The following is a 57,671-nucleotide window of genomic DNA, read 5'->3' as shown; positions in this document are numbered from 1 at the left end:
CATATCCGACTCCACCTCCCCGTCAACTCCCCCCGGTCCACTCGGAAGGAGGAGCCTTCATGATTCCGTGCCCTGCCGCCTCGCACTACGCTGACTGTCACACACGGGGACTTCAGGGGGAATGTCGATGACGGATCCGATGTCGGTGCTGGCGATGACGGGGGCGACCACGATCGTGGCAGCCATGGCCACCAGCATGTGGGAGAGCGCGCGCGGCGGCGTCGCGGCGCTGTTCCGGCGCCGGGGCGACGACGAGGCGACGGCCATCGCGGTGCAACTCGACGGCGACGCGGACCTGGTGGCCGGCGAGGACGACACCGAGGGCGTACGCGAGGAGCTGATCCGGCCCTGGGCCCGGCGCCTGGCGGCACTTCTGCGCGAACACCCCGAGGCGGCCGACGAGTTGCGGCGCGTGGTGGAAGAGGTCGCGGCAGGGCTGCCTCGTACCGAGCAGCACTGGACGCAGAATGTCTCGGCGCACTCCGGCGGCACGGCGTTCGGCGCCCAGGGGCCAGGCAGCAGCGTTCATATCCACCGGCACGCCGCGCCCGGCGAGTCCGATCCGGGTGACAACGCGCCTGCGGGCGGCCCGTCCGGGGACGGCTCCTCGGTGTGAGCGGCCCGGCACCGGACGCTCCGGCACCGAACGGCTCCGACGGCACGGCCCCGCCGCCCGCCGCCCGCCAAGTGGTGCGTGCGGAAGGCGGGTTCGCGTACGGAGTGATCGGCGCGGACATCCATGTGTTCGGCGACGGTCGCCCCGTCTACGTCCTGCGGAACTGGCAGGGCCCGACCGCGTCGGACCCGGAGTGGCTGCGCGAACTGCCCAGCCGGATGCTGAGTGCCCGGCACGAGGTGGTGCCGTTCACCGGCCGCGCGCACGACCTCGGGGAGCTGCGCGGCTGGCGTGACGCACCCCGGCGGCTCTCGGCGCGCTGGCTCCACGGACCGGGCGGCCAGGGCAAGAGCCGGCTCGCCGCACGTCTCGCCGCCGAGTCGGCCGCGGCGGGCTGGCTCGTCGTGACCGCCGTGCACGGGCCCGGCACCGTACTGCCGCCGCCGGGCAGCCAGGATCTCCGTGCGGAGAACTCCGCAGGCGTACTGCTGATCGTCGACTACGCGGACCACTGGCCGCTGCCCGACCTGGCCTGGCTGCTCAGCAACGCGCTGCTCCACCACGACACCCTGCCCGCCCGGGTGCTGCTCCTGGCCCGGGACACCACCCTGTGGCCCGCCGTGCGCGCGACGCTGGCGGACGTGCAGGCGGCCACCTCGCGGCAGACTCTGGAACCGCTGGCCGATGAGAGCGAGGGCGCGGGGGAGCCGGGGCGCGACGACCGCATGGGAATGTTCCGTGCGGCGCGCGACGCCTTCGCGGCCCGCTACGGACTCGCGGCGTCCGAGACGATCGCACCTCCCGTGCCGCTCGTGGGACCCGAGTTCGGGCTCACCCTGACCGTGCACATGGCGGCGCTGGCGGCGGTGGACGCCCACCGCGACGGACGGCATCCGCCCACCGACGCGTCGGGCCTGACGACGTATCTGCTCGACCGGGAGCATCGGCACTGGGCGCGGCTCTCTGACACGCCCGGCCATCAAACGCCTCCCGGTGTGATGAACCGCACCGTCTTCGCCGCCGCGCTGACCGGCGCGGTCGAACGGCCCACCGGCACCGTGGCGGTCACCTCGCTCGGACTGCCGCTTCCCGCCGAGACCGTGCTCGCCGACCACGCCGTGTGCTACCCGCCCACGGAGATTCCGGCCGCCGACCCCGAGCCCCGCACGGTGCTCGAACCGCTGACACCCGACCGCCTCGCCGAGGACTTCGTCGCCCTCACCCTGCCCGGCCACCTCGCCGACTACCCCGCGCACGACTGGGCGCCCACCGCGCTGAACGCACTGATCCCGCACACCGACCGCGCCTCGCCGGCCCCCTGGCTGCGCCGCGCGATGACCGTCCTGGCGAGCGGCGCCGCCCGCTGGCCGCACCTGGGGACGCTCCATCTCTACCCGCTGCTGCGCGAGGCGCCCTGGCTGGCCGTCGCGGCCGGCGGCGCCGCGCTCGGAACGCTGGTGAACCTGGACGACATCGACATCGGGCTGCTGGAGCAGATCAACGCGTACATACCCCGCCGCGACGACGCGGAACTGGACCCGGCAGCCGCCGTGCTGGCCGTGCGTCTCGCGGAGCACTGGCTGGCGGCTACGGACGATCCGGCTGAGCAGGCCGTCGTCCATCTCAACCTCGGCTGGAGCCTCGGCGGTGCCGGCCGTTACGACGAGAGCCTGGCCGCCGAGGAACGCGCGGTCGCGCTCTACCGCGACCTGGCCCGCGCCGAACCCGCCCGCTACGAAGCCGACTTGGCCCGCGCCCTTAACAACCACGCGGGCAGTCTGAACAGGGAGCGGCGTTACGACGAGGCGCTGTGCGCCATCGAGTCGGCGGTGGAGCTGAGACGCCGGCGTCTGCGGCCCGGCCATGACACCGACGTCGCCGATCTCGCACTCACCCTGTCCAACTACTCCAACGAACTCGGCCGTGCCGGCCGATGGCTCGAAGCGCTCACGGCCGACGCCGAAGCCCTGGAACTGTACGCGGATCTGGCGGAGTCCAAGCCCGGCGAGTACGGCGGTGACCTGGCGATCACCCTGCTCAACTTCGGCAGCTCTCTGAGCAGCGCGCTACGCCTTGAGGCCGCGGTGGCCGCGACCCGGCGGGCCGTCGGCATGCTGCGCTCCCTGGCCCGGAGCGCGCCCGCCGCCCATGAGGGCGGGCTGGCCCGTGCACTCACCAACAAGGCCCAGATGCTGGTGAACATCGGCAAACCGCAGGAGGATCTGATCAGGGACCACGGACTGCCCCCGTCGGAAGACCTGTTCAGGACGAGTGGCTGGCGTGAGGAGGCGCTGGAGGCGGCTGCCGAGGCGGTGGAGATCGGCCGTCGCCGGGCCAAGGCCAATCCGGCCGCCCTGGACGCCGACCTGGCGGGCGCCCTTCAGGTACTCAGCACGGTCCAGCAGGCCATTGGTATGGCGGAAGAGGCGGGGACCACGGCCCGTGAGGCGGGAGTGTTCGAGGAGCGCAGCGATCCACGCCGGCGCCTGCACGGCGCCCCGGAACACGTGGAGTACGGCCAAGGGGCCCACAAGATCGCGGAAGACGCCATGATCGTTCTCTACCGCCATCTCTGCGTCGCGGAGGTGACGGCCCACGGTCCCGAACTCACCCTCCTGCTGCGGCTCCGGGCCCGGAGCGGGCCGACTACGGATCTGGACGCTCTGGCGGAGGCCCTGGCCGTCGATCTCCGCCTCGCCGACGCCGATCCGGTCGCCCACGAGCCCGCCTACTTCGAGGAGTTGAAGCAGTTCGGGTGGGAACTGTGGTGGGCGGGGCGGCGGTCCGAGGCCGTCGAGACGGTGGAACAGGCCGTGGATCTGGCCCGCGCACTCGCCACCGAGGACCGTGAGGAGTACGGCGAGCGGCTCCTGTGGGTCGCGGACACCCTGGCCACGATGCTCAAGGAACTCGGCCGCCGCCGGGAGGCCCGCGAGGTACGGCGCGCGGCGAAGCGGCACCTCGCCGGCTGACACCTCGCCGGCTGACACCTCGTCGGACATACCCCCGTCGGACACACTCCGTCGGACCGCACGGCCTAGAACCCACTGGCGGGCACTTGTTCGCCTTCGCCCTCCCCGGGTTCGTCGTGTTCGCCGCGGGCGGTCTCCAGGAGGCCCCGCCAGGACGTGACGGTCGGCCTTCGCCGTAGCAACGCCCGGCGCTCCCGTTCGGTCATGCCGCCCCAGACACCGAACTCCTCCCGGTTGTCGAGCGCATAGGCCAGGCACTCCGTACGCACCTGACACCCCAGGCACACGGACTTCGCCCTGTTCTGCTCCTGACCCTGCACGAACAGGGTGTCCGGATCGACGGCCCGGCAGGCACCCCGTCCGCTCCACTCCAACTGTGCGTTCATCGCACCCCCTTCCCCTGGAAGGTCAGACGCTACAAAACGCTTTACCGTTGCGACAGATGGCAGTTGATCGATCACCCCTTCGGATGATCGCTCGCACGACGCGCGAGGCGACAACGGCAGACAGGGTGTAGCCATCCCGCGACAGCCGCTCACGGATACCAACCGCCGCCCCTGCAAACCTTGTTGGCGGCAAGATCATCGAATCGAGCTAATGCCGCTGGCTTCCCGGGCCGGCCCGGTGCGCCGCGATTACTGTTCCACGGTATCTGGACGGGTTCCCAGACATACGCCCCGCTTCATCCTCTTTCCCGGTGTCGGACACGCCCGCGTGCCCGACACCGCCCTTACGAAGGAGACTTCGCTCGATGACTGTCGACACCGGCCCCGAGGCGCAGCTGGATTCGCCACCGCAGTCCAGCCTGAGCACGGCGGCTGCCCGCAACCTGGCCACCACCAGCAAGTCTGCCCCACAGATGCAGGAGATCACCTCCCGCTGGCTGTTGCGGACGCTTCCCTGGGTGGAGACCAAGGGCGGCGTCTACCGGGTGAACCGACGGCTGAGCTACACGGTGGGAGACGGGCGGGTCGAGTTCGTCCAGGACGGTGCCGATGTCCGGGTGATCCCCCGCGAACTGGGCGAACTGGCCCTGCTGCACGGCTTCGACGATGTGGGCGTGCTGACCGCCATCGCCGACAGGTGCGTCCAGCGCGACTTCCGCGCCGGCGAAACGCTGGTCGAGCGCGGTACGCCCGCCGAGCAGATCCATCTGATCGCCCACGGCCGCATCAGCCAGACCTCTGTCGGTAAGTACGGCGACGAGACGGCCGTGGCCGTCCTTGCCGACGGCGACCACTTCGGTGAGGAAGCGCTCCTCGATCCGGACGCGCGATGGGACTGCACCGCCACCGCGGAGACCGCGGGCACGCTGCTCACCCTGGACCGCGCCGACTTCGCCGCCGTGGTCTCCAGCGCGCCCGGCCTCCAGGCGCACGTACGGCGGTTCGGCTCACTTCCCCGCCAGCGGCAGAACCGCCACGGCGAGGCCGAGATCGCGATGTCGGCCGGCCACACCGGCGAGGCCGACCTGCCGGGCGCGTTCGTGGACTACGAACTGAAACCGCGCGAGTACGAACTCTCCGTCGCGCAGACCGTCCTGAAGGTCCACACCCGGGTCGCCGACCTCTACAACGGGCCGATGAACCAGACCGAGGAGCAACTCAGGCTCACCGTCGAGGCGTTGCGCGAACGTCAGGAGTACGAGCTCATCAACAACCGGGAGTTCGGGCTGCTCCACAACGCCGACTTCAAGCAGCGCATCCAGCCCCACTCCGGCCCGCCCACCCCGGACGACCTCGACGAACTGCTCAGCCGCCGCCGTGGCTCCAAGGTCTTCCTCGCCCATCCCAAGGCGATCGCGGCCATCGGCCGTGAGTTCAACCGCCGCGGCCTCTACCCGGACCATGTCGACCTCGGCGGTCAGCAGGTCCCAGCCTGGCGCGGGGTCCCGATCCTGCCCTGCGGCAAGATCCCCATCACCAAGGAGAAGACCAGCTCGATCCTGGTCATGCGCACCGGCGAGGACAACCAGGGCGTCATCGGGCTGCGCCAGACCGGACTGCCCGACGAGCTCGAACCGGGCCTGTCCGTACGGTTCATGGGCATCGACGAGAAGTCGATCATCTCCTACCTCGTCTCCACCTACTACTCCGCCGCCATTCTCGTGCCCGACGCACTCGGCGTCCTGGAGAACGTGCAGATCGCCGGCCGGCACGGCTAAGGAGGCATGGATGCCCGACCCTGAACTCTCCCCACCGCGATCGAGCCTGCCCGGCCCGGACCTGGAGCGGATTCTGCGTGGCCCGAGCGGACTGGGCACGTCCGGCCTCTACTTCGCCCGCCCCGAGGCGCCGGAGCCGAAACCGGAGCAGGCACAGGCGCAGGCGGAAGGAAACCCGATCCCCGGTCTCTACCACCACCCGGTGCCGGAGCCCGACCCCGTACGGGTGGAGGAGGTCAGCCGCCGGATCAAGGCCTGGGCGCTGGACGAGGTCGACCTGTATCCCGACGACTGGGAGGACCAGTTCGACGGCTTCTCCGTGGGGCGCTACATGGTCGCCTGCCATCCTGACGCCCCCACCGTGGACCATCTGATGCTCGCCACCCGCCTGATGGTCGCCGAGAACGCGGTGGACGACTGCTACTGCGAGGACCACGGAGGTTCACCGATCGGCCTCGGCGGGCGCCTTCTGCTGGCGCACACCGCACTCGACCCCCTGCACACGACGGAGGAGTACGAGCCGCGGTGGGCACAGTCGCTCCAGTCGGACGCGCCCCGCCGCGCCTACCGCTCCGCCATGGAGTACTTCACCCGGGAGGCCAGCCCCTCCCAGGCCGACCGACTCCGGCACGACATGGCCCGGCTGCACATGGGCTACCTCGCCGAGGGCGCCTGGGCGCAGCAGGACCACGTCCCCGAGGTGTGGGAGTACCTGGCGATGCGTCAGTTCAACAACTTCCGCCCCTGTCCCACCATCACGGACACCGTCGGAGGGTACGAACTGCCGGCGGACCTGCACGCCCGGCCCGCCATGCAGCGGGTCATCGCGCTCGCGGGGAACGCCACCACCATCGTCAACGACCTGTATTCGTACACCAAGGAACTGGCCGCCCCCGGCCGCCATCTGAACCTGCCGGTGGTCATCGCCGAACGTGAGGACCTGTCCGAACGCGACGCCTATCTGAAGGCGGTCGAGGTCCACAACGACCTCATGCACGCCTTCGAGTCGGCAGCCGCGGCTCTCGCCGCCGCCTGCCCCCTCCCGAGCGTGCGGCGCTTTCTGCGCGGAGTGGCCGTCTGGGTCGACGGCAACCACCACTGGCACCGGACCAACACCTACCGCTACAGCCTGCCCGACTTCTGGTAAGAGGAATGGACTCATCTGTGACCAGCACTGACCGCACGACCGTCGCCCCCACCGCCCGCGCCTCCGTGTTCATCCCCTCCCCGGTGACTCCCTACCAGGGGGACATCGCGCGCTACTGGGACCACGAGGCGAGGCCCGTGAATCTGCGTCTCGGCGACGTCGACGGCCTGTACCACCATCACTACGGCATCGGCGACGTCGACCACGACGCCCTGGGCCGGCCCGAGGACAGCGCGTACGAGAAGAAGCTGATCGCCGAACTTCACCGCCTGGAATCGGCGCAGGCCGAACTCCTCCTGGACCACCTCGGCGACATCGGGCGCGACGACACGCTCGTGGACGCCGGGTGCGGCAGGGGCGGTTCGATGGTCATGGCCCATCAGCGCTTCGGGTGCAAGGTCGAGGGCGTCACACTCTCCGCGAAGCAGGCGGACTTCGGCAACCGGCGCGCCCGCGAACTCGGCATCCAGGACCATGTCCAGGCCCGCGTCCGCAACATGCTGGACATGCCCTTCGAGTCCGGGCTGGCCGCGGCCTCGTGGAACAACGAGTCGAGCATGTACGTCGACCTGCACGACCTCTTCGCCGAGCACTCCCGCGTCCTTCGGCCCGGCGGGCGCTATGTGACCATCACCGGCTGCTGGAACCCCCGTTACGGCCAGCCGTCCAAGTGGGTTTCCCAGATCAACGCGCACTTCGAGTGCAACATCCACTCCCGCCGGGAGTATCTGCGGGCCATGGCCGACAACCGCCTCGTACCGCAGACGGTCGTCGACCTGACTCCCGACACCCTGCCCTACTGGGAGTTGCGTGCCACGTCGTCACTGGTCACCGGCATCGAGGAAGCGTTCATCAACTCCTACAACGACGGCTCCTTCCAGTACGTCCTGATCGCGGCCGACCGCGTCTAGACGGCCCCCGGCGCACCCTCCTCGCGGTCAGCCGACTCTGGACTCCACCCGTCCGAGCGGGTTCGGGCCGGCGGTCAGTTCGTCGGACGCCGACTTCCACGCCGAATCCCCGGGGTAGAGCTCCGTGCGGAGATAGGCCCAGGTGAGCTTCTGGATCGCGGAAACCCGCTCGGGGTTCTCGTCGGTGGTCTCGGCGACGTCGTATCCGGACACCCCGCCGAGCCCGTGCTCGGCGTCGAACAGGGTGAGCAGGGACTTGGGGCCGGGGGAGAGGACGTACGGATCGGCGTGCCAGTCCGGGCCCCGGACCGTCAGATGGGCGGAGGCGTCCTTGTCGCCGGCGACCACGAGTGTGGGCGTCGCCATCGTGGAGAAGTCCGGGGCCAGGAGGAAGGGAAGGTTCTCGGCCACGTACTCGGTGAGGGCGTCGCCGCCGCTGCCGGTCGTGGCGAGAAGCACACCCGCCTTGATCCGGGGCTCGGCCAGGCTCACCACCGTCCCGTCGTCCGGATCGGTGAGCCTGGCGCCGAGCAGCAGGCTCGCGGTGTGCCCGCCCATCGAGTGCCCGGCGACGGCGACCCTGCTCCGGTCCAGGCGGCCGATGAGCTGGGGGACGGCGGCCTCGATCGCGTCGAGCCCGTCGAGTACGCGCGTCATGTCCTCGGCCCGCGAGCGCCAGAACAGAGGCGCCCCGGGCGTCTCGGGAGGCAGGCTCAGGGTGGTGGAGCTGAGGTGGGTGGGCTGGATCACGACGAAGCCGTGTGCCGCCCAGAAATGGGCGAGGGGGGCGTAGCCGTTCATCGAGGAGAGGTTGTTCGAGTACCCCTGGCCGTGCGAGAGGAGGATGACCGGCAGATCGCTCCCGGTCACCGGTGCGGAGACTCGTACCGCCAGGTCCACGGCCCGGCCGGGAGCCGGCAGCACGACCGGAGCGACCGAGAGGACGGGAGAGGGTGAGCTGAGGGCGTCGGCCGGGTGGGTCGGTTCACTCATGGTGCGGATCCATTCGAAGACAGAAAATCGGAGCATCGTTCCGTTTCAACATACGGAGCGATGTTCCGCTTTGTCAAACATCCCTGGCCGGGTCCACCCGCGACGTCGTGACCTCGTGACGAGGTGCGCTCGTGCAACCGTTCGGGGGCGGCGAGAGTCTTAGTGGCCGAAGGACTGTTCTTCTGAAGGACACGTCAGGTTTGCCCAAGCCCCAACAGAGGTTCTCTCCATGCGGATTCCCCCACACAACCGTCGTGCCTCGCGTACCGCAGTCGCCGTTCTGGGCGCAGCCGGGCTGATCGCGCTGGGTGCGGCTCCCGCCGCCTTCGCCGATGAGGCCGCCCCCGATCTGGTCGTGGGTGACATCGCCCCGATCGAGGGGGTGAAGCCGGGCAGCAGCCTCGATCAGTCGGTCACCGTGGCGAACAAGGGCACCAAGGCCGCCGACAAGGTCTGGGTCCACTACTCCGTGACCCGGGGACTCGACTTCGCGGACGTTCCCGCCAACTGCGCGGCGCACCAAGTCCCGTCCTACGACGAGATGACCGCCAAATCCAACGTGGTGTGCGAGTTCGACCAGGCGGTGGAGCCCGGTGTCGGCTACGCGCCGGAGAAGCCTCTCGCGATCAAGGCGCTGGACCGCGCGCTCAACGACGACCTGCGCGTGAGCGTCGGAGACGGCGAACCCGAGCTTGACGAGGCCGCGACAACTCCCGTGGCAGGTACCGCGCCCGCGGTGAAGCTGGTGGAGCGTCAGCCCGGGGGAGAAGGCACCGAGCAGGCTGTCGACGTGCCGGTGACCACCGTCAACACCGCGGACTACGAGGTGACGGGAGCGGCCCTCAAGGGCGATGTCGGCGACACGGTGACGCTCAAGGTGCGGTTCGCCAACGCCGGGCCCGCGTGGGTGCTGACCAGGGAAGGGGACCCGCTCATCAAGGTCCTCGTGACACCGCCCGCCGGGACGTCGGTCGTCAAACCCCACGGGTTCTGCGAGGCCAAGGGCAAGGCGTACGCCTGCGGCACCAGTCAGCGGTGGGTCGACGAGGGCGGGGGCGAGACCTACACCTTCAAGCTGAAGATCGACAAGAAGGTGGCGGGCGCCAAGGGCTCAGTGGCGCTGAGCGCCGGGGACCGGCCGTTCGACCCCGACAAGGCAAACGACAAGGCCGACATCACGCTGGACGTGACGGGCGGCGGGTCCACCGGCTCGGCCGGTTCGGCGGGGTCGACCGAGGGCTCCGGCGGCTCGGCCGGTGGCTCGTCCGCCGGCGACAGCGGGTCAAGCACCACCGGCGGCAACCTGGCCGCCACCGGCTCGTTCCCCGCGACACTCCAGATCGCGGGCGCTGCTGCCGCGGTGGCGGTCGTGGGTGCGGGCACCCTTCTCGTCGTACGCAATCGCCGGGCCCAGAGCCCGAGCTGAGCCGACAAGCGTCCAACGCACGTGCAAGGCCCCGGACTTGTGGTCCGGGGCCTCTGCGCTGTCAGGACGTCGGCTGATCCCCGCCCGGCCGGGAGCCCAGCAGGGCGCGTACCGTCTCGGTGACGCGCGCGACCAACGGCTCACGGTGATCGTTCAGATAGAAATGCCCTCCCGAATAGGTGTGCGTCCCAAGGAAGTTGTCCGTCAGCTGGGGCCAGCGGTCCAACTTGTGGCGCGCCACGACAGTGTCGTCCGACCCGCTGAAGACGGTCAGCGGCACCGGCAGAGGCGGTCCGAGAGTGTCCCGGTCCCAGCTGTCCGCCAGTCCCAGATCGCTGCGCATGAGCGGAGCGAACGCCTTCCACAGGTTGTCGTCGGTCAGCAGCCGCTCCGGAATGCCGCCCGTGCTCCCGAGCCAGTCACGCAACTCGGCGTCGGACCTCAGACTGTGGCTCAGCGGCGGCCCCACCGAACCCGGCTGCGGTGCGCGGAAGGACGACACCCCGAGCCAGAGGGGCAGTTCGCGTCCCTCCTCCGCGAGACGGCACGCGAACTCGTAGGCGACACGGGCACCCACACTGTGGCCGAAGAAGGCGAACGGCCGGTTCAGCAACGGTGTGAGCCCCTTGTCGAAGAAGGCCACGAGGTCGGCGCAGTCGCGGATGAGAGGGAGCGCCTGCGCGTTTCCCCGTCCCGGCGCGTCCAGCAGACAGATGTCCCAGTCCTCGGGGAAATGCCGCGTCCAGCCGCGGTAGAGCAGATGCGAGCCGCCCGCGTGGTGGAAGAAGAAGAGGCGCACCGCCGGGTCGTCGACGGGCCGGCGCCGGGTGACCGGGCCGAGCGGGCCTGCGGGTCTCACTCGCACCCTCCTCGTCGTCGGAGATTCGAGCCCTGCTTACGAGGGCGGGCCAGGTCCCTCACATCACCAACCCGCCGTCGATACCGAGGACTTGGCCGGTGATGTAGGAGGCCCGCTTGGACAGGAGGAACGAGACCAGATCGGCCACCTCGTCCGAGGTGCCGAACCGCGACAGCGGGATCTGGCCGAGATACTTCTTCCTGGCCCTGTCGGACACCTGAGCTGTCATCTCCGTCTCGATGAATCCCGGCGCCACGGTGTTGGCCCGGATGCCGAATCTGCCGTACTCCTTCGCCATGGCCATGGTGAAGCCGATGATCCCGGCCTTGGCGGCGGAGTAGTTGGTCTGACCGACACTTCCATGGACGCCGGCGATCGAGGACAGCGTCACCAGATTGCCCGCCCGACGGCTGACCATGCGCTCTATGGCGGGACGACAGATGTGATAGTTGCCGTCCAGATTGGTCGTCAGCACGTCGTTCCACTGTGCGTCCTCCATCGTCGCCAGCGGCTTGTCCCGGGTGATACCGGCTGCCGTCACCACGGCGTCGACCGGGCCGAGTTCGTCCTCCGTCGCCGCGAGAAAGGCACGGCTCTCGTCCGCGTCGGCGACATCGACCTGCTGGGCGAAGACCCGGGATCCGTAGTCGGCCGCCTCCATCTCGGTCAGCTTGGCGTCGTCGGAGCGGGAGCGATAGCAGAACGCGACATCGAATCCGTCCCGGGCCAGTCTGGTCACCACCGCCCGGCCGATTCCCCGGGAACCTCCGCTCACCAGGGCGATCTGCTTGCCGGTCACGCCACCGAACCTTCGGTCAGCAGGGAATCGACCAGATCGCGCAGTTCGGGAAGATTCTGGACGGACCCGATGGCGGAGTCCTTGACCGATATGCCGTAGCGCTGCTCCAGCCGGGACGATATCTCCAGCACCATCAGCGAGTCCATGTCGAGGTCCTCGGCGAAGTGGTCGCTGTCACCCACCTCTTCGGGTTCCAGTTCGAGCGACTCGGCCACGATCGTGCGCAGTTCCTCGACGTCCACTGCTGATTCCATTGCGGACTTTCCTTTCATTCGGTGTCTCCACCGGTCAGCAGAAGGGCGGCAGCCGCGTCATCGAAGTCGCCGCCTCCTGTGAATGCGAGCACTGCCTTGGTTCCGTGCGTCCGGATGTGAACGGCCGCGACGGCAACCTGAAGGACTCCCAGGGCGCCCGAGCAATCTCCCAGTCGAGCCGTGAGATCCAGGTTCCGTTCCGGCCCGGTGGAAGGCGGTTGTGCCGGAGCGCCGGTGAGGCGGAGTCCGACGGGGGCGGGAGCCAGGGATTCGATGTCCGCGACCGTGGGCGCGAGTTCGGCGCCACGGGTGTAGGCCGCCAGGCGCGCGTACACGCGCGGCTTATGTATGGAGGCGGGCGCGGCAACCCGTACGGACGCCTCGGCCGCCGATTCGAGCACCACGGCGCACGCCACGTCGGGGGCCGTGGTGCCGATCAGCTTGTCGACGTGTTCGGTGGCGGGTTCGACCCCGACCACGACCGCTCGGCGGCAGCGCCCCGCCTCGATCAGGTTCCGGGCCCAGTGCAGGGCGTCCAGACCGCTGGTGGCCCCGTTGCAGACGGTGAGGTTGGGTCCGCGCAGCCCGTAGCGGATGGCGACCCAGCCGGCGACGACATTGCTCGACGTCTGCGGCAGACCGAGGGGACTCAGCCCGATCACCGTCTCGCGGGAGATGGTGTCGGTGAAGTCGCAGACCGTCTGCAACGAGCCCAGGTTGGAGCTGACCACCACGGCGGTGGCGTCGCCCGACCCGAGAAGGCGCCCCTTCTCGTCAAGAAGGCCGGCGTCGGCGAGCGCCTGCTCGGCGGCGTACAGGGCGAGCCGTGAGGCGCGGTCCTTGTGCCGCATCTCGCGGCCCTTCAAGGCCGTCGCCGGATCGAAGAAGCCGTCCTCGGGCGGCCGGTCGGCGAGCAGGTCGCCCACGGACCGCAGCCCGGGTACGGCGAGCCCGACACCGGTGACCACGGTTTCCTTCAGTGCGGCGCCCGTCATCGCGGTGTCGGTCATGCCGCCGCCTCGACCAGCGCGACCGCGTTGATGCCGCCCAGGCCGAACGCGTTGATCTGCGCCGTCGTGATGTCGGCCGCGGCGGCCCCGCCACGGACCAGGCCGAGCCCGGCCGCCTCCTCGATGGGATCGGCGAGCCCGAGCACCGGCGGGACGGTGCTCCGCTCCATCGCCAGCACGGCGACGACCAGACTGAGCAGTCCGGACCCGCCGAGGGTGTGGCCCGTCATGGATTTGATGGCCGTCATCAAAGGGGCGCGGTCGCGGCCCGTACCCGCGAACACCTCGGAGAGGACGGCGGCCTCGGTCTCGTCGTTACGCGGCGTACCGCTGCCGTGCAGCATCACCAGGTCGATGTCCTCGGAGCTGACCCCGGCCCGCCGATGGGCGTCGAGAACCGCCGCGCGTACGCCGTCGGGGTCGGGCGCCGTGGCGTGCCGGGCGTCGCAGTTCATGCTGACGCCCGTCAGCCGGGCGGACGGACGCCGGTCGTGCGTCCCCGGACGCTGGAGGACGACCGCCACCGCCCCCTCGCCCATCAGCATGCCCTTGTGCGTCACGTCGAACGGCCGCAGTTCTTGCGGCGATTCGTTCTGCACCCGGTCCAGCATTCCGAAGGCGCTCTCGGTGATGGAGTCCGAGCCCGCGACCACGACCGTGTCGGTCATGCCGCCGTCGAGCATGTCGGTGGCCAGACCCAGTGCGTACAGCGAGGCGGAGCAGGCGTTGGCGAAGGTGTACGTGGAGACGGCCCCGAACGCCTCGCGCAGGGCGCCGCCGAAGTGGAGGTCGGAGGGGCGGACCGGAACACCCTCGGTCCACCACAGTTCCGTACTGCGCTGCTCCCGCAGCGTCGTACCGACGAGCACCGGCGTCCGGGAGAGGTCATCGGACAGACCCGCGTCGGCGAGAGCCTGCCGGACCGCGAGGATCAGCCACCTGGTCGCCCGCCAGGGCTCGTCGCGCGAACCGGCGCGGTCGTCGATCTCGTAGGCGTGGCGGGTGCGGTACTTGGTGCCGTCGAAGGCCCTGAGCGGGTTGCGCGTCTCCTGGCCGACGCAGAGCGCGTCGAATATCTGCCCAGGTGTGCGGCCGATGTTGGCGATCGCCCCTCTGCCGGTGATGTCCCAGGTCACGACTGACTCACCCGCTTCCGCAGCTGGAAGGAGGCCAGCTTTCCGGTGGAGGTGACCGGCAGCTTGTCGAGGAACTCCACCCGGGCCGGCCGCTTGAAGGGCGCCAGTTGACCTCGGATCGCGGCCGTGATGGACCGGCGGATCCGATCGGTGTCCGAACCGGGCTCGGCGACGGCGTACAGAACCGCCTGTTCGAGCCCGTGCGCGTCGGCCTGGCCCACCACCACGCACTCCCGGACGCCTTCGACGCTCCGTACCACCGCTTCGATCTCGCCGGGCGGGACCTTGTAGCCGCCCAGATTCAGCAGGTCGTCGGCCCGGCACAGATGCACCACGGTGCCGTCGGCGTTACGGGTCGCGATGTCGCCGGTGTACACACCGCCGTCGGCGAATGTGGCAGCCGCGGCGTCGGGCCTGCCTATGTAGCCGAGCGCGACCGTGGGGCCGCTGATGTGGAGACGGCCTTCGACGCCGTCGGCCACCGGGACACCTTCGGTGTCACGGATGGTCGCCCGCACCTCGGGCACGGGCAGTCCGATGGTCCCGGGCATCGGCCGGTCGGCGGGAGTGGCCACGACGATGTGCAGTACCTCCGTCGCACCGAGCCCGTTGATCAAATCGGCGGAGAAGGTCTCCTGGATGCGCTCGCTCAGGGCGGCGGGAAGGTGCTCGCCGGCGGCGACGCACAGCCGCACCGATTCCGTTCGGGGACCCCCGCCGGACGCGGTGGCGTCCGAGATCGCCGCGTACAGCCGCGGCACCGACCACATCACCGTCGGCCGGTGCTGGTCGAGCGCCGCCGTCACGGTGTGCAGGTCGACGCTGCCGCGCATGAGGACCGCCCGCGCACCGGCGGCGAGCGGGAAGAGCACCGTGCCGCCGAATCCGTAACCGAAGGACATACGCGCCGTGGAGAGGACCGTGTCGTCCTCGCGCAGCGCGAGGAGCGAGCCGAATCCGGCCAGGGCCGCCATGATGGCGCCCGCGCTGTGCCGAACTCCCTTGGGCAGGCCCGTACTTCCCGAGGTGTACTGGATCAGCGCCTCGCGGTCCGACGGCCATGGGACGGCCTCGCCCGTACCGCTGTCGGAGCTGTCGGGGCCGTCGGAGGCGTCCGCGCTGTTCGCGCTCTCCGCGCGGATGTCCTGGCCCGCGATCAGGCTTCGTTCCGAGAAGAGGGTTTCCAGGGCCCGTTGCCGCTTGGGCGCGGCATCGAGGTGGATCACACTCGCCTCGCAGTCGTCGGCGATGTACGCGATCTCCTCGTCGTTGAGGAGTGGACTGACGACGGCGGGCACCAATCCGTGCCACCACATGCCGAGGACGGCCGCGACCGTGGTGACGGAGTCGTCGGCGACGATCAGTCCGCGCGTGCCGGTGGGGGCGCCCTTCGTGGCGAGCGTTCGCGCGTACCGTACGACCGCGTCGTGCAGCCCTCGGTAGGAGACATCGCCGGAATCGGGGTCGGTGTACGCGATCCGCTCCCCACGTCCCTGGGCGAGGTGGGATCCCACCAACCGCTCGACCAGGCCGACGAGTTCGGGCGCTGTCTCCGGGCCGGTGTCCGGCGGATTGTTCAGTTTGCCCAGCAGGACGGCCGCGGAGTCTTCCACGCAGCGCATGGCCGCCGCGTCCACGGGGCTGAGCTTCACCTTGAATTCTTTCTCGACTCGGACGACGACCTCGGTCTTCTCCAGGGAATCGAGGCCGAGGTCTTCGAAAAAGAGAGCGTCGTCCTCGATGCTTGCTTCGTCCGTTTCAAGAACTTCGGCCACGATCGTCCGCAGCCTTTGCAGCGGCGTGCCGATATTCGCTATGTGGGACACAGGTGACACTCCCTCAAAATACTTCACTGGCCGAGGATGGCGAATCATCACTTGAGCACAGTTTTCAAAGCGGCGCGCCGAACTGCGGGCGGCCTTAACAAGCCATAATCGAACCAGCTCGATCGCTACCCTTGGACGCGGATTTCGCAAACGTCTAAAACTGGTCGGTCCAGCCGGGCGTCCGGCGATGGCGGACGGTGCTCATCGGGGCACCGACACGCGTAAGCCCATGCCCTCTTACCGCGCTAAAAAGGGAAATACCGGTGTGTGCGGTGATCACTCAGAGATGGCGGAAAACACTTTCCAGAACCGGGTCCCTGTCGGAGCACGGCCCCACCCCGCGCGTCCTGAAATCGTCTGACCGCGGTCCAGGGGGCAGTGGCCCCTGTCGGGCCGAGTGATGACGTTTCGAGCCTGGACCTGAATATGAAGAGGCCGGCCGGAATTGCTTCATGTTTCAGCTAAATGAAATCGGCACTCACTGTCCGCACGGCAAGGGGCGCATGATGCCGGTCCTCGGTTCATTGAACGAATTCCGCTGGATGGGTCCGAGATCTCGGACTAGAGTCAGAGAATGGATGCGGCACAGATCAGACAGGTACGGCGGTTCAACCGCACCGTCACCGAACGCGTGGGTGTGCTCCACGACCACTTCCTCGGCGGCGCCCGGCCCATCGGCGCTGCCCGGCTGCTCTGGGAGATCGGCGAGGAGGGGCAGGACGTACGGCACCTGCGAGCGCGCCTCGGACTCGACTCGGGATACATCAGCAGGCTGCTGCGCTCGCTGGAGAACGACGGCCTGGTGACGGTGGAGCCGCAGCCCCGCGACAGACGGGTGCGCACCGCGCGGCTCACCGGCGCGGGACGGGCGGAGCGCGCCGTACTGGACGGCCGGAGCGACGACCTGGCCGGCTCGCTGCTGGAACCGCTCAACACCGCGCAGCGCACCCGGCTCGTCGCAGCCATGGCCGAGGTTGACCGGCTGCTGACCGCGGCGACCGTCACGGTGGAAGCCGTCGACCCCGGCCACCCCGATGCCGAGCACTGCCTGCGGTCCTACTTCACGGAGCTGCGGGAGCGGTTCGAGTCCGGCTTCGATCCCGTACGGAGCCTGCTGCCCGACGCGGGTGAACTCCGGCCGCCGCGCGGTCTGTTCCTCGTCGCCAGGTTGCACGGTGAGCCCGTCGGCTGCGCGGGTCTGAAGCTGCCGGCGGGGGCCCCGGCCGAGATCAAGCGCATGTGGGTGGCGCCCGAGGCCCGTGGCCTGGGCCTCGGCCGCCGCTTCCTCGCCGAACTGGAGGCACGGGCCGCCGAGCACGGCCGCGAGGTACTGCGCCTGGACACCAACAGGACGCTGAGCGCGGCGATCGGCCTCTACCACTCCTGCGGTTTCGAGGAGGTCGCCGCTTTCAACGACGAGCCGTACGCCCACCACTGGTTCGAGAAGCGGATCGCCGCACCGGAGCCGGGGTGAGCGCCCCGGGCCACCCGGCCACCGGGTCCACCTGGGTGCTCAGCGGCTCACGGCGGTCTCGCGGTCCACGCGCGACAGCTTCTCGGGGTTGCGCACGGCATAGAGCCCGGTGATCAGGCCCTCGTCGATGTGCGCCGCCAGGACGGTGTCGATCCGCTCGCCCAGTCGCAGAATGAGCGCCGGATAGCCGTTCACCTGTACCGGCTGGAGCACGATTCCCGCGTCGAGCCTGCCCAGCACATGGGCCACCCGGTCGGCGCCCACCACGGGCGCCAGCGCGGCCTGGACGATCCCGCCGCCGTCGGTCAGCAGGACGATGTCCGGCGCGATCATGTCCAGCAGACGCCGCAGATCGCCCGCCTCGACCGCCTGCTGGAAAGCCGCGAGCGCGCCGCGGGTCTCGGCCGGGGCGACGGTCTCGTGTGGCCGGCGCGCCGCGACGTGGGCGCGCGCCCGGTGGGCGATCTGGCGGACGGCGACCGGGCTCGTGTCGACGGCTTCGGCGATGTCGTCGTAGTCGAGAGCGAACACGTCGCGCAGCACGAACACCGCCCGCTCGGTCGGATCGAGTGTCTCCAGGACCAGCAGCATCGCCATCGACACGCTGTCGGCCAGCTCCACGTCATCGGCGACGTCGGGCGTGGTCAGCAGCGGTTCCGGCAGCCAGGGCCCGACGTACGACTCCTTGCGCCGCCGCAGCGCGCGGAGCCGGTTCAGCGCCTGGCGCGTGGCGATCCGGACCAGATGGGCGCGCTTCTCCCGGACCGCGTCGAAGTCGACGTCCGCCCAGCGAAGCCAGGTCTCCTGAAGGACGTCCTCGGCGTCGGCGGCCGAGCCGAGCATCTCGTAGGCGACGGTGAACAGCAGATTGCGGTGGGTGACGAACGCCTCGGTCGCGGGGTCCACGCTGTCCTCACGCGTGAGATGCCCGGCTGTGCCTGTCGTCCGGTCGCTGCGCTTGTCCATAGTCGGCTCCCGTCTGCTCGCTCTGGGCCGTGTCACGCACAAGACGCCGCTCCCGACCGTCTTGTGACACCCAGGACCGGTGGCCTACGTCACATCGCCAGGCTGTCACAGGGACCGGGCGGGCGGCATCTCGTGGTCGCCGCACGCCCGACGGACGAGGCGCCCGGCACCCGGCCCGACCAGTGAGGACGCGGCTATGGAACCCCGTAGGAACCCGTTCGCCAACGAGCCCGGTGACTCCGCCGCCGTCGTGGGCCGACCCGGGCACAGGTAAATCCATCGAGTTGGGTTGGTCAATACGCTTCAGGGCCCCGACGGAGCTGCGGGGAATTGGCCACTGGGTGACCAGGGCGCGTCCGTCGTAGCTGGCCGGAAAGCCTCTCTCGGCGATCGCCACTTCTCCGGCCTTGTGATGAAGCGGGAGCCGCCACACTGTTCCTCTTCAGAGTTTGTCCAGCATATTGACAAACTTCCGCACCGGTTCTTACGTTCACCCGCGAGCGCCGCCCCGCCCCGGTCCCACCGCCCGACCGTGCCCCCCGACTGCCCCGCATCCGCTCGCAGCAACAGGAGACCCCTTCATGCACGACGACCGGAAGCTGGTCGAAGCACGTCTGGAACGCGTCCTCAAGGAACGCATCCGGCCGGCCGTCCACCCCGTCACCACACCTCTGGCCGTGGCGATCTGGTCCACCGCGGGCGAGCCCGTCCCCGTGGCCGATGGGCTGACGGCACCGACCACCCCGATCGCCCCCGGCACTCCATGGGGCCTGCCGTGGGGCACCAGCTGGTTCAAGGTCACCGGTACCGTCCCCGCCGAGTGGGCGGGCCGTACCGTCGAGGCCGTACTCGACCTCGGATTCACCCCGCGGACCCCGGGGTTCCAGTGCGAGGGCCTCGTCCGTCTGCCCGACGGCACCCCGGTCAAGGGGCTCCACCCGCGTAACGCGTACGTCCGCGTCGGCTCACCGGTGGCCGGCGGGGAGCAGGTCCACTGGCGCGTCGAGGCCGCATCCAACCCCGATCTCGGCGCGAGCGGGGTGCCCTTCAGGTCGACGCCGATGGGCGAGCGGGCGACCGCGGGCGAGGCGCTCCAGTATGTGCTCGGCGAGATGCGGCTGGCCGTCTTCGACGAGACGGTGTGGAACCTGGTCATGGATCTGGAAGTCCTCGGCGAGCTCATGGCGGAGCTCCCGCTCGACGGGGCGCGCCGCTGGGAGATCCTGCGCGCGGTCGGCCGCGCGCTGGACGCCGTCGACCTCCAGGACGTGAACGGCACGGCCGGGGCCGCACGTGACGAACTCGCCGGAGTGCTGGCCGCGCCCGCGGCCCCTGCGGCGCACCGCATCAGCGCTGTCGGGCATGCCCACATCGACTCCGCCTGGCTGTGGCCGCTGCGCGAGACGGTCCGCAAGGTGGCCCGTACCGCCGCGAACATGACGGCGCTCATCGACGAGGACCCCGGCTTCGTCTTCACCATGTCGCAGGCCCAGCAGTACGCCTGGATCAAGGAGCACCGGCCGCAGGTGTACACCCGGGTCAAAAAGGCAGTCGCGGACGGCAGATTCGTACCGGCCGGCGGGATGTGGGTGGAGTCCGACACCAACATGCCGGGGTCCGAGGCGATGGCCCGTCAGTTCGTCCACGGCAAGCGCTTCTTCATGGAGGAGTTCGGCGTCGAGAACGACGAGGCGTGGCTGCCGGACACCTTCGGCTTCGCGGCGGGCCTGCCGCAGATCATCAAGGCGGCCGGTGCCACGCGGCTGCTCACCCAGAAGATCTCATGGAGCAGGACCGACACCTTCCCGCACCACACGTTCTCCTGGGTGGGCATCGACGGCACCCGTATCTTCACGCACTTCCCGCCCGTCGACTCGTACAACTGCGACATGACGGGTCGTCAGATAGCCCACGCGGCAAGGAACTTCAAGGAGAAGGGGGTCGCCACCCGCTCGCTCGCGCCGACCGGGTACGGGGACGGCGGGGGCGGGACCACTCGCGAGATGGTCGCCAAGGCGGCACGGATGCGGAGTCTGGAGTGCGCGGCACGGGTCGAGTGGGAGGCCCCCGCCGACTTCTTCGCCAAGGCCGAGGCCGAATACCCCGAGCCGCCCGTCTGGGTCGGTGAGCTCTACCTCGAACTGCACCGCGCCACGCTCACCAGCCAGGCGGGCACCAAGCGCGGCAACCGCCGAAGCGAATCGCTGCTCGCGGAGGCCGAGCTGTGGGCCACGACAGCGGCGGCGCGCACTCAGCTTCCGTACCCCTACGAGGAGTTGGACCGGATCTGGAAGACGGTGCTGCTGCACCAGTTCCACGACATCCTGCCGGGCTCCTCCATCGCCTGGGTGCACCGCGAGGCGCGCGAGACGTACGCGCGTATCGCCGGGGAGCTGGAAGCCATCATCGCGGGCGCGCAGCGAGCGCTCGCCGGTGACGCCTCCGGTGGCAGCGAACTCGCCTTCAACTCGACCCCGCACAGGCGCCGTTCGGTCCCGGCCGGAGGCGCGTCGGCGCTGACCGCGCAAGGCCCCGACACCGTGTCTCCCGTCCCGCGCGAGGGAGGCGGCTACCTCCTCGACAACGGCCTGCTGCACGTCGAGATCGACGGCCGCGGCCTCGTGGTCTCCGCGTACGACCGCGTCGCGGACCGGGAGGCGATAGCAGCGGGACAGCCGGCCAATCTTCTCCAGCTCCATCCCGACTTCCCCAACCAGTGGGACGCGTGGGACGTCGACGCCTTCTACCGGAACGTCGGCAGCGACCTCACCGAGGTGCGCGCGCTGAGCGTGGACGGCGCCTCGGTGCGCGTCGAGCGGGCCTTCGGGGCGTCGCGCGTCATCCAGCTGCTGTCCGTACCGGCGGACGCCAAACGGCTCGACATCGACACCGAGGTGGACTGGCACGAGACCGAGCGCTTCCTCAAGCTGGCCTTCCCGCTGGATGTGAAGGCCGACCGCTACGCCTCCGAGACCCAGTTCGGCCATGTGTACCGGCCCACCCACCAGAACACGAGCTGGGAGTGGGCCAAGTTCGAGGCCTGCAACCACCGTTTCGTACACGTCGACGAACCGGGCTGGGGCGTCGCGATCGTCAACGACGCGACGTACGGCCACGACGTGACCCGCACGGTGCGGACCGGCACCGACGCGGGCACGACGACCACTGTGCGCGCGTCGCTGCTGCGGGCGCCCCGCTACCCGGACCCCGAGACCGACCAGGGTGTGCACCGGTTCCGGCACGCCCTCGTGCCGGGCGCCACCATCGGCGACGCCGTCCGCGAGGGCCACCGCGCCCAGCTGCCCGAGCGCCGGGTCACCGGATCCGCCGCGGAGGTCGCGCCACTGGTGAGCGTCGACAACGACGCCGCCGTGGTCAGCGCGGTGAAGCTGGCCGACGACCGCAGTGGCGACCTGGTGGTACGGCTCTACGAGGCGCACGGCGGCCGGGCCCGCGCCACCGTCCGTATCGACTCCTGCGCCACCGACCGGGCCGTCCTCACGGATCTCCTCGAACGCCCGCTCCCGGACACCGAACCGCCGACGGCGGTCGACGGCGGTGTCGTACTGGCCCTGCGCCCGTTCCAGCTGGTGACTCTGCGGCTGCCACGCGCCTGACCTGCCGGATGTACGTCGCTGCCACGAAGGATTACCTGATGGCGCCTGGCGCCCGGCTGGGACGGTGGTACCGGCAACCAGTGGCAGGGCGCGGCCGACTACGCGACGCGCATCATCAGCATGGGAGACCCGCACCTCGTGACACGCACCCCCGCAGAGGACCGCGCCCACTGGGAGCGGACCGCCGACCGGCTGCTGCTCGCCGTCCGGCCGTACGCAACCGACGGGCACGCCCTGATCCAACTGCCCGGCATCCCGAGCCGCAGCGGCGTACGCAGCGACGGCCTGGAGGGCTTCGCCCGCACCTTCCTCCTGGCCGGCTTCCGGCTGACGGGAGCGGGCGGAGCCGATCCGCACGATCTCGCCGGGTGGTACGCGGCCGGGCTGGCAGCCGGCACCGATCCCGACAGCCCGGAGCGCTGGCCCACCTTCGCCGAGTGCGACCAGGCCAAGGTCGAAGCCGCCTCCATCGCGCTCGCGCTGCACGAGACGCGGCCCTGGATCTGGGACCGCCTCGACGACACGGTCAGAAGCCGGGTCCTCGACTGGCTCGCGCCGATGGTCGGTGCGCCGATGCACGGCAACAACTGGATCTGGTTCCAGGGCGTCACTGAAGCCTTCGCCCGCACGGCCGGGGGGCGGTGGAGCCAACAGGACCTCGACCGAGTGATCGCGCTGACCGACGGCTGGTACGCGGGCGACGGCTGGTACTCCGACGGGCTCAGCGGCGGCGAGCACCGCAACTTCGACCACTACAACGGCTGGGCCATGCACCTGTACCCGCTGTGGTTCTGCCGCGTCCTCGGCGACGCCGCGCCCGTTGGGCTCCTCGACCGCTACCGGGACCGGCTGCGCCGTTTCCTGGCCGACCAGCGGCTCCTGGTCGGGGCCAACGGCTCGCCGCTCGTCCAGGGGCGCTCCCTCACCTACCGGCACGCCGCACTCGCCTCGGTATGGACGGGCGCCCTGTTCGACGCCACGCCCCTGGTGCCGGGGGAGACCCGGGGGCTCGCGAACCGCATGCTCGGCCACTTCACCGCCCACGGCGCCACCGACGTGGACGGCCTGCTCACCCTCGGCTGGCACCGGCCCTACCGCGGCATCCTTCAGGTCTACTCGGGGCCCGCGTCGCCGTACTGGGCGAGCAAGGGCTTTATCGGCCTCGCGCTGCCGCCCCAGCACCCGGTCTGGACCGAGGAGGAGCGTCAACTGGGCGTCGAGCGGGGCGACTTCACCCGTACGCTGGCCGCGCCGGGCTGGCTTGTCTCCGGTACCGCGTCCGACGGGGTCGTACGCGTCGTCAACCATGGCGGCGACCACACCGATCCGGCCCGCCCGCACGCGGACGACCCCTGCTACGCCCGGTTCGCCTACTCGACGCACACCGCACCCGAGACGCCCGGTGACCCCACGGCGGGGCCGCCGGGTGCCTGCGCCGGCGCAGACCCGCTCGACAACGCGGTCGTCCTGCTCGACGCGGAGGGGCGCGCCTCCCACCGGCGGCCGGCGACCAGGGTCTCGGTGGACGGTGCCACCGCCGTCTCGCGCTCCCGCGCGCACTGGCCCGAGGACGCGACTTGGGACCCGTTCGGCAGCCCCGACACCCGCTGCACGCTCGGCCCCTGGATCACGGTCGGCTCCGCGTTGCGGGGGTCGGTCGAGGTGCGGGCCGTACGGGTCGACGGCGATCCCGGGGCCGGGCATGTGCTGCGTATCGGCGGCTGGGCGCTCGCCGTCGATCCGCGCTTCGCGGACACGTCGGTCGTGGCGGAGGGCGGGAGCGCCCGGGTCGAGGGCGCCGACGGGCTGGTCTCCGTCGTCGTCGGCGCGCGCGGGCTGCCCCACGCGTCCGTCGTGGCGGGCACCGACAGCAATGCCATCGGGGCCGCGTCCGCCACCCCCGTCGTCCGGACCGAAGGCCATGTCGCCCACGGCACCGCCCATATCGCTCTCGTCCATCTCGGCGGCGCGGACCCGGCCGCCCTGCCCCTGGTCACCACCCGCGCCGATGACACGACCCTGCTCGTCGATGTGACCTGGCCGGACGGCGTACGGGACACCGTCCGGCTCCCGGCTCCGGACGGTGACTCCGCCTCCGAGTCCGGCCTCGATTCCGACTCCGGCTCCGAGCCCGGCCTCGGCGAGCACCACGCCGCGTACGGCCTTCGGAAGGACCCGCACCGTGCATGACGACCGCCGGATCATCGAGACCCGGATCCGGAAGCTCCTCGACCGGGTGATCCGCCCCGCGCTCTACAGCGCCGCGCGCCCCCTCACCCTGAGCGCCTGGCAGGTCCGACGGCGAACCTGTCCCCGTGGCCGACGCGCTGCGCGCCGCCTACGAGCCCTTCACACTCCGGAACGGGAGAGTGCCGAGATCCAGTTCGGCCATGTGCAGCGCCCCACGCACGAGAACACGAGCTGGGACGCGGCCCGCTTCGAACTGTGGGCGCACCACTGGGTGCACGTCGGCGAGCGGCACTGGGGTGCCGCCCTGCTCAACGACTCCACTGCGACCCGCCCGTGCGCGGGCCCAGGCCCTCATCGAGGTCGACACCACGGATGTGGTCGTGGAGTCGGTGAAGCTCGCGGACGACCGCAGCGGCGATGCCGTCGTCCGACTGTACGAAGCGTGCGGCGGAGCGGTCTCGGCTCGCCTGTCCGCGGGGTTCCCCCTCGCCACCGTCCACGACTGCGACCTGTCGGAGCGGCCGGACCAGCCGGCAGCTGTCTCCGGTGAAGGGTCCGTGGACCTCAGGTTCCGGCCCTTCCAGATCCGCACCCTGCGTCTCGCCCTGCCGTCGCAGCGGCCGGAACAGCTGATCCGTCGGGCGGTTGAGCACGGTCCGTCCGGCGCGCCGCCCGCGTCGTACCATTTTCCATCGATCTGTTGCCCTCGGAGCGGCGGCGGCGCGGCACCGCCGCGGCCCCGAGACTGGAAGAGGAACGTTGAGCACCCACACGGTGAGACCCGAGAAGCACACGATCCGGCGCGGCACCAACCTGCCGCGCATGGGGGACTTCAACGAGTCCGTGATCATGGACGCCATTCGCCGGCATCCGGCGGGCCTGAGCCGGGTCGAACTCGCGCAGGCCACCGGCCTGTCCGCGCAGACGGTCTCGAACATCACCCGTCGGCTGCTCGACCAGGGCGTGGCCCGTGAATCGGGGAAGCAGAACACCGGCAGCGGCAAACCCCGCACCCTCCTCGAAATCGTCCCGACCTCTCGCTACGCCGTGGGAATCCATCTCGACCCCGCCGTGATCACCTGCGTGCTGGTGGACCTGCTCGGCACCGTCGTGGGCCATCGCAGCCAGCGCACGCCGAGCGGCGGCGACACCGACGGGACCGTCGCGGACATGGCCGCCTCCGTGCGCTCGCTGGTGGCCGAGTCGGGGATCGACGAGGAGCGGGTACTGGGCCTGGGCATCGCCGCGCCGGGGCCGATAGACGCGTCCGCCGGCTGGGTGGTCGACCCGCCTGAGCTGCCCGCCTGGGGGCGCTACCCGCTGCGCGACCGCCTCAGCGAGGCGACCGGACTTCCGGCGCTCCTCGACAAGGACGTCACGGCCGCCGTCGTCGCCGAGCGCTGGGCGGGGGCCGCCACCGAAAGCCGCAACCTGCTCTTCTTCTACCTCGGCACCGGCTCCGGGATGGGGCTGGTGGTCGAGGACACCGTGCTGCGCGGCGTCTCCGGGAACGCGGGCGAGGTCGGCGGACTCGGCGCGGCCTGCTCCACGCGGACGCTCGTCGACGAGGCCATCGCGCTGGGCGTTCTCGGCGGCGAGTACACGGTGCTGGATCCGGCCGATGCCCAGCGCGGTCTTGAGCGGCTGGCGGCGCTCGCCGCCGATGGGGACACCCAGGCGGACGGCATCATCGAGCGCCTCGCCATCCGCATCGGCCGCGGAGTCTGCGCGGCGGGGACGCTCCTGGACGTCGACACCATCGTCTTCGGCGGCCCGACCTGGCTCCTGCTCGCCCACCGCCTCCTCGCGACGATCGAGCCGATGGTCGCCCGGTCCCCGTTCGTCAGGGCGACCCACCCGACGACGGTCGTCTCAACCACGCTGGGCGAGAACGTGGCGGCGGTGGGAGCGGCGTCCCTGGTCCTGGACCAGGCACTCTCGGCCCAGCCGAGGTCCTTGCTGCTGGGGTGAACCGGGGCCGGACCGGTTGGTGTGCCGGGCGTGCTCAGTCGAACCATCCCTGAGGACGCGGCGAGAGATTGCGCCAGACGTGCTTCGCCTCCTGGTACTCGGCCAGCCCGGCCGGACCCAGTTCGCGCCCGGAGCCCGACTGCTTCCTCCCGCCCCATTCGGCCTGCGGCACGTACGGATGGAAGTCGTTGATCCATACGGTGCCGGCCCGCAGGCGCGACGCCACGCGCTGCCCGCGCCCCACGTCCTGCGACCAGACCGCCCCGGTCAGGCCGTAGACGGTGTCGTTGGCGAGCGCGACCGCCTCGTCCTCGTCCCTGAACCGCTCGACGGTGAGAACGGGACCGAACGACTCGTCACGCACCACCGACATCCCCGGAGCGCAGTCGTCCAGCACGGTCGGCGGGTAGAAGAACCCGTTGCGCAGCTCCGGGTCGCCGGGCCGCTTTCCGCCGCAGCGCAGTACGGCGCCTTCGGCGAGCCCGGCGGCCACATACGCCTCGACCTTGTCGCGGTGCGCCGCGGAGATCAGCGGTCCGGTGCGGGCGTGTTCGTCGAACGGGCCGCCCATCGGGATCCTTTTCGCCCGCCGCACCAGCTCGTCCACGAACCTGTCGTGCGAGTCGTCCTGGACCAGCAGCCGCGCGCCGGCCGAGCAGACCTGCCCGGAGTGCAGGAACACCGCCGTCAGCGCGTAGTCGACGGCGCTGTCGAAGTCCGCGTCCGCGAAGACGATGTTGGGATTCTTGCCGCCGAGTTCCAGGGCGACCTTCTTCACCGTCGGCGCCGCTGCAGCCATGACGCGGCGGCCCGTGGCCAGTCCGCCGGTGAACGACACCATGTCGACACGCGGGTCCTCGGTGAGTGGCGCGCCGGCGGTGGCACCGGCGCCGAGAACGAGATTCGCCACGCCGTCGGGCAGCCCGGCCTCCGTCAGCAGCCGCATCAGCATGATCGCCGTGTGGGGGGTCAGCTCACTCGGCTTGAGAACGAACGTGTTGCCCGCGCCGAGCGCCGGAGCCACTTTCCAGGAGGCCTGTAGCAGCGGGTAGTTCCACGGGGTGATCAGCGCGCAGACGCCGACCGGTTCGTGCACGACGCGGCTGTCGACGCCGGGGGCGCCGGTGTCGACGATCCGTCCGGTGCCGCCGGCGGCCGTCAGACTGCCGAAGTAGCGGAAGCAGTTCGCGACGTCGTCCATGTCGTACTCGCTCTCGACGAGCCGCTTCCCGGTGTCCAGGGACTCGGCCTGCGCGAGGGCGGCCTTGTCCCGCTCCAGCAGCTCGGCGACGCGCAGCAGCAGCCTGCCCCGATCGGCGGTCGGCGTGGCGGGCCAGGGGCCGCGGTCGAAGGCGTCACGGGCGGCTTCGACCGCGGCGGCCGCGTCCCTGGGGCCTGCCTCGTCCACGGTGGCGACGAGCGTGCCGTCCGCCGGGCAGCGGATCTCGCGGACCTGACCGCCGACGGCGGTGGTCCACTTGCCACCGATGAACAGCTCCGGCATGGCGGACTCCTCGGGATCGGTTGAGTGGGCACCGCGAGGGTCGACTGTGGTGCTCTCTCAACAGACAGTAAGGAGCCGAGGCGGCGCCCGCCTTCTGGAAGGCGCTGCGGGGCCGGCGCTCAGGGGCGACCTGGCTGGGGTCCGGGCTCCGGGCCGAGGCCCGCCAGGGCCGACGCCGGGTCCGGGGCCGGTGGGCCGGCGGGGGACCAGCGGGAGCGGACCTTGCGGTACGGCCACCAGCGGCCGTCGCGGCCGTAGCGGAGCTGGGTGTCCGCTCCCACCACCGTCCAGCGGCCCGCCGCCCCCGCCCGCAGTCGCGGGCCTTCGCCGCCCTCCCAGGCCCCCGCCAGATCGGCCTTCGCGCGCGCCAGCGCCTCGGGTTCCGGCTGCCACTCGTCCTCCAGTACGGCGAGAGCCGCCGCACCCCCGTGGCGCCAGGCCTCCACCGCCAGCTCCAGCTCCGCGCGCTGTCGGCCCGTGCCCCCGGCGAGCCGCATCGCTGTCAGCGGATCGGCGGACGAGGCCGCCAGCCGGACCGCGTCCTGACCGGGCGTCAACTCCATTTCGAGCGGCTGCCGTTCGTGCCCCGAGGACAGCGCATCGATCAGCAGCCGCAGCGCGCGCGACGCCGCGTCCGCCGCCAGGAACTCCAGGGCGTCCGCGTCGATCCCCGGTGGTGGCTCCGCCTCCGTGTCGAGGGACGGCGGCAGGCCGGGCTCCTCCGGGACCGGCGGGGGAGGCGGCAGCGGAGGGAGGATGTCCCGCGCCGCGAACGCCTCGTCCGCGCGTACGCCCTCCGGCTCCTCAACGGTGCCCGTGTCCGCGCCCTCGGCCGGATTCCGCCGGGTCCGCGCGGCCCGCGCCGAACGTACCTGCAACTCGTCGAGCAGTTGGCGCTCGCCCCGGCCGCGCATCAGTAGGAGGACGAAGGGATCCTCGTCCAACAGGCGCGCCACCTGGTAGCACAGCGCCGCCGTGTGCGGGCAGAGATCCCACGCGTCGCAGGCGCACTCCGGCTCCAGGTCGCCGATGCCGGGCAGCAGTTCGACCCCGGCTCCCGCCGCGTCCTCCACAAGATGCGGCGGCATGTCACGGTCCAGCAGCGCGGCGATGTGGCCCGCTCGCTCGACCGCCATGTCGAGGAACTGGTCCCACTCCTCCGTACTGAGCTGCTGCAACAGCACATCGCTGCGCTGCGCCGTGCCGTCCCTGTCCCGTACGACGGCCGTGATCCGCCCGGGTCGTACGGAAACCGCCCCGACCGCCCCGTCACGGGCCTGCTTGCGGCCCTTCTTGAGCTGGAGCGAGTCCAGCGCCGAGTCCTCCAGCGCCTTCAGCCACGCCCGCCCCCACCAGGTCTCCGCGAAGGCGCGGCCCCGCGCGGGCGGCAGGGCGGCGAAGGTGCGCTCGCTCCCGCCGTCCGTACCGCGACCGCCGCCACCACTGCCGGCTCCGGTCATCGCGCACTCCCTCGCAGCTCGACCAGGTCGGCCAGCTCGTCGTCGGTCAGTTCGGTCAGTGCCGCCTCGCCGCCGGCGCCGAGGACGGAGTCCGCCAGCTGCTGCTTGCGCGCCAGCATGTCGGCGATCCGGTCCTCGATCGTGCCCTCGGCGATCATGCGGTGCACCTGCACCGGCCGGCTCTGGCCGATGCGGTACGCGCGGTCCGTCGCCTGCGCCTCGACGGCCGGGTTCCACCAGCGGTCGAAGTGCACGACATGCTCGGCGCGGGTCAGATTGAGCCCCGTGCCCGCCGCCTTCAACGACAGCAGGAACACCGGCACTTCACCCTCCTGGAACCGCCGCACCATGGCCTCGCGCTGCTGCACCGGTGTGCCGCCGTGCAGGAACTGCGCCGGGACGCCGCGCGCGGCCAGATGCTGTTCGAGGAGCCGCGCCATCTGTACGTACTGCGTGAAGACGAGCACGCTCGCCTCCTCCGCGAGGATCGTGTCGAGCAGTTCGTCGAGCAGCTCGACCTTCCCCGAACGCCCCGCGACGCGCGGCGATTCGCCCTCCTTGAGGAACTGCGCGGGGTGGTTGCAGATCTGCTTGAGCGACGTCAGCAGCTTCATGACGAGGCCACGGCGTTCCATGCCGTCGGCGGCCTGGATCGCCGCGAGGGTTTCGCGTACGACGGCCTCGTAGAGCCCCGCCTGCTCGGTGGTGAGGGACACCGCGCGGTCGGTCTCTGTCTTCGGCGGCAGCTCCGGCGCGATGCCCGGGTCCGACTTGCGGCGGCGCAGCAGGAACGGCCGTACCAGCGCGGACAGCCGCTCCGCCGCCCCCGGGTCGCCTCCTTCGACCGCCTGCGCGTAGCGCGTACGGAAGGTGGCGAGCCGGCCGAGGAGACCGGGTGTCGTCCAGTCGAGGATCGCCCACAGTTCGGAGAGGTTGTTCTCCACGGGGGTGCCGGACAGGGCGACCCGCGCCTTGGCGCCGATCGTGCGCAACTGGCCGGCCGTCGCGGAGTACGGATTCTTCACGTGCTGCGCCTCGTCGGCGACGACCATGCCCCACTCGACGCCCGCGAGTCTCCGCGCGTCCAGGCGCATCGTGCCGTACGTCGTGAGGACGAACTCGCCGTCCGCGAGGGCGTCCAGGCCGCGCGACGCGCCGTGGAAGCGGCGCACCGGTGTGCCGGGTGCGAACCGCTCGATCTCGCGCTGCCAGTTGCCCATCAGCGACGTCGGGCAGATCACGAGGGTGGGGCCCGCCGCCGACTCGTCGCTCTGGCGGTGCAGATGGAGCGCGATGACCGTGATGGTCTTGCCGAGGCCCATGTCGTCGGCGAGACAGCCCCCCAGACCGAGCGACGTCATCCGGTGCAGCCAGTTGAGGCCGCGCAGCTGGTAGTCGCGCAGCGTCGCCGCGAGGGCCGCCGGCTGGCCGATCTCCTGGTCCGTTCCCTCCGGGTCGGCGAGCCGGTCGCGCAGCGCCGCGAGCCAGCCCGAGGCCTGCACCTCGACACGCCGTCCGTCCACCTCGGCCGACCCGGTGAGGACGGCTCCGAGGGCGTCGACCGGGGTGAGCTTGCGGTCCTGGCTCTCCCGGGCGCGCCGGGCCTCCTCGGGGTCGATGAGAACCCACTGGTCGCGCAGCCGCACGACCGGGCGTGTCGCCTCGGCGAGCCGGTCCAGCTCGGCGCGGGTGAGTTCCTGGTCGCCCAGCGCGAACCGCCAGTTGAAGGCGAGCAGAGCGTCGGCGGACAGGAAGGACGGCAGGCCCGAACCGGCCTGGTCGAAGGCTCCGCCCCCGCGCGTGTCGTCCCCGGCACCGGCGGCTCCGTCCGGCGTGTCGCCGGGCGGACCGATGACGGCGCGCGCCGTCAGCTTGCGCGCCAGCGCCTTCGGCCAGTGCACCTGGACCCCGGTGGCGGCCAGCGCGCGGGAGGCCTCTCCGAGCAGCTCGGTCACCTCCTCGTCGGCGAGGTCGATCGCGTCGGGCACCGTGGCCGACAGGAGCGGGGTCAGCGGCGGCCAGGCGCGCGCGGCCCGCCTGAGGGCCAGCAGGGCGTCCATCCGGGCCCGGGGGCCGAAGGCCTCGCCCGAGCCGCCAACGGCCCCCGTACCGGCCCATACCTCGCCCGCGTCGGCGACGACCGTCGGATCGCTGACGCTGTGCATCTGTAGGACGGCGCGGAACGCCGCAGCCGATCCCGAAGCGTCGCCGTCGGGGGAGCCGCCCTCAGTAGAGGCGTCGTCGGGTACGGCGGCCAGACCGGGCAGCTCGACCCGGAGCGACAGCCGTACGCCCGCGTCGTGACCGGCGGCCACGTCGGCGGCCCAGCCGCGCAGTTCGGGCAGCCGGTGGGGCTCGGGCGCGGCGAATGCGGGAGATCCGGACGCCATCGGCGCGGCGGGCGTCCGTACGAGCGAGTCGGCGACCGCGTCGAGGAACCGCCGCAGCATCCGTTCGGGCTCGGGGAGCAGCAGTGGTCCCGTCGCTCTCGCGTCGAGCGGTACGGCGTGGGCACCGGGCGGCATCGAGGCGGCGAGCGCGCGGATGCGCTCCAGATCCTCGGCGACGACGGGCCCGGCCCGCCAGGCGTCATGACCCGCCGCGGAGAGGCCGGGCAACAGCCTGCCACGCGCGGCGAGTTGCAGGGCCAGCAGCGACGCGGCGCCCCAGAAGGCCACCGCGGCCGAGGCGTGCGCGACGGCCCTGGCACGAGTCAGCACGGGCAGCGCGTCCCGTACGGGCAGCGACACCGCCGGAACCGTACGCGGGCGCACGTCGTCGCCGACGACGGTCAGTTCCTCGGCGGACCGGTCGGGGAGCGCGGCGCCGTCCGGGTGCCAGAAGGCGATCCGGCCGACTCTGGCCGGGTCGGCGGGCAGGAACAGGGCGTCGCAGCGGGCGAGTTCGGCGATCTGGGAGGGCGTAGCCGCAGGGGGCCTGTATACGGCGATGACACGTTCCTCAAGTTTGACTAGTGAAGGTGCAGCGGCTGAGGGTACCTCGCCCCGGGCGCCCGCGGACCGCCCCGCACGGTGACAAGAATCATGGGCCACATAGGGGTGTAGGCAGCACCACCCCCTAGGTCGGGAATAGCCCCCCATCGCCTCGGGGTGTTGGCCGCATGGCTTTGGAGGCCCAACTCCGCGTAGCTTTCTCCCGGTCGGCGCGATCAAGCTGTGATCGCGCCACTCGAACGGCCTCACACGCCTGCCATTTTCCACCTCAACGATCTACACGATCGTCGGCCTACAGACCGGAGACCGACATGCCCCAGGCCCCCGCAGAAGTCGCGGAGACCACCACCCCCGGCCCGGCGGCCGCCCGCACAGGCGGCAGCGACTTCGCGCCCCTTCTGCGGACGGTCAGGGAGAAGGGACTCCTCGAACGGCGGACCGGCTGGTACGCCCGCGACATCGCCGTCAACCTGATCGAACTGGCGGCGATCGTGACCGGCGTGGTGCTGATCGGAGAGTCCTGGTGGGCACTTCTCCTGGCCCCGGCGCTGGCGCTCGTCTCGGCCCAGATGTCGTTCATCGCGCATGACGCGGGCCACGCGCAGATATTCGCGACGCGCGGAAAGAACCGCGCCGTACAGCTTTTCCACGCCAATCTTCTGCTCGGAATGAGCCAGGACTGGTGGAACGACAAGCACAACCGGCACCACGCCAACCCGAACCACCTGGAGAAGGACCCGGACGTCGGCGCCGACATCCTCGTCTTCGCGCAGCACCAGACCGGGGACCGCAAGGGATTCCGCCGCTGGCTCACCCGCCACCAGGCCGTGATGTTCTTCCCGCTGACGACCCTGGAGGGCATCGCCCTCAAGGTCTACGGATTCCGGTCCGTCTTCTCCCGCGCCACCAAGCGCCAGACCCCGCGTGAGCGCATCCTCGAAGGCTCGCTGCTCGTGATCCACGTCGTCGCCTACCTCGCGCTCCTCTTCACGACGCTCAGCGTCGGCCAGGCCGTCGTCTTCCTCCTGATCCACCAGATGATCTACGGCCTCCACCTGGGCATGGCGTTCGCGCCGAACCACAAGGGCATGAAGATCCCGACCGAGGAGGAGTTCGCGAGCTGGGGCCATCTGCGCCGGCAGGTCCTCACCTCCCGCAACATCCGCGGCGGGCTCATGACCGACTGGTTCCTGGGCGGTCTGAACTACCAGGTCGAGCACCATCTCTTCCCGAGCATGCCCCGCCCGCACCTGCGGATCGCCCAGCCGCTGGTCCGCGCGTACTGCGACGAGATGGACGTCTCCTACGTGGAGACGGGCCTGGTCGACTCGTACCGGCAGGCACTCGGACACCTGCACGAGGTCGGCGCCCCGCTGCGCGAGGCCGCCTGACCGAGCGGTACGGATCGCCGCTCACCGGCGCATCGGACACGCGGAGACCGCATAGTGGAACTGGCGGAGGTTCGCGAGCGTTCTATCTGCAGTGAGCGGCTTCGGCCGCGAAGGAGGCGTCGAAAATGTCGAGTAGGGCAAAGATCGCTGTCGGGGGAGTGGCCGTCGGTCTGCTCCTGATCCCATTCATCGGATTCTGGATGTCGCTGCTGGTGGTGCTCGGCGTGCCCGCTGTGGCCTATCTGATGCTCGACCCGTCGCAGCGCCGTCGGCTCAAGCGCATAACGCGCAAGGAGATCGGCCGCTGACCCCGCACCGGCCGGCGGAAGAGCCCCCGTACGCACACGGGACCCACCTGCGGTCCCGGGCCCGTACGGGGGCGCCGTGAGGATCCGAGCAGGTCAGGACGGGCGAACGGCGATCGCGTCGAGCGCTTCCAGGAGCTTCGGCAGCTCGGGCCCGCGTCCGACCGGCAGCACTTCGTTCGGTTCGTCGTCCAGCAGGATGTAGGCGATGTCGTCGGTCCTGGCGACGAGGGACCAGCCGGGGCCGTCGGCCCGGAGCATGCGCGCGCCGGCGGGCGCGAAGCCCGAGCGGACCCGGCCCCGCGGAGGCGATGACTCCAGGTAGCCGCGAAGCTCCTTCAGGACGCGCCGCACCCCGTCGTGGAGGGCTTCCGTGCCGTCGAGGTCCGCGCCGTCCCGCGTGGCCTCCGTCCCGGCCTTCTCGTGGGGGGGCCCGTCCGCGCCGCCGTCCCCATCGCTGTCATCGGCGGCATCCGCGTCATCACGGGCCGTGCCATCGCCACCGCCCGCGTCACCGGCAGGCGCGTCCGCCCGCTGCTGCTCGTCCTCGGAGTCGAACTGTTCGCGCCAGGCTTCCCACTGAAGCGCGATCTCGTCGGCTCCGAGACGGCGCTGCGCCGACCCCCAGCTCGTCGTGTCCGGCGGCGCGAGCGGCGGTCTCGCCCCGTCGTCGTCCACTCCCGGCTCCGGATCGGGATCGTGCGGCGCGGGGATGCCCGGCGCCGCGACCGAGAGGGCCAACGGCCAGCCGGGGAGCGCCGCGACGACCGTGCGTTCGTCGGGGGACAGGTCGTACTCCATGCCGCAGTCCCACGCGGCGATGGCGACAGCCACCAGCGACACATCGTCGACGGCCACGGTCCAGCGCGCGCCGCCGCCGTCCTGGCCGAGCACCAGACCGTATCCGCGGTCGTACGGCTCCAGCCCGAGAGCCGCGCACGCCTCGGGGAAGTCGTCGCCGAGCACGCTGGGGAACTGCGCCGGTGTCAGCAGCACGGCCGACAGCACATACAGCGCGTCCTCATCGGCGGATTCGTCCGTACCTGTCACGGCACCTACCCATCCGAACGGTCGTGTCCGATCAGTCGTCGGCGCACCTTAGCCAGTCGGCCGCCCGGCCGTCGAGAGGTCGGAGGCCACCCGCGCCCCCAGGCCCCTCCCTCATGCGGCGGGCAGCCCGAGGAGGGTGCGTGCCACCTTCTCGGGCGACTCTTCCCGCTCACGCGCCAGCGCCGTCACCGCACGGCACGCCAGCTCGCTCACGCCGAAGGACAGCGCCTCTGGGGAGACCCAGCCGGACGCCTCGTCCATCCGGTCCTGGTCGTCGTCGGCGGTCGCCGCCACGAAGGAGGCAGCGGCCTCGAACAGGTTGTGCTGCCGTGTCCGGGCACGTGGGGACGCGGCAGGCTCGGTGACCGGTGTGGCGGTCCTGCTCGGTACGAGCAGCCGGCGCAGCTTGTCGAACATCGTCCGTCCACCTTTCGCACATCCCTCGGGGCCCCCGCCTCCCACCAAGGTTCGATACCCGTTCACGTGATGGTGCACCCGGCGTGGCTGTCCGAGCTACCCGGCCGTCCTGGCTGTCTTCTCCGGTTCAGTCCTCGCGCACGGCCAGCGCGAGGAAGCGGGAGTCCTCGTCCACGTACGAGACCAGGCGCCAGCCCGCCCCGGCGAGCAGGGGACGCAGTGTGCCCTCGGCGCGCAGATCGTCCGGGGTGATCCGCCGCCCCTGCCGGGCGGCCAGCGCGGCGCGTCCGATCGGGTGGAAGAGCGCCAGACGGCCACCGGGGCGCACGACCCTCGCCAGCTCCCGCAGATTCGTGGCCGGCTCCGGCAGATGAGCGATCAGTCCCGCGGCGAAGACCGCGTCGATGGAGTGCGTGCGCAGGGGCAGGCGCGCCACGTCCGTGAGCAGCAGGGCGCCGAGCGCGTCGCGACCGCTCCGTACGGCCGCCGCGAGCATCTCGGGGGTGAGATCGGCACCCAGCACCGTGCCCCGGGGCCCCACGACGTCGCGCAGGGCCCTCAGCGCCCTCCCGGTGCCGCAGCCGGCGTCCAGGACGCTGTCACCGGGACGCAGGCCCATCCCGGCCGCGGCGGCGGCGTAGGCAGGGCCGTCGTCGGGGAAGCGCGCGTCCCAGTCCGCCGCGCGGACGCCGAAGAATTCCTGTACATGCGTGTGGTCGTGGGCCATGGGGACATGATCCCCCGCCGCGTACGGCCCCGGGCCGGGTACGGCCCCGGCCCTGCCGCTCGGTCGGGAGGCGTACGGGGGCGCACCCCGGGTACCCGGACGGCCGTCGTCCCCGCGTTGCGGGCCCGCCCGTACCGCGCGAGTGTCGGAGAAACCGAGTCAGAGGAGGACTGTCCCATGCCCATCGCCACGGTCGATCCCGCCACCGGCGAGACCCTCAAGACGTTCGACGCCATGGGGTCCGACGAGATCGAGTGGCGGCTGGCCGCGGCGGCCGCCGCCTTCGACCGGTATCGCCTCACGGACTTCGACCACCGGGCCACGATGATGAACCGTGCGGCCGACCTCCTTGAGGAGGATCAGCACGAGATCGCCCGCACCATGACCACCGAGATGGGCAAGCCGATCGTCGCCGCACGCGCGGAGGCGGCGAAGTGCGCCAAGTCGATGCGCTGGTACGCGCGCCACGCGGCGGAACTGCTCGCCGACGAGCATCCGTCGGACGCCGACGTACGGGACTCAGGCGCCGCACGCGCGTACGTGCGCTACCGCCCGCTGGGCGTCGTACTGGCGGTCATGCCGTGGAACTTCCCGCTCTGGCAGGTCGTACGGTTCGCCGCCCCCGCCCTGATGGCGGGCAACGCCGGGCTGCTGAAGCACGCGTCGAACGTCCCGCAGACCGCGCTGTATCTGGGCGACCTCTTCAGGAGGGCGGGTTTCCCCGAGGGCTGCTTCCAGACGCTGCTCGTGGGGTCCGGCGCGGTCGAGGGCATCCTGCGCGACCGCCGGGTGGCGGCGGCGACCCTGACCGGCAGCGAGCCGGCGGGGCGCTCGGTCGCCGCCGTCGCCGGCGACGAGGTGAAGCGGACCGTACTCGAACTCGGCGGCAGCGACCCCTACATCGTGATGCCGTCGGCGGACATCGACCGGGCCGCGCGGGTCGCGGTGACCGCCCGCGTACAGAACAACGGGCAGTCCTGCATCGCGGCCAAGCGCTTCATCGTGCACGCGGACGTCTATGACGCCTTCGGTGAACGCTTCGTCGCCGGGATGCGGAGGCTGACCGTCGGTGACCCCATGGACGAGTCCACCGACGTCGGCCCGCTCTCCAGCGAACAGGGCCGCGCGGACCTGGAGGAGCTGGTGGACGACGCCGTCAACCGAGGCGCGATGGCCCGCTGCGGAGGACAGCGTCCGGACCGGCTCAACCGTGGCTGGTACTACGAACCCACCGTCCTTACGGATGTCTCCGCCGACATGCGCATCCACCACGAGGAGGCCTTCGGCCCGGTGGCCACGATGTACCGCGTGGCGGATCTCGACGAGGCGGTGAGCGTCGCCAACGACACCCCGTTCGGCCTGAGTTCCAACGTGTGGACGCGCGACGACGAGGAAGCGGGGCGGTTCGTACGCGACCTCCAGGCCGGCGGTGTCTTCTTCAACGGGATGACCGCCTCCCACCCCGCCCTTCCCTTCGGCGGCGTCAAGCGCTCCGGCTACGGTCGGGAGTTGTCGGAGCACGGGATCCGCGAATTCTGCAACGTCACGACGGTCTGGCACGGTGCCGAACCGGACGGCGACCGCTGAAGGCCCTTGTTTGACCGTGGTGTTCAGGGGCACACGCACTTCGTGCTTCGGACAGGAGGCACGTCCGTGGAGCGGCGTACCGCTCCGGGCGTCGCCCGGCTGCCGGCCGTGCGCTCCCCGGTGACGACGGCCGCGTGGAGCGAGGAGCTGAAGAGCATCATGACCCCTCGGGTGATGGCCTACCGGGTGCGGCACGAGGACGTCCCTGACACCTCCGAGGCGTTCGAGCGGGCCGCCCTGCTGCCTGACGGGCCCGAGAGGCACCGGACGCGCGGGGAGATCGTGTGCGCGTGGCTCCCGATGGCCGACCGGCTGGCCGGCCGGTTCCGGCACCGGGGCGAAGCGCTGGAGGATCTGCGGCAGGTCGCTGCGATCGGACTGGTGAAGGCCGTGGAGCGGTACGACCCGCACCGGGGCACCGCGTTCGAGAGCTTCGCCGTGCCCACGATCACCGGAGAGCTCAAGCGGCACTTCCGCGACCGCCTCTGGTCCGTCCATGTGCCCCGGCGGGTGCAGGAGTTTCGGAGCCGCGTACGCGACGCCCGCGACGAACTGGCCCAGCGGCACGGGGTGCTGGCACCGACCGTCGAGGAGCTCGCCCTGCACTCGGGAATGACCGAGGACGACGTGGTCACGGGTGTCGAGGCGATGGACTGCTTCAGGGTGCTGTCGCTCGACGCGGGCCTGGCCTCCCCGGAGGAGGGCCCCACGCTCGGAGACGCAGTCGGAGCGTGGGACGAGGCGCTGGACACGGTGATCGACCGCGAGTCGGTCAAGCCGCGCCTGCGCCGGCTTCCCGACCGGGAGAAGAAGATCCTCTATCTGAGGTTCTTCCGTGGGATGACGCAGAGCAGCATCGCCGAGGACCTGGGCATCTCACAGATGCATGTCTCCAGGCTGATCAACGACTCCTGCGCCCGCATCCGCAGGGACGTGATGCGCGACGCCGCGTAGCCCGGTGACGGGCCGTCGCGGCCCGTGGGCCGCGCCCAGGTCCTCGGAGCGCCGGACGGGGTGTCCGGCGCCTGAGAACGACCCACGGGTCAGGTCGGGGTCACCCTCGATCCTCCCTGGTGCGGGACGCCGGTCCCGGTGCCCGCCTCGTGGCCGTACTGCTCCGCCTGCATGCGGAACATCGAGGCGTATCTGCCGTTCAACGCCAACAGGCTCTCGTGGTCGCCCTGTTCGACCAGCCGGCCCTCGTGCAGTACGTAGATGAGGTCCGCGTACCGCACGCCGGACATCCGGTGCGTGACGAGTACGACGGCCCGCCGCTCGTCCGCCAGCCCCCGGATCCGGTCGAAGGCCGCGATCTCCGCCTCCGGGTCGAGGGCCGACGTGGGCTCGTCCACCACGATCACCTGGGCGTCCCGGTAGTGCGCGCGGGCCAGGCCGAACTTCTGCCACTGCCCGCCGGACAGTTCGGACGCCCCGCGGAACACGCGGGCCAGCAGGGTCTGGAAGCCGTTCGGCAGAGTCTCGGCGACCGCGTCGGCGCCCGAGTACCGCGCCGCCGCCTCCAGGTCGCCCTCCGCGGCCTCCGGCCGGCCGATCTCGATGTTCGCCGCCGCCGTCACCGGCCAGCGCTCGAAGTCCTGGGTGAGCAGCGACACCCGGTCGAAGATCTGCTCCCGGTCCGCCTCGGCGATGTCGACGCCGTCCCACGCCAACCGCCCGCTGTCGGGGAGATGAAGCCCCGCGAGCAGCTTCACGAGCGTGCTCTTTCCGGAGCCGTTCTCGCCGACCAGGGCGACCACCGAGCCCATCGGGATCGCCAGGGACAGCTCGGTGAGCGCGGGCGTCTCCCGGTCCGGATACCGGAAGGAGACGCCCTCCAGAGTGATCGCTCTCGTGGGCTCGGGGATCGGGAGCCCGCCCGACGGGATGGACCTGTCGGCGGCCTCGGCCAGGAACCTCTCCATGTCGCGTACGTACAGAGACTCCTCGTGCAGCGAGTTCGTGGTCATCACGAGGGCGCCCAGGCTCGCCGACCCCGAACGGACGGCGACCACCGCGGTGCCCGCCACGGCCAGGTCCATCCGGCCCGACACGATGAGCGCGGCCATCGTCCCGTACGTGACGAGTGCGGCCACTCCCGACAGCGCGGCGGCGAGCAGTTCGGTGAGCGCCTTGTCCTTGGCCAGCCGCGTCGCCTCGGTCTCCGCGCTGTCGGCCATGTTGCGGTAGTGCCGGAGGAGGAAAGGGCCCACGGCGTGCACCCGGATCTCGTGCGCGGCGGAGCGGGAGATGAGCAGTCCGGCGATGAGACGGCTGGCGCGCAGATGCTCGACCCAGGACATCACCGAGACGTACCGCCGCTGGGAGACGCGCATCGCGCCCCAGCCGCGCGGCGCCGCGATCAGCAGGAGCATGGGCAGCAGCAGCGGGTGCAGCACGGTCAGCACACCGCCCACGGCGAGCAGCGAGATGACCCCGTTCATGGTGGCGACGCAGGCACCGATCATCCGCCGTGCCGACGGCGGACCGAACTGCGCCGTGTCGATCAGACGACGGAACTCGCCGTCCTCGATCGCCTCCAGTTCCACCCGTGCGGCGGCCCGTAAGTACTGTTCGTTCGCGGCCCGTTCCACCTTCGGCTCCAGCCGGCCGGCCGCCGAGGTCGACCACGAGGCGAGGAGCGCGCCCACCACGGCGACCAGCGCGCCGGCGATCAGGGCGGGCATCGCGTCGGAGACACGGTCGGCGGCGCTTCCGGCGGCCAGGAGTGAGCCGAGCACGGAGTTGACCACCAGCAGCCCGAGCGCTGCCGTCAGCCCCTGGCCTGCCTCGGCGACGCCGACTGTCATCAGCGCCGAACGGTCGGTTCGCCAGGCGAGCCGCAGGGTGCCCGCGACCATGCGCGGCATCGCGCGCACGGCGGACAGCAGGCCGACTTCGAGCGAGGCCCACTCGTGGTCGGCCCAGCCCATGTCGTAGCGGAGCCGCCCGCCGAACAGCTCGCGTTCGCTGTCGGACACAGCGCTCTCGGCGGGCTTCGGACGCCTCAGCAACCTCACGCGGCGCCACCCCCGGCGTCAACCTGACACATCAGGGGCCGGGCGGAGACCGACGCTCTCTCGAACGCGAGGTGAACGAAGGGCGGCGGGGGGACGATCCTCATGAGTCCTCCAGGGGCGAGGGCGATGTGCCGGGTGTTTGATGAACGCGGCTGATCAAGCGGTCGTAATGGGGTGCGCGGTGTGAATTCTCGGCGGGAGCTTCCGAGTTGATGCCCATGACGGGTGGGCGTCCGGGAAAGTGGCCGTAATCCTGTGTTCGTGTCAGTCACGACTCACCGGCGACCCGATCGAGGGATTGCGTTGCGGTGGTGAATTGACGGAAGGGGTGGCTCGGCGGCGGACCCTGTGGAGGGGGAGCGATCTGCCGTCGGAGCGGAGGCGGGGAGTTGCGAAGGCATACGGCCGCGCGGATGGTGATCGTTCCCATTGACGGGAACGGCCGGTTCCATGTGAAGTTCCCAGGCCGCTGGACCGCTTGCCCGTGAGCATCGGGTGCGCGAGGCTGGGCGACCGACGGGGAGATACGGGGCACAGGGCGCGGTACCTGTCTGAACGGGGAGAGTGGACATCAATGGCGTTGGAAGACGGACTTGACTGGCTTCTGGAGGATCTGACCGGTCGGGTCGAGCCGATACGGCACGCGCTTGTGCTGTCCAACGACGGGCTGGTGACGGGCGCGAGTTCCGGGCTGGCGCGTGAGGACGCCGAGCATCTGGCGGCCGTCTCGTCCGGTCTGCACAGCCTCGCGCGAGGGTCGGGCCGGCACTTCAACGCGGGCAAGGCGCGGCAGACCATGATCGAGTTCGATGAGGCGCTGCTGTTCGTCACCGCCGCGGGGGACGGCAGTTGTCTGTGTGTGCTGAGCGAGGCGGACGCCGATGTCGGTCAGATCGCCTATGAGATGACTCTGATGGTGAACCGTGTCGGCGAGCATCTGGGCATCGCGGTGCGGCAGTCGGCGCCGACGCACTCGACGGTCACGGACGGCTGAGAGTCCGGTCCGGGAGCCCTGCCCGGAAGTGCGGTCCAGGAGTCCGGTCAGGGAGTCCCCGGGGGAGTTATCCACAGGACGAGCGGGATTCTTGACCCGGAGATACGGTTGTCACCGAGAGTAGTCAAGTACTCACGGGGGAGACCGTCGATGTCTGTCATGGAAATCTCGGAAACACTGGCCGCGAGCCGAGCGGCCCAGGAACTGCGCCTGAGGCGGGGCGAGTTCGAGCTGGCCACACAGTTGGGGCATGTCCGCACGGTCGGTGGGGCCGTGAGCGGCCGCCGCAGGGTGGCGCGTGGCGAGGTCGAGCGGCTTCGGCGGGCGCCGGGCTTCCCCGAGACGCTGCGTGAGCGGGTGCGGACGGTGGGCACGGCCGAGGGGGCGGAGCTGATGGACATCAGCCCCGGCCGCTTCACCCGGCTCGCGCGTGCGGGGTATCTGGTGCCGGTGCGGTTCTACCTGAATCGCTATCGAGCGGTCGTCTGGCTCTATCTGGCCGAGGAGCTGCGGGCGTTCGCGAGCAGTGAACCGGGCCTGCTGACCGGCCGGTTGCCGCGGACGGCGACCGGTGCTCCCCAGGCCGACAGCGAGGGTGACGGTGCCGCGGGGAAGGCGCAGGAGGCGGTGGAGGACTGCCGTCCGCGCAACTGGCGTGGCCGCCGGATCGGTCTGCTGCTGCACGAGAGCGACGACCGGTGGGAGCGGGCGGCCATCGTCGGTTCCGTGCTCGATGCGGTCCAACTCGCCGAGCTCGTACCGGATCCGTACGAGCGTGCGTGTCTGAACCGGCTGCGCCCGGACCTCGCTCCGGGCAGGCCGGGATCGGAGGCGGGGCGCGAGACCGTTCAACGGCTGCTGACCGCCGACGATCCGGACGAGATCAACTGGCACCGGTCCAGCCTGACGGCGCTGCTGGCCGACGCCCGACGGGACCGGCAGGCGCCGCGCCCGAGCGGCACGAGTCCCATGGAGGCGGACGCACCCGAACCGGCCACGGCAGCCGGACCGCCAGGCACTGTCGAACCGGCAGCGGCGCCCGAACCGGTGCCGGCGCCCGTGCCGGCACGGACTTCCGTACGGGTACGGACAGTTGAGCCGGTCGCGCACGGCGCCGGGCGAGGCCGACCGCTGCTGACCCGGCTGAGGATCAGGCGGGGCCGGGGGAGGGAGACCGCTCCCGCCGCTGCTGTCGTGCCTGCTGTCGTGTCCGGTGGCGGGGGCGCGGACACGCCCTAGCCGACAGGTCCGGCCCCGCCCCCTCCCTGCCCGGTCAGGGCTTGGCTTCGCCGGTGGCCATGGTGAGTTCCGGGGAGAAGCTGCCCCACTCTCCGTCCGGCAGCTTCGCGCGGATCTTCACCTTGTACGCGACACCGGGCTTCTTGCCCGCGTAGACGCTCTCGGTGGTCCTGCCCACGGGCGCCTTGTTGCCCCAGACCAGCGTGGTGGTCAGGCTCCCGTTGAGATGGATCTCGTACGAGGGCACCTCACCGTCGACCTCGGGCGGCAGCCACGACAGATCGAGGTAGTACGCACCCTCCTTGGCGTTCTTGTGCCGCGCGACCTTGAAGCTGATCGGCGCGGTGTCCGGGTCGTCACCCGGGCCCTTCGGGGTGCTGATCTTCAGCGGCTCGCTGGCCGGGGAGGCGTTGTCGGCCGCGTCACGGGCCTGGAGGGTGAAGGAGTAGTCGGTGCCGGGACGGAGTCCGGTGACCTCGGCCTTGGTCGCGTCACCGCTGACGCTGTGGATCTTCGAGCCGCCCTGGAGGATGTCGTACGAGGTGATGCCCTGGTCCTTCTCCGGTGCGCTCCAGGTGAGTTCGGCGCCCTTCGAACCGTGGTGCTTGCCGCGCAGCTTCACCGGCTGTGCCGGAGCCTCTTTGTCCTCGGGCGTCACCGCGGGCGTGGTGACGGGTTTCTTCTGGCTGTGCGGGGAGAGGTTCCCGGCGGCATCCTTGGCCCGCACGGAGAACGAGTAGGCGGTGGACGGCTTCAGACCCGTGATGTCGATCATCAACTTCTCGGCCGGAACGTCCTTGATCTTGTCCTTGCCGCGGTACACCACATAGCCGCTGACCGCGACATTGTCCTTGGCTGCTTCCCACATGACGTGTGCGGACACTGCGCTGCCGGCCTGGACGCTGAGGCCGGTCGGCGCCGACGGCGCCTCGGAGTCCTTGTCGTCACCGCCACCGCAGGCGACGAGAGTGAGGGCGGCAGCGGTAACGAGCGCGACCTGGGTGGGGGTCCGTCGCACGATCGTCTCCTCCGTCGAAAGCAAGGGGCAATGGTCTAGACATATATGACACAGTGTCGGGTTCACTTCAAGAGGCGGTGGCCGTCGGAATTCGAATTCGACGGAAGCCGGCGACCGCCGGGGCCGCGCCGACCGCGCCGCGCGCCCGCCCCCGCGCACAATGACCTTGGCCCACCGGACAGCTGAAAGGAACCGAACGTGCGGATCGACCTCTCAGGCAAGACCGCTCTGGTCACCGGCTCCACCCAGGGGATCGGGGCTGCCATCGCCACCGGACTCGCCCGTGCCGGAGCCCGTGTCGCGGTGAACGGGCGCTCCGAGAAGTCCGTCGCCGCCGCCATCGACAGTCAGCGTGCCGCGTCGCCCGACGCCGAGTTCCTGGCCGCGCCCGGTGACGTCTCCACCGAGGGCGGCGCGGAACAGGTCCTCGAAGCCGTGCCGGAGGTGGACATCCTGATCAACAATCTGGGGGTGTTCGGCGTCCGGCCCGCGCTGGAGATCAGCGACGACGAGTGGCGGCGCTACTTCGAGGTCAACGTCCTCTCCGCCGTCCGGCTCACACGGGGCTGCCTCGGCCGGATGACCGAGCGCGGCTGGGGACGGGTCCAGTACATCGCGAGCGACTCGGCGATCGTGACCCCCGCCGAGATGATCCACTACGGAGTCTCCAAGACGGCGCTGCTCGGAGTCTCGCGCGGTTTCGCGAAGGCGGCCGCGGGCACCGGCGTCACCGTGAACTCCGTGATCGCGGGGCCCACCCACACCGGCGGCGTGGAGGACTTCGTCTACGAGCTCATCGACAAGTCCGTTCCCTGGGAGGAGGCCCAGCGTGAGTTCATGCGGAAGCACCGGCCGCAGTCGCTGATCCAGCGGCTGATCGAGCCGGAGGAGATCGCGAACATGGTCGTCTACCTCAGCTCGCCTCTCGCGTCGGCGACCACGGGGGCCGCGCTGCGCGTCGACGGCGGATACGTCGACTCGATCGTTCCCTGATTTCTGATTGATGACAGGATGGCTCGCTGTGCAGACCAACACGCTTGTCGTCCGTCGCGCGACACCCGCCGACGCGGCCGACATCTCCGGACTGTGGCTCAGATCCTTCGCGGCCGCCCTCCCGAGCGTCACCCGCCCCCACAGCGAGCAGCAGGTACACGCCTGGATCCGGGACATCGTCCTGCCGACCCAGGAGACCTGGGTGGCGACCGCCGGGGAGACTGTCGTCGGAATGATGGTGATCGAGGGCGGGGACGTCGACCAGCTGTACCTCGATCCGGACCACCGGGGGTGCGGCATCGGCGCCCGGCTGCTCGACCTGGCGAAGCGCCGTCGGCCGGAAGGCTTGTCCCTGTGGACGTTCCAGGTCAACGGCCCGGCCCGGCGCTTCTACGAGCGCCATGGCTTCGTCCCGGTCGAGAAGACCGACGGCCGGGGCAACGAGGAGAACGAGCCGGACATCCGCTACAGCTGGCATCCCGCGGCCGACGGGCGAGATCGCGTCACATCTGAGGCACCGCCGGCCCCGTACCGCCCACGGCCGTTGTGAGTTGTCGGGCACGGATCCGGGGCGCCCGCGACACGCGTGACGGACTTGCCCTGCTCACCTGTACCGAGAACCGCCCTCCGGCGGTCGAACTGCGGACGGACAGACAGGATTTGGCCAGTTGGTCTAGACCTTGACAGGTAATGAGGATTCCGGTTTGGTTCCCTCACCCCCATGGCGGCCGTCGCTCATCGACGGCCGCGCGAAGGAGTGAGTCGTTTGCGTCAGCGAATCCTTGCACTGTTCACCGCACTGGTCTCGGCCATGGCACTCGCGGTGCTCCTGCCCGCCTCGACCTCGGCGGCGGCCACGTCCGCCGCCGCGTGCGCCACCGGCTGGAACGCGTCCACCGTCTACTGGGGCGGCGACACCGCGTCGTACAACGGCCGTAACTACACCGCGAAGTGGTGGACCCAGAACGAGAGACCCGGCACGGTCGACGTCTGGGCCGACAACGGCGCCTGTGGTGGCGGTCCGTCGGAGCCGCCCGCCCCGGGTGGCTTCGTGGTCAGTGAGTCGCAGTTCAACCAGATGTTCCCGAGCCGGAATTCCTTCTACACCTACAACGGTCTCAAAGCCGCGCTGAGCGCCTACCCGGCCTTCGCGAACACCGGCAGCGACACCATCAAGCGCCAGGAGGCCGCGGCCTTCCTCGCCAACGTCAGCCACGAGACCGGTGGTCTCGTCCACATCGTCGAGCAGAACACCGCCAACTACCCGCACTACTGCGACACTTCGCAGTCATACGGCTGCCCGGCGGGCCAGGCCGCGTACTACGGCCGCGGTCCGATCCAGCTCAGCTGGAACTTCAACTACAAGGCCGCGGGCGACGCCCTGGGCATCGACCTGCTGGGCAACCCCTGGCTCGTCCAGAACGACGCGGCCGTGGCCTGGAAGACCGGCCTCTGGTACTGGAACACCCAGAACGGCCCCGGCACGATGACCCCGCACAACGCGATGGTCAACAGCCGTGGCTTCGGCGAGACCATCCGCAGCATCAACGGCAGTCTCGAATGCAACGGCGGCAACCCCGGTCAGGTCCAGAGCCGGATCGCCAAGTACCAGGCCTTCGTCCAGATCCTCGGCACCACGCCCGGCGGCAACCTCAGCTGCTGAGTCAGTCCCGAGCTTCACTACGAGAATCGGATGTAGTCCAGAGAACCCTTCTGCGACCTCCTCGTTGACTGGTTCGGGGTAGTGATCCATCTGCCCCGAACCGGATCAGTGTCCGTACCCCGCCGCATCCGTGCGGCGGGGTACGGCCGACGAGTGGAGGTTCGCCATGGCAGGCGGCACCAAACTGGAGCCGGGGCCCGTCGAAGGGGCACGGCCCGCGGAGATCCCGGGCCTCGTGCCACCCCAGTCGCACCAGCCCCATGAACCGCCCGATGCCCAGCCCCACGCGCACACCGACGCCGTCACGTTCACCGGAGTGAATACCCCTCCGCCCGCCTCACCGCCCAGCCGCACCCGACGCCTCTTCCTGCGCGCGGTGTTCGCCCTCGGGGTGACTGGCGGTACGGCAGCGGCCCTGACGCCCATCCTCCGGGCGGGCCACAAACCGCCGGTCTCACTGCACGCGGAGGCGCCCGGTCCACCGGCCGCCGAGCTCTTCGACGAGATGTACGGCGGCCGGCACATCCAGGGAACGGACGCCGGGGTCCGCGTCGACGGCCGCCCCCTGCACATCATGCGTCGCGCAGACGGCAGTTACGTCAGCGTGGTCAACCATTTCGAATCGTTCCCGACGGCCCTCGCGACCGCCCGCGCGGCGGTCGACGACCTCGGCGCCACCCAACTGGCGCTCGCCGGACCGGCACTTCACTGAACCGCAGGGAGGACCCTCCACGGTGCACATCAGAAAGAATCAGCGGAATCTCACCAGCGCGGAGAAGAAGCGCTTCGTCACCACGGTCCTGGAGCTCAAACGCCAGGGCGGCTACGACGAGTTCGTCCGCCAGCATGTCCGGTACTACCGGGCCGACGGTGACGACGGGCTCCGGACCGGTCACATGGCGCCGTCGTTCTTCCCGTGGCACCGCAAGTATCTGCTGGAGTTCGAGGGGGCGCTCCAGCGCATCGACCCCAAGGTGACGGTGCCGTACTGGGACTGGACGACCGACAACACACCGGCCGCGTCCCTCTGGTCCGAGGACTTCCTGGGCGGTGACGGCCGTTCGTCCGACGGGCAGGTCACGACCGGGGCGTTCGCCTACTCGGCGGGCGACTGGACCATCGGCGACGGGGTGCTGGAGCGTAAGTTCCTCGCCCGCGCCTTCGGCCGCCCCACCTCCCCGATCGCGCTGCCCACCAAGGACGAACTGGCCTGGGCGATGAACGAGTCGCTCTACGACGCCGCGCCCTGGGACTCCACGGTCACGAGGGGTTTCCGCAACCGCCTCGAAGGGTGGACGACCGGCAGCGACAAGACGCGGTGGCGCAATCACAACCGTGTCCACCGGTGGGTGGGTGGCCAGATGCTGGGTGCGACCGCGCCCCACGATCCGGTCTTCTGGCTCCATCACGCCTTCATCGACCTTCTCTGGGACCGCTGGCAGCGGAAGCACCCGAAGTCGGCCTATCTGCCGCGGCGGAGGCTGGGCGACGACGATCCGCAGTCGGGCCGGGCCATCAGCCTGGACGAGCCGATGCCGCCGTGGCGGACGAAGCCGTCGGAGATGCTCAGCCACGAGTCGCTGTACCGGTACGAAGCCTGAGCCCGGTCGCGCGATGCCGCCCGGCACTCGCGCGGGCGCCAGGGCCGCCACGTACAGCCGCCACGTACAACGGCCTCCCGCATCGAAATGCGGGAGGCCGTTGCCTCATGCCTCAATCAAGAACCTGCCGGGGGGCGTACATCGACGACGTACGCCCCGTGCCGGAGGCTCAGTGGCCGTAGCCACCGCCATCGTGCTTCTTGCCGCCGTCGGCGTTGACGCAGGTGTTGCCGAACGCCGGGTTCAGCAGGCCGACCACGTCGGCGGTGTTGCCGCAGAGGTTGACCGGGACGTGCACAGGCACCTGGAGCAGGTTGCCGGAAAGCACGCCGGGCGAACCGACGGCCGCGGCCTCGGCGCCGGCGTCGGCAGCGGCAATTCCGGCACCGCCGGCCAGCACGGCGCCCGTGCCGGCGAGAACAGCAGCTGCCTTCGCGATACGCGACATCAAGTTTCTCCTTGAACGTTTCGAGCCCAGCCGCACGATGTGCGGCCTTCACGCACGTTCAACGCGCAAACTCACCCTCGGTAACGGATTTGCGCCAATTAGTGAGAGAAGGGCATGTGACAAAGGGGTGCACGAGTGTTTACCCTCGGGGTGAACGCTTGTGCACCCCTCCCTCTGTCACATGCCGTCACGGAGGTCACCACGTCGCCACACATCTACGGAGAACAGATGCCCGCAGCGCCCATGCCGGAGCCGGAGCCGGAGCCCGTGGCAGGGCAGCGGCGCCGCTTCCTCGTGGCCGTCCTCGCCTTCTGCGGCGTCGTGGTAGCCGTGATGCAGACCCTCGTCGTACCCCTGCTGCCCCACGTCCCCTCCCTGACCGGCAGTTCACCGGCGGCGGCGAGCTGGCTCGTGACGATCACGCTGCTGACGGGCGCGGTCTTCACGCCCGTACTGGGCCGCGTCGGCGACATGTACGGCAAGCGCAAAGTCCTCATCGCCTCGCTCGGTGTGCTCGTCGTCGGGTCGGTCATGTGCGCCCTCAGCTCACAGATCGGGGTGCTGATCGCGGGACGGGCCCTCCAGGGCGCGGCGCTCGCCGTCGTACCGCTCGGCATCAGCATCATGCGCGACGAACTCCCGCCGGCGAGGCTGCTCTCCTCCGTCGCCCTCATGAGCTCGACCCTCGGCATCGGCGCGGCCGTCGGACTGCCGGTCGCCGCGCTCGTCGTCCAGAACTTCGACTGGCACACCATGTTCTGGGCCTCGGCCGTCCTCGGCCTGGTGGACATCGTGCTCGTCCTGTGCTGCGTCCCGGAGTCGCCTCTGCGTTCCCGGGGCCGGTTCGACGCCATCGGCACGCTCGGCCTCTCCGTCACCCTCGTCAGCCTGCTGCTCGCCGTCACCCAGGGCGCGGACTGGGGCTGGACCTCTCTGCCCACGGTCGGCCTGCTCGTGGTCGCGCTCGCCGTCGGACTGCTCTGGGGCGCGTACGAGCTGCGCACCACGTCCCCCATGGTCGACCTGCGGGTGTCCGCGCGCCCCGCCGTACTGCTGACGAACATCGCCGCCCTGCTCATCGGCTTCGCCTTCTACGCGAACTCCCTGGTCACCGCCCAGATGGTGCAGGAGCCCAAGAGCACCGGCTACGGCCTCGGGGCGTCGATAGTCGTCGGCGGACTGTGTCTGCTGCCCGGTGGTCTCGCGATGGTGGCGCTGTCGCCGGTCTCGGCCCGCATCTCCGCGAAGTACGGCCCCAAGACGGCTCTGGCGATCGCCGCCGGCGTGATGGCCGTCGGGTACGTGGTGCGCTTCTTCACCAGCCACAGCCTGTGGCCGATCATCGGCGGCGCGACCGTCGTGGCGGCGGGCACCGCCATCGCGTACTCGGCCCTGCCCGCCCTGGTCATGCGCGCGGTGCCGGCGGGGGAGACCGGCGCGGCCAACGGCCTCAACACCCTGATGCGTTCCGTCGGACAGGCCTTCTGCAGCGCGGTGGTCGCCGCCGTACTCGCGAACATCACCTTCCAGGCCGCGGGCCGTACCGCACCCACCCTCCACGCCTATCTGCTGGTCTTCCTCATCGCCGCGGGCGCGGCCGTCCTCGCCCTCGCGGTCACCCTCTGTCTGCCGGGCCGCGCCGTGGCGCTCAAGGCGGGTACGGTCGAGAAGGAGCACGCAGCAGGCCGCAGGTTCGCCGAGGAGGGCGCATGACGACCGGACCTGCCGCCGCGTCCGAGGAGGGGACGGACCCCGGCGCCGCCCCCGGCCCGGACCTCACGGCGGACGACACCGCGGACGGCGCGGACGGCACCGACCCGGGCACCGGGCGTTTCGCGATTCTGCGGGCCGCCCGCCGCGCCTTCACCCAGCGCCCGTACGCCGAGGTGACCATGCGCGGCATCGCCGCCGACGCCGGCGTCAGCGCCTCGCTCATCGTCAAGCGCTTCGGCACCAAGGAACGGCTCTTCAACACCGTCGCCGACTTCGGCCCGGCCGCCGACAGACTCTTCGCCGCCCCGCCCCCGGAGCTCGGCAGGCACCTCGTGCTGACCATTGTCCGGCTGCGGCGCGAGAACCTCTCCGATCCCCTCCTCCGCGTCGTCTTCTCCCTCGGCAACATGGACGAGCGGACCCTGCTGCGGGAGCGCTTCCGTGAGCAGGTCACCGCCCGGCTGGCCGGTCTCATCGACGGGCCGCGGCGTGAGCTGAGGGCGGAGCTGATCACCGGTCAGCTCCTCGGGCTCGGCGCGACCCTCAGCCTCCACCGGCCCGGCGCCGGCGAACTGGCCACCGCCGAAGAGCTGGCTGACCTGTACGCTCCCGCCCTCCAGCTGCTGATCACCGGGCACCTCGCCTCCTCGGACGGCGCCCACCAGGCCGACGGACCCGGTGGATCCGACCGCTGAGCGGTCGCGGAACCTCACGGTGACTCGTACGGTACGTACCGACCCGTATTCCCCGCTTGCGATCCATACGGGTGATGCGCGCACAATTGATAGCAGAAGCCGCCGACCGCGACCGACCTGCCGTGCCCACGACTGGGAAGAGGGGCCCGTGAGTGCCGAACAGCCGCCCGGCCGTCCTCTTCGCGAGCCCACCGACTCGTCCGGACTGGAATGGCCGGCCGACGCGGCTGTGACGCTCGCCTGCAACCGCATGGGCAGCTTCGACATCGATCTCCACACCAGGGCGATGCATCTGGACCCGGGGGCGCTGGAGGTCTTCGACCTGCGCCCCGACGAGTACGAGGGCGACATGGCCGTCGCCAACCGGGTGCCGCCGGAGGAGCGGGAGCGGCTGGACACGCTGATCCAGCCGTCGGTCAAGGGCGGCAAGGACGTCTACGGGGCGTATTTCCAGATCCATACGCGCGACGGATCGCTGCGCTGGCTCCACACCCAGGGTCGTCTCCTGCGCAACGCGGAAGGCGTGGCGTACCGGGTGATCGGCATAGTGCGCGACGCCACCAGGGAGCTGGACGAGGCGGCCAAGCGCATCGAGCTGGTCGAGACCCGTCGCAGGCTCACCGGCATGGTCCGCCGGGTCACCGCGCTGCTGGCCCGTGCGACCACCGTCCACGACGTCACCGACGCGCTCAAGGACACGGAGGCGGTCAGCAACCTCGGCGCGGTGAGCGTGATGCTCGGCATCGTCGAGAAGGGCCGCGTCCATCTCGTCAGCGAAGGGCGCATCGGGCTCTACGTACCGGAACTGCGTGACACGCGGATCGACGGGCAGTTCCCGATGAGCGAGGTCGTGCGCACGCTGCGGCCCCGTTACATCACCTCGCGCGACGAGTTCCGGCGCTGCTACCCCCCGCTGTGGGAACACATCGAACACCTGCCGGTTGCCTCGGGCGCCTATCTCCCTCTGATCGCCCAGGGCAGACCCATCGGTGTGCTCGGCATGCTCTACCCCCGGCACGGCGGGTTCACCGGCGAGGAGCGCAACCTGCTGATCACGCTCAGCAGCAGCATCGCCCAGAGCCTCCAGCGCGCGATGCTCTTCGAGCAGGAGCACGATCTCGCCGAGAGCCTTCAGCAGGCGATGCTGCCGCACCGGATCCCCGAGGTCCCCGGCGCCGGGATCGCGGTCCGCTACCGCGCGGCCAGAGCGGGGCGCGACGTCGGCGGCGACTGGTACGACCTGATCCCGCTGCCCGGCGACCGGCTCGGCCTGATGATCGGCGACGTCCAGGGCCACGACACGGACGCCGCCGCAGTGATGGGGCAGCTGCGGATGGTGCTGTGGGCGTACCTCTCCGAGGAGCACTCGCCCGCCACGGCGATGGCCCGCGCCTCCACCTTCCTCCACGAACTGGACACCGAGCGCTTCGCCACCTGTACGTATGTCGAAGTCGACCTGTCGACAGGGGGACTCCAGATCGTCCGGGCCGGGCACCTCGAACCGATGGTGCGCCGCGGCGACGGCACGTGCGTCACGCTCGACACCAAGGGTGGCCTCCCCCTGGGAATCGCGGACGGCACCGGCAGGCGCGGCGCCGCCGACTACCCGGTGACCCGGGCGAACCTCACTCCGGGCGAGACCCTTCTCATCTACACCGACGGCCTGGTGGAACGCCCGGGAGCCTCACTCGACGCGGGCCTCGACCGCCTGACACGCGCGGTACAGGCCGGCCCGGACGGCATCGAGGAGCTGGCCGACCATCTGGCCGACATGGTGGGGGAGCACGGCGGCGGCGACGACATGGCGCTGCTGCTGATGCGCTGGACCCCGAAGCGCCGGGCGTACGACGGACGGCCCACGACGGGCGCCCCTTAGGGCCTTTCTTAAAACGCCCTTGCCGTGATCACTGAGCGGCCGGGGATCGCTGCCCTGTGGGCCGATCCGGCCAGAGAGTGACTTTGCGTCAACTGGGCGTAACTCCTAGGTGTGGCTGTGTAGTTCGGGATACACAAGGGAGTCGGGTGTCAGCCTGCCAGTGGCCGGGCTGGGGGCGTCGGTGCCCGAGAAGGGCAGGACAGGTGCTGACGATCAATGTGGCGGTTCTTCTCGCCGTCATTGTGATTCTGCGGCTTCGGCGTCGGACCGAGGCCAGAAGCAGGTCCGACGAGAAGATGACCGTCGTGATCGTGCTTGCGCTGGGCCTGCTGCTCGCTCCGACACCGTTCGGCCAAGGGATCATCGGCATTTTGGAGGAACTCGCGAGCGGCGTTACGCAGGCCAGCCGATGAGCCCTCGCAGGCCCAGGCGCCCGCCGACGCGGCGGAGGCGCCACACGATGGGCAGGCGGCGGCGCGGGGACGATCGGCTGATCGGCCTCCTCCTCGCCGCGGCCCTGTTCGTCGGGTTCGTGGTGGGGGCCGTCAACTGGCTGCTGGTTCACTGGTGGGTCCTGATCGTCATCGGCGGGCACGGCCCGCCAGGTTCACGACGCCGACGTCGCTGTGATCGTTACGAACGGCAGGGTCACAGCCCCTGCCATGGCCTTCGCCAAACAGCAACGACTGCACGTAGTCGACCGTCACACCCTTGCAGCATGGGCGTCAGGTTCACGCCCCCTGTGGGAGCTGCTCCGGGCCGTCCCGCCTCCCCGTGGGCCGACCGCCCTCTCCTGAGCGGCTCCGCGGCAGCGTCGCCGTACGAGGCGCTGGTTGGGCCATGGGCATGTTGAACAAGGACCGGCGGTGGCTGTTCGCAACAGGGCTCCAGCCTCCTGGTCCGCGACACGCCATCCCCCCCGCCGCGTATCCGGGCAACCCCCGCATTTCCCTGACGCATCATCAGTTGCGAGTGGGACGCCACCCCGGCCCCGTGGGCAGTCCCACGTTACTTCCACGGTGCCCCTTGTTCGCCCCGACGTGTCCGCGAACCCCTGGCGAACCAGGGCACACACGGCGATGCTGGGCGGCTGACAGCGCTTACCACCAGCGCCAACCACCCGTACAACAGGAGAACTTGTGGGTCCAGGCATTGCCCGCCGATCCGTCGTGCTGCTCGCGGCGGTCACCGCACTGACGGCCGGAGCCATCAGCCCCGCCGTCGCCGACTCCACCCCCGACCCCCGGCCCCGCAACGCCGCCGAGGTGCTGCGGCCCGTCGCGCCACCACCGGCCAGCAGACCGGTGGGCGCGCCCAGATCCGTCGTGGACGGCGACGGCATCGAGACCGCGCGCAGTTCCCGGCCCGTCGCGCCGGGCGTGAGCCTCACCTCGTACGACCGGCTCGAATCCGACAAATGGCTGCGCGTCGACTCGCTCTCGGTCGACCTCGACCGCGGCGGCGTCCGGGCCGACTACCTCTCCTCGGGCAAGGTCGCCGACCGCCGCAGTGTCTCCGAGCTCGCCGCCGGACACGACGCGGGCAAGGGCCGCCGCACCGTCGCCGCCATCAACGCCGACTTCTTCGACATCAACGAGACCGGCGCGCCGCAGGGCCCCGGCATCAAGGACGGCGCGCTCACGCAGTCGCCCGCCGCCGGTGCCAACCGGGCCGTCGGCATCGGACCCGGGAACGCGGGCCGCGTCCTGGAGCTGTACTTCGACGGCACCCTCACGCTGCCGGACGGACCGCACCCCCTCGCCGCGTACAACGCCGCCAACGTGCCCGCCGGCGGCATCGGCGCGTACAACGCGGCCTGGGGCCAGGCCAACCGCGCGCTCACCGTGGACACGGCGACACCGGTCGCCGAGGTCGCCGTACGGGACGGCAAGGTCGTCACCGTCGCCGACAAGCCCGGCACCGGCCCCATCGAGCCCGGCACCACCCTCCTGGTCGGCCGGGAGGCCGGAGCCGTACAGCTCAAGGCGCTCCGCCCCGGCGACCCCGTGACCATGGAGTACAGCCCGCGCACCAACGGCGGCCCCGTGCCCCGTACCGCGGTCGGCGGACGTGAACTCCTCGTCGTCGACGGAGTGGCGCAGAACCACGAGGGCCAGGGCAACAACACCGCCGCGCCCCGCACCGCCGTCGGATTCTCCCAGGACGGCAGCGAGATGCGCGTGATCACCGTCGACGGCCGGCAGGCCGACAGCGGCGGTGTCACCCTCACCGAACTCGCCGTGATGATGAAGGACGCCGGCGCGTACAACGCGCTCAACCTCGACGGCGGCGGCTCATCGACACTCGTCGCCCGTGAACCCGGCAGCGACGCCCTCCAGGTGGAGAACGCCCCGTCGGACGGGAGCGAGCGCACCGTGCCCAACGGCCTCGCCCTCACCGCGCCCGACGGCAGCGGACGCCTCGACGGCTTCTGGGTCGAGACCCGTACGCCCGCCGGAGCCGCGCCGGGCGACGACCCCGTCAAGGGCGGCCACCCCGAGCGTGTCTTCCCCGGACTGACCCGCGCCCTCACGGCAGCCGGCCACGACGAGACGTACGGCCCCGCGAAGGGCGACCCGCGCTGGCGGACCGAACGGTCATCGGTCGGCCGGGTCGATGACGACGGGCTGTTCACCGCCCGCCACAGCGGCACCACCGAGGTCCACGCGGAACGCGGACGCGCCGGCGGATCCATCGAGTTGACGGTCCTCGACGACCTCGCGCGGATCCGGCCGACCACCACGCGCGTCGGCCTCGCCGACGGCGGGGCGACCGGCACCTTCGGCATCGTCGGCCTCGATGAGCACGGCGCCTCCGCGCCCGTGGAGCCGCGCGATGTGGAACTCACCTACGACCGCGCCCTCTTCGCCATCGCCGACGACGGCAAGGGCTCCTTCACCGTCACCTCCAGGACCGGTGCCGGCGCGGGACTCGTCACGGCGAAGGCCGACGGCGTCACCACCGCACTCGCGGTGAGCGTCGGACTCGAAGAGCAGCAGGTCTCGGCCTTCGACGACGCCGCGAGCTGGAAGTTCAGCCACGCCCGTGCCGCCGGTTCGGTCGCGGCGACACCCGAGGGCCAGACGGGCACCGGTCTGACGCTCACGTACGACTTCGGACTCTCGACGGCCACCCGCGCCGCGTACGCGAGCCCGCCCCAGCAGATCACCGTGCCCGGCCAGCCGCAGTCCTTCAAGATGTGGATCAAGGGCGACGGCAACGGTGCCTGGCCGACGCTGCACCTCAAGGACGCGGCCGGATCCGACCAGCTGCTCCGCGGGCCGTACGTCACCTGGACCGGCTGGCGCCAGGTGACCTTCGCGGTGCCGCAGGGGGCCGCGATGCCGCTGTCGGTGTTCCGCTTCTATCTCGCGGAGACCGCGGCCGACAAGCAGTACACCGGAGAGATCGTCATCGACGGGCTGACGGCCCAGGTGCCGCCCACGGTCGAGGTGCCCGAACAGCGGCCCGCCGCCGACCCGTTGATCGATCCGGCCGCCGAGACCGAGGGCCGGGACTGGCAGTTCGCCGTGATGTCCGACGCGCAGTTCGTGGCCCGCGAGCCGGACAGCGCGATCGTGCGGCAGGCGCGGCGCACGCTGCGTGAGATCAAGGCGGCGAAGCCCGACTTCCTCGTCGTCAACGGCGACCTGGTGGACGAGGGTTCGCCCGCGGACCTCACCTTCGCACGGCAGGTGCTCACCGAGGAGCTGGGCGACGAAGTGCCCTGGTACTACGTGCCCGGCAACCACGAGGTGATGGGCGGGAAGATCGACAACTTCGTCGGCGAATTCGGCCCCGCGCAACGGGTGTTCGACCACGGCGGCACGCGCTTCGTCACACTCGACACCTCCAGTCTCTCCCTGCGTGGCGGCGGCTACGCCCAGATCAAGGCCCTGCGCGCCCAATTGGACGCGGCGGCCGACGACTCGCGCGTCAGCTCCGTGATGGTCATCGAGCATGTGCCGCCGCGCGACCCGACCGTGCAGAAGGGCAGCCAGCTCGGCGACCGCAAGGAGGCCGCTCTGCTGGAGAACTGGCTCGCCGACTTCCGCCGTACGACCGGCAAGGGCGCCGGCTTCATCGGCAGCCACGTCGGGGTCTTCCACGCCTCACGCGTCGACGGCGTCCCGTATCTGATCAACGGCAACTCCGGCAAGAACCCGGCGGCCCCTGCCGACGAGGGCGGCTTCACCGGCTGGTCGCTCGTCGGCGTCGACAAGGTCTCCAGGAGCGAGCAGTCCGAGGCGCGGCGCAAGCCGTGGGAGGGCGGGCCCGACTGGGTCTCCGTACAGACGCGTGCGCACACCGACGCGCTGGCGCTCGACGCGCCCGTGACACTGGCGCCCGGCGACGAGGCGGCGGTCGCGGCGACCGTCACGCAGGGGGCCAGAAAGGTGCCGGTCGGCTTCCCGATGAGCGCGGACTGGTCGGGCTCACCGAACGTGCACATCGGTGACCCGGACAAGGCCAACCGCCGTGACGTGGCGGCGTTCGACCCGGCCACCGGGACGCTCACCGCGCTGCGGCGCGGCTCGGCCACGCTCGCGGTGACGGTCAACGGCGTGACGGAACGCGGCGAGATCCGGATCGCGGCAGGCAGGACGGCGACGCGGAGGCGGCGCGCGAGGTGATGCGCGAGCACTGCGGCGGGACGGCGGCGCTGCTGCGGGGTTTTCTGGCCTGAG

General features: G+C 70.8%; 45 protein-coding genes and 4 pseudogenes (1 of these 49 running past the window's edge). 30 read left to right on the top strand and 19 right to left on the bottom strand.

The features are described from left to right. On the bottom strand, positions 1-3 hold the beginning of the coding sequence (locus tag ACFWV8_RS21370) for a hypothetical protein (RefSeq protein ID WP_384204318.1). 1,323 nt of this gene lie to the left of the window's left edge; the window shows 3 of its 1,326 coding nt (coding positions 1-3); the start codon lies at positions 1-3; its stop codon lies off the left edge, out of view. Positions 4-127: 124 nt separating this feature from the next. Between ACFWV8_RS21370 and ACFWV8_RS21365 the strand changes: the two genes are divergently transcribed. Next, a complete protein-coding gene (locus ACFWV8_RS21365) occupies positions 128-616 on the top strand; it encodes a hypothetical protein (protein WP_384204315.1) in 489 nt (162 codons plus the stop codon). Further along, positions 613-3,588 (top strand): hypothetical protein, encoded by a 2,976-nt coding sequence (locus ACFWV8_RS21360; RefSeq protein WP_384204312.1) that lies wholly within the window; start codon positions 613-615, stop codon positions 3,586-3,588. Before ACFWV8_RS21365 ends, ACFWV8_RS21360 begins: the two co-directional genes overlap by 4 nt. 65 nt (positions 3,589-3,653) lie before the next feature. Here ACFWV8_RS21360 and ACFWV8_RS21355 read toward each other — a convergent pair whose 3' ends face one another. Next, on the bottom strand, positions 3,654-3,974 hold the full coding sequence (locus ACFWV8_RS21355) for a WhiB family transcriptional regulator (RefSeq protein ID WP_384204309.1): 321 nt from the start codon (positions 3,972-3,974) through the stop codon (positions 3,654-3,656). 365 nt (positions 3,975-4,339) lie between these two features. On the opposite strand from ACFWV8_RS21355, the gene ACFWV8_RS21350 reads away from it, so the two are divergent. The 3 genes from ACFWV8_RS21350 to ACFWV8_RS21340 are packed head-to-tail and all read left to right on the top strand — an operon-like array spanning position 4,340 to position 7,810. Next, on the top strand, positions 4,340-5,752 hold the full coding sequence (locus ACFWV8_RS21350) for a family 2B encapsulin nanocompartment shell protein (RefSeq protein ID WP_384204306.1): 1,413 nt from the start codon (positions 4,340-4,342) through the stop codon (positions 5,750-5,752). Positions 5,753-5,762: 10 nt separating this feature from the next. Continuing rightward, positions 5,763-6,899 (top strand): family 2 encapsulin nanocompartment cargo protein terpene cyclase, encoded by a 1,137-nt coding sequence (locus ACFWV8_RS21345; protein ID WP_384204304.1) that lies wholly within the window; start codon positions 5,763-5,765, stop codon positions 6,897-6,899. Between the two features lie 5 nt (positions 6,900-6,904). Next, positions 6,905-7,810 (top strand): geranyl diphosphate 2-C-methyltransferase, encoded by a 906-nt coding sequence (locus ACFWV8_RS21340; protein WP_384204301.1) that lies wholly within the window; start codon positions 6,905-6,907, stop codon positions 7,808-7,810. A gap of 27 nt (positions 7,811-7,837) precedes the next feature. Here ACFWV8_RS21340 and ACFWV8_RS21335 read toward each other — a convergent pair whose 3' ends face one another. Further along, positions 7,838-8,803, bottom strand: coding sequence for an alpha/beta hydrolase family protein (locus tag ACFWV8_RS21335; RefSeq protein ID WP_384204298.1), 966 nt, complete (start codon positions 8,801-8,803; stop codon positions 7,838-7,840). A gap of 229 nt (positions 8,804-9,032) precedes the next feature. Here ACFWV8_RS21335 and ACFWV8_RS21330 point away from each other — a divergent pair, with 229 nt between their 5' ends. Continuing rightward, complete coding sequence (locus ACFWV8_RS21330; RefSeq protein ID WP_384204295.1) at positions 9,033-10,229, top strand: hypothetical protein; 1,197 nt, start codon at positions 9,033-9,035, stop codon at positions 10,227-10,229. A 61-nt stretch (positions 10,230-10,290) separates the two neighbouring features. On the opposite strand, the gene ACFWV8_RS21325 is transcribed toward ACFWV8_RS21330, so the two are convergent. From ACFWV8_RS21325 to ACFWV8_RS21300, 6 genes are read right to left on the bottom strand one after another with little or no spacing between them, the layout of a single operon-like run. Then, positions 10,291-11,088, bottom strand: a complete 798-nt coding sequence (locus ACFWV8_RS21325) for a thioesterase II family protein (RefSeq protein ID WP_384204292.1) — start codon at positions 11,086-11,088, stop codon at positions 10,291-10,293. Positions 11,089-11,146: 58 nt separating this feature from the next. Beyond that, positions 11,147-11,887: a 3-oxoacyl-ACP reductase FabG gene (fabG, locus tag ACFWV8_RS21320; RefSeq protein WP_384204289.1), complete on the bottom strand. Its 741-nt coding sequence runs from the start codon at positions 11,885-11,887 to the stop codon at positions 11,147-11,149. Next, complete coding sequence (locus ACFWV8_RS21315) at positions 11,884-12,141, bottom strand: acyl carrier protein (RefSeq protein ID WP_384204286.1); 258 nt, start codon at positions 12,139-12,141, stop codon at positions 11,884-11,886. The genes fabG and ACFWV8_RS21315 overlap by 4 nt, the downstream gene beginning before the upstream one ends. Before the next feature lie 14 nt (positions 12,142-12,155). Further along, the gene (locus ACFWV8_RS21310; RefSeq protein ID WP_384204284.1) at positions 12,156-13,151 is read right to left on the bottom strand and encodes a beta-ketoacyl synthase N-terminal-like domain-containing protein; all 996 of its coding nucleotides are present in this window, start codon (positions 13,149-13,151) and stop codon (positions 12,156-12,158) included. Next, the gene (locus tag ACFWV8_RS21305; RefSeq protein ID WP_384204281.1) at positions 13,148-14,287 is read right to left on the bottom strand and encodes a beta-ketoacyl-[acyl-carrier-protein] synthase family protein; all 1,140 of its coding nucleotides are present in this window, start codon (positions 14,285-14,287) and stop codon (positions 13,148-13,150) included. The genes ACFWV8_RS21310 and ACFWV8_RS21305 overlap by 4 nt, the downstream gene beginning before the upstream one ends. Next, positions 14,284-16,113, bottom strand: coding sequence for an AMP-binding protein (locus tag ACFWV8_RS21300; RefSeq protein ID WP_384204278.1), 1,830 nt, complete (start codon positions 16,111-16,113; stop codon positions 14,284-14,286). The genes ACFWV8_RS21305 and ACFWV8_RS21300 overlap by 4 nt, the downstream gene beginning before the upstream one ends. Before the next feature lie 574 nt (positions 16,114-16,687). Between ACFWV8_RS21300 and ACFWV8_RS21295 the strand changes: the two genes are divergently transcribed. Next, on the top strand, positions 16,688-17,587 hold the full coding sequence (locus ACFWV8_RS21295) for a GNAT family N-acetyltransferase (RefSeq protein WP_384204275.1): 900 nt from the start codon (positions 16,688-16,690) through the stop codon (positions 17,585-17,587). Positions 17,588-17,626: 39 nt separating this feature from the next. Here ACFWV8_RS21295 and ACFWV8_RS21290 read toward each other — a convergent pair whose 3' ends face one another. Beyond that, positions 17,627-18,553: an RNA polymerase sigma-70 factor gene (locus ACFWV8_RS21290; protein WP_384204272.1), complete on the bottom strand. Its 927-nt coding sequence runs from the start codon at positions 18,551-18,553 to the stop codon at positions 17,627-17,629. 581 nt (positions 18,554-19,134) lie between these two features. Between ACFWV8_RS21290 and ACFWV8_RS21285 the strand changes: the two genes are divergently transcribed. The 5 genes and pseudogenes from ACFWV8_RS21285 (at position 19,135) to ACFWV8_RS21265 (ending at position 26,331) form a co-directional block, all read left to right on the top strand. Next, positions 19,135-22,170 carry an alpha-mannosidase gene (locus ACFWV8_RS21285; RefSeq protein WP_384204269.1) on the top strand — a complete coding sequence of 1,012 codons (3,036 nt, stop codon included), beginning with the start codon at positions 19,135-19,137 and terminating at the stop codon, positions 22,168-22,170. A gap of 120 nt (positions 22,171-22,290) precedes the next feature. Next, the gene (locus ACFWV8_RS21280) at positions 22,291-24,360 is read left to right on the top strand and encodes a DUF2264 domain-containing protein (protein WP_384204266.1); all 2,070 of its coding nucleotides are present in this window, start codon (positions 22,291-22,293) and stop codon (positions 24,358-24,360) included. Continuing rightward, positions 24,254-24,622 (top strand): annotated as a pseudogene (locus ACFWV8_RS21275) (glycoside hydrolase family 38 C-terminal domain-containing protein); the annotation flags it as partial. The gene ACFWV8_RS21280 and the pseudogene ACFWV8_RS21275, both read left to right, overlap by 107 nt. Continuing rightward, positions 24,561-24,896: pseudogene (locus ACFWV8_RS21270) on the top strand (glycosyl hydrolase-related protein); the annotation flags it as partial. The pseudogenes ACFWV8_RS21275 and ACFWV8_RS21270, both read left to right, overlap by 62 nt. A gap of 286 nt (positions 24,897-25,182) precedes the next feature. Continuing rightward, positions 25,183-26,331 (top strand): ROK family transcriptional regulator, encoded by a 1,149-nt coding sequence (locus ACFWV8_RS21265; RefSeq protein WP_329392134.1) that lies wholly within the window; start codon positions 25,183-25,185, stop codon positions 26,329-26,331. Positions 26,332-26,365: 34 nt separating this feature from the next. Here ACFWV8_RS21265 and ACFWV8_RS21260 read toward each other — a convergent pair whose 3' ends face one another. The 3 genes from ACFWV8_RS21260 to ACFWV8_RS21250 all read right to left on the bottom strand — a co-directional run bounded on the left by ACFWV8_RS21260 (position 26,366) and on the right by ACFWV8_RS21250 (position 32,348). Further along, positions 26,366-27,835: an aldehyde dehydrogenase family protein gene (locus ACFWV8_RS21260; protein WP_384204263.1), complete on the bottom strand. Its 1,470-nt coding sequence runs from the start codon at positions 27,833-27,835 to the stop codon at positions 26,366-26,368. Positions 27,836-27,954: 119 nt separating this feature from the next. Further along, the gene (locus ACFWV8_RS21255) at positions 27,955-29,295 is read right to left on the bottom strand and encodes an SWF or SNF family helicase (protein WP_384204260.1); all 1,341 of its coding nucleotides are present in this window, start codon (positions 29,293-29,295) and stop codon (positions 27,955-27,957) included. After that, positions 29,292-32,348, bottom strand: a complete 3,057-nt coding sequence (locus tag ACFWV8_RS21250; protein WP_384204258.1) for a DEAD/DEAH box helicase — start codon at positions 32,346-32,348, stop codon at positions 29,292-29,294. The genes ACFWV8_RS21255 and ACFWV8_RS21250 overlap by 4 nt, the downstream gene beginning before the upstream one ends. Positions 32,349-32,560: 212 nt before the next feature. Between ACFWV8_RS21250 and ACFWV8_RS21245 the strand changes: the two genes are divergently transcribed. Both ACFWV8_RS21245 and ACFWV8_RS21240 read left to right on the top strand, forming a co-directional pair. After that, the gene (locus ACFWV8_RS21245; RefSeq protein WP_384204256.1) at positions 32,561-33,640 is read left to right on the top strand and encodes a fatty acid desaturase family protein; all 1,080 of its coding nucleotides are present in this window, start codon (positions 32,561-32,563) and stop codon (positions 33,638-33,640) included. 125 nt (positions 33,641-33,765) lie between these two features. After that, positions 33,766-33,948 (top strand): hypothetical protein, encoded by a 183-nt coding sequence (locus ACFWV8_RS21240; RefSeq protein ID WP_189107215.1) that lies wholly within the window; start codon positions 33,766-33,768, stop codon positions 33,946-33,948. A 93-nt stretch (positions 33,949-34,041) separates the two neighbouring features. Here ACFWV8_RS21240 and ACFWV8_RS21235 read toward each other — a convergent pair whose 3' ends face one another. The 3 genes from ACFWV8_RS21235 to ACFWV8_RS21225 all read right to left on the bottom strand — a co-directional run bounded on the left by ACFWV8_RS21235 (position 34,042) and on the right by ACFWV8_RS21225 (position 36,139). Beyond that, positions 34,042-34,995: a hypothetical protein gene (locus tag ACFWV8_RS21235; protein WP_384204253.1), complete on the bottom strand. Its 954-nt coding sequence runs from the start codon at positions 34,993-34,995 to the stop codon at positions 34,042-34,044. A 111-nt stretch (positions 34,996-35,106) separates the two neighbouring features. Further along, positions 35,107-35,412: a hypothetical protein gene (locus ACFWV8_RS21230; RefSeq protein ID WP_384204250.1), complete on the bottom strand. Its 306-nt coding sequence runs from the start codon at positions 35,410-35,412 to the stop codon at positions 35,107-35,109. A 127-nt stretch (positions 35,413-35,539) separates the two neighbouring features. Then, on the bottom strand, positions 35,540-36,139 hold the full coding sequence (locus tag ACFWV8_RS21225) for a class I SAM-dependent methyltransferase (protein WP_384204247.1): 600 nt from the start codon (positions 36,137-36,139) through the stop codon (positions 35,540-35,542). Positions 36,140-36,316: 177 nt separating this feature from the next. On the opposite strand from ACFWV8_RS21225, the gene ACFWV8_RS21220 reads away from it, so the two are divergent. Next, positions 36,317-37,726: an NADP-dependent succinic semialdehyde dehydrogenase gene (locus ACFWV8_RS21220; protein ID WP_384204244.1), complete on the top strand. Its 1,410-nt coding sequence runs from the start codon at positions 36,317-36,319 to the stop codon at positions 37,724-37,726. Between the two features lie 159 nt (positions 37,727-37,885). Next, a complete protein-coding gene (locus tag ACFWV8_RS21215) occupies positions 37,886-38,680 on the top strand; it encodes a SigB/SigF/SigG family RNA polymerase sigma factor (protein ID WP_384204420.1) in 795 nt (264 codons plus the stop codon). 89 nt (positions 38,681-38,769) lie between these two features. Here ACFWV8_RS21215 and ACFWV8_RS21210 read toward each other — a convergent pair whose 3' ends face one another. Next, the gene (locus ACFWV8_RS21210; RefSeq protein ID WP_384204417.1) at positions 38,770-40,704 is read right to left on the bottom strand and encodes an ABC transporter ATP-binding protein; all 1,935 of its coding nucleotides are present in this window, start codon (positions 40,702-40,704) and stop codon (positions 38,770-38,772) included. A 613-nt stretch (positions 40,705-41,317) separates the two neighbouring features. On the opposite strand from ACFWV8_RS21210, the gene ACFWV8_RS21205 reads away from it, so the two are divergent. Continuing rightward, positions 41,318-41,737, top strand: a complete 420-nt coding sequence (locus ACFWV8_RS21205; protein WP_329377549.1) for a roadblock/LC7 domain-containing protein — start codon at positions 41,318-41,320, stop codon at positions 41,735-41,737. Between the two features lie 150 nt (positions 41,738-41,887). Next, positions 41,888-42,976 carry a DUF6397 family protein gene (locus tag ACFWV8_RS21200; RefSeq protein WP_384204242.1) on the top strand — a complete coding sequence of 363 codons (1,089 nt, stop codon included), beginning with the start codon at positions 41,888-41,890 and terminating at the stop codon, positions 42,974-42,976. Between the two features lie 34 nt (positions 42,977-43,010). On the opposite strand, the gene ACFWV8_RS21195 is transcribed toward ACFWV8_RS21200, so the two are convergent. Further along, a complete protein-coding gene (locus ACFWV8_RS21195) occupies positions 43,011-43,994 on the bottom strand; it encodes a fibronectin type III domain-containing protein (protein WP_384204239.1) in 984 nt (327 codons plus the stop codon). A 198-nt stretch (positions 43,995-44,192) separates the two neighbouring features. Between ACFWV8_RS21195 and ACFWV8_RS21190 the strand changes: the two genes are divergently transcribed. From ACFWV8_RS21190 to ACFWV8_RS21170, 5 genes are all read left to right on the top strand, one after another. Then, a complete protein-coding gene (locus tag ACFWV8_RS21190) occupies positions 44,193-44,987 on the top strand; it encodes an SDR family NAD(P)-dependent oxidoreductase (protein WP_384204237.1) in 795 nt (264 codons plus the stop codon). A 28-nt stretch (positions 44,988-45,015) separates the two neighbouring features. Beyond that, positions 45,016-45,537 (top strand): GNAT family N-acetyltransferase, encoded by a 522-nt coding sequence (locus ACFWV8_RS21185; RefSeq protein ID WP_384204234.1) that lies wholly within the window; start codon positions 45,016-45,018, stop codon positions 45,535-45,537. Between the two features lie 261 nt (positions 45,538-45,798). Beyond that, entirely contained in the window at positions 45,799-46,650 is an 852-nt protein-coding gene (locus tag ACFWV8_RS21180; RefSeq protein ID WP_384204415.1) for a glycoside hydrolase family 19 protein, read from the top strand. Positions 46,651-46,816: 166 nt separating this feature from the next. Next, on the top strand, positions 46,817-47,362 hold the full coding sequence (locus tag ACFWV8_RS21175; protein ID WP_384204231.1) for a tyrosinase family oxidase copper chaperone: 546 nt from the start codon (positions 46,817-46,819) through the stop codon (positions 47,360-47,362). Positions 47,363-47,384: 22 nt separating this feature from the next. Continuing rightward, positions 47,385-48,251 carry a tyrosinase family protein gene (locus ACFWV8_RS21170; protein WP_384204228.1) on the top strand — a complete coding sequence of 289 codons (867 nt, stop codon included), beginning with the start codon at positions 47,385-47,387 and terminating at the stop codon, positions 48,249-48,251. A gap of 169 nt (positions 48,252-48,420) precedes the next feature. Here the strand turns inward: ACFWV8_RS21170 and ACFWV8_RS21165 are convergent, their stop codons facing one another. Continuing rightward, positions 48,421-48,699, bottom strand: coding sequence for a chaplin (locus ACFWV8_RS21165; protein WP_384204225.1), 279 nt, complete (start codon positions 48,697-48,699; stop codon positions 48,421-48,423). Between the two features lie 228 nt (positions 48,700-48,927). Here ACFWV8_RS21165 and ACFWV8_RS21160 point away from each other — a divergent pair, with 228 nt between their 5' ends. The 7 genes and pseudogenes from ACFWV8_RS21160 to ACFWV8_RS21130 all read left to right on the top strand — a co-directional run. Continuing rightward, a complete protein-coding gene (locus ACFWV8_RS21160; RefSeq protein WP_384204222.1) occupies positions 48,928-50,412 on the top strand; it encodes an MFS transporter in 1,485 nt (494 codons plus the stop codon). Next, entirely contained in the window at positions 50,409-51,107 is a 699-nt protein-coding gene (locus tag ACFWV8_RS21155) for a TetR family transcriptional regulator (RefSeq protein ID WP_384204219.1), read from the top strand. Before ACFWV8_RS21160 ends, ACFWV8_RS21155 begins: the two co-directional genes overlap by 4 nt. Before the next feature lie 148 nt (positions 51,108-51,255). Further along, on the top strand, positions 51,256-52,983 hold the full coding sequence (locus ACFWV8_RS21150) for a SpoIIE family protein phosphatase (protein WP_384204216.1): 1,728 nt from the start codon (positions 51,256-51,258) through the stop codon (positions 52,981-52,983). Between the two features lie 203 nt (positions 52,984-53,186). Continuing rightward, positions 53,187-53,396 carry a hypothetical protein gene (locus ACFWV8_RS21145; protein ID WP_384204214.1) on the top strand — a complete coding sequence of 70 codons (210 nt, stop codon included), beginning with the start codon at positions 53,187-53,189 and terminating at the stop codon, positions 53,394-53,396. Between the two features lie 177 nt (positions 53,397-53,573). Beyond that, positions 53,574-53,780: pseudogene (locus ACFWV8_RS21140) on the top strand (restriction endonuclease); the annotation flags it as partial. Between the two features lie 342 nt (positions 53,781-54,122). Beyond that, positions 54,123-57,617 (top strand): phosphodiester glycosidase family protein, encoded by a 3,495-nt coding sequence (locus ACFWV8_RS21135; protein ID WP_384204211.1) that lies wholly within the window; start codon positions 54,123-54,125, stop codon positions 57,615-57,617. After that, positions 57,587-57,670: pseudogene (locus ACFWV8_RS21130) on the top strand (GntR family transcriptional regulator); the annotation flags it as partial. The gene ACFWV8_RS21135 and the pseudogene ACFWV8_RS21130, both read left to right, overlap by 31 nt. Between the last annotated feature and the right edge of the window lies 1 nt (position 57,671).

This window comes from Streptomyces sp. NPDC058665 (assembly GCF_042714995.1).
Lineage (GTDB): Bacteria > Actinomycetota > Actinomycetes > Streptomycetales > Streptomycetaceae > Streptomyces.
Note: the sequence above shows the minus strand (reverse complement) of the source record. Positions and strands in the feature narration are given on the sequence as shown.

What these genes read in the sequence shown, in the direction of transcription:
- ACFWV8_RS21165 (WP_384204225.1), bottom strand. Translation starts at nt 48,699, where the DNA reads ATGTCGCGTATCGCGAAGGCAGCTGCTGTTCTCGCCGGCACGGGCGCC.
- ACFWV8_RS21350 (WP_384204306.1), top strand. Translation starts at nt 4,340, where the DNA reads ATGACTGTCGACACCGGCCCCGAGGCGCAGCTGGATTCGCCACCGCAG.
- ACFWV8_RS21260 (WP_384204263.1), bottom strand. Translation starts at nt 27,835, where the DNA reads ATGCCGGAGCTGTTCATCGGTGGCAAGTGGACCACCGCCGTCGGCGGT.
- ACFWV8_RS21230 (WP_384204250.1), bottom strand. Translation starts at nt 35,412, where the DNA reads ATGTTCGACAAGCTGCGCCGGCTGCTCGTACCGAGCAGGACCGCCACA.
- ACFWV8_RS21290 (WP_384204272.1), bottom strand. Translation starts at nt 18,553, where the DNA reads ATGGACAAGCGCAGCGACCGGACGACAGGCACAGCCGGGCATCTCACG.
- ACFWV8_RS21240 (WP_189107215.1), top strand. Translation starts at nt 33,766, where the DNA reads ATGTCGAGTAGGGCAAAGATCGCTGTCGGGGGAGTGGCCGTCGGTCTG.
- ACFWV8_RS21365 (WP_384204315.1), top strand. Translation starts at nt 128, where the DNA reads ATGACGGATCCGATGTCGGTGCTGGCGATGACGGGGGCGACCACGATC.
- ACFWV8_RS21175 (WP_384204231.1), top strand. Translation starts at nt 46,817, where the DNA reads ATGGCAGGCGGCACCAAACTGGAGCCGGGGCCCGTCGAAGGGGCACGG.
- ACFWV8_RS21310 (WP_384204284.1), bottom strand. Translation starts at nt 13,151, where the DNA reads ATGACCGACACCGCGATGACGGGCGCCGCACTGAAGGAAACCGTGGTC.
- ACFWV8_RS21340 (WP_384204301.1), top strand. Translation starts at nt 6,905, where the DNA reads ATGGACTCATCTGTGACCAGCACTGACCGCACGACCGTCGCCCCCACC.
- ACFWV8_RS21285 (WP_384204269.1), top strand. Translation starts at nt 19,135, where the DNA reads ATGCACGACGACCGGAAGCTGGTCGAAGCACGTCTGGAACGCGTCCTC.
- ACFWV8_RS21280 (WP_384204266.1), top strand. Translation starts at nt 22,291, where the DNA reads ATGGGAGACCCGCACCTCGTGACACGCACCCCCGCAGAGGACCGCGCC.
- ACFWV8_RS21295 (WP_384204275.1), top strand. Translation starts at nt 16,688, where the DNA reads ATGGATGCGGCACAGATCAGACAGGTACGGCGGTTCAACCGCACCGTC.
- ACFWV8_RS21215 (WP_384204420.1), top strand. Translation starts at nt 37,886, where the DNA reads ATGACCCCTCGGGTGATGGCCTACCGGGTGCGGCACGAGGACGTCCCT.
- ACFWV8_RS21160 (WP_384204222.1), top strand. Translation starts at nt 48,928, where the DNA reads ATGCCCGCAGCGCCCATGCCGGAGCCGGAGCCGGAGCCCGTGGCAGGG.
- ACFWV8_RS21255 (WP_384204260.1), bottom strand. Translation starts at nt 29,295, where the DNA reads ATGACCGGAGCCGGCAGTGGTGGCGGCGGTCGCGGTACGGACGGCGGG.
- ACFWV8_RS21345 (WP_384204304.1), top strand. Translation starts at nt 5,763, where the DNA reads ATGCCCGACCCTGAACTCTCCCCACCGCGATCGAGCCTGCCCGGCCCG.
- ACFWV8_RS21225 (WP_384204247.1), bottom strand. Translation starts at nt 36,139, where the DNA reads ATGGCCCACGACCACACGCATGTACAGGAATTCTTCGGCGTCCGCGCG.
- ACFWV8_RS21220 (WP_384204244.1), top strand. Translation starts at nt 36,317, where the DNA reads ATGCCCATCGCCACGGTCGATCCCGCCACCGGCGAGACCCTCAAGACG.
- ACFWV8_RS21205 (WP_329377549.1), top strand. Translation starts at nt 41,318, where the DNA reads ATGGCGTTGGAAGACGGACTTGACTGGCTTCTGGAGGATCTGACCGGT.
- ACFWV8_RS21355 (WP_384204309.1), bottom strand. Translation starts at nt 3,974, where the DNA reads ATGAACGCACAGTTGGAGTGGAGCGGACGGGGTGCCTGCCGGGCCGTC.
- ACFWV8_RS21335 (WP_384204298.1), bottom strand. Translation starts at nt 8,803, where the DNA reads ATGAGTGAACCGACCCACCCGGCCGACGCCCTCAGCTCACCCTCTCCC.
- ACFWV8_RS21180 (WP_384204415.1), top strand. Translation starts at nt 45,799, where the DNA reads ATGGCACTCGCGGTGCTCCTGCCCGCCTCGACCTCGGCGGCGGCCACG.
- ACFWV8_RS21155 (WP_384204219.1), top strand. Translation starts at nt 50,409, where the DNA reads ATGACGACCGGACCTGCCGCCGCGTCCGAGGAGGGGACGGACCCCGGC.
- ACFWV8_RS21330 (WP_384204295.1), top strand. Translation starts at nt 9,033, where the DNA reads ATGCGGATTCCCCCACACAACCGTCGTGCCTCGCGTACCGCAGTCGCC.
- ACFWV8_RS21265 (WP_329392134.1), top strand. Translation starts at nt 25,183, where the DNA reads ATGGGGGACTTCAACGAGTCCGTGATCATGGACGCCATTCGCCGGCAT.
- ACFWV8_RS21200 (WP_384204242.1), top strand. Translation starts at nt 41,888, where the DNA reads ATGTCTGTCATGGAAATCTCGGAAACACTGGCCGCGAGCCGAGCGGCC.
- ACFWV8_RS21245 (WP_384204256.1), top strand. Translation starts at nt 32,561, where the DNA reads ATGCCCCAGGCCCCCGCAGAAGTCGCGGAGACCACCACCCCCGGCCCG.
- ACFWV8_RS21315 (WP_384204286.1), bottom strand. Translation starts at nt 12,141, where the DNA reads ATGGAATCAGCAGTGGACGTCGAGGAACTGCGCACGATCGTGGCCGAG.